The organism is Nonomuraea sp. NPDC050153, from assembly GCF_044460125.1.
Classification (GTDB): Bacteria; Actinomycetota; Actinomycetes; order Streptosporangiales; family Streptosporangiaceae; genus Nonomuraea.
This window is the reverse complement of record NZ_JBITJQ010000031.1, coordinates 15,170-70,283: the sequence shown is the minus strand read 5'-3', so window position 1 is coordinate 70,283 and position 55,114 is coordinate 15,170. Positions and strand designations below refer to the sequence as shown.

Annotated in this window: 54 protein-coding genes (1 of these 54 only partly in view); 24 read left to right on the top strand and 30 right to left on the bottom strand. The window is 71.2% G+C overall.

Annotation, left to right across the window (positions count from 1 at the left end; genetic code table 11):
- From ACIBQ1_RS47245 to ACIBQ1_RS47235, 3 genes are all read right to left on the bottom strand, one after another.
- Positions 1-1,227: the start of a BTAD domain-containing putative transcriptional regulator gene (locus ACIBQ1_RS47245; protein ID WP_397287960.1), read on the bottom strand. 1,773 nt of this gene lie to the left of the window's left edge; only the first 1,227 of its 3,000 coding nucleotides appear in the window; it begins with the start codon at positions 1,225-1,227; its stop codon lies beyond the left edge, outside the window.
- Between the two features lie 259 nt (positions 1,228-1,486).
- The gene (locus tag ACIBQ1_RS47240) at positions 1,487-2,131 is read right to left on the bottom strand and encodes a GNAT family N-acetyltransferase (protein ID WP_397287958.1); all 645 of its coding nucleotides are present in this window, start codon (positions 2,129-2,131) and stop codon (positions 1,487-1,489) included.
- A 192-nt stretch (positions 2,132-2,323) separates the two neighbouring features.
- On the bottom strand, positions 2,324-3,559 hold the full coding sequence (locus ACIBQ1_RS47235) for a pyridoxal phosphate-dependent aminotransferase (RefSeq protein ID WP_397287955.1): 1,236 nt from the start codon (positions 3,557-3,559) through the stop codon (positions 2,324-2,326).
- A 79-nt stretch (positions 3,560-3,638) separates the two neighbouring features.
- Here ACIBQ1_RS47235 and ACIBQ1_RS47230 point away from each other — a divergent pair, with 79 nt between their 5' ends.
- From ACIBQ1_RS47230 to ACIBQ1_RS47220, 3 genes are read left to right on the top strand one after another with little or no spacing between them, the layout of a single operon-like run.
- Entirely contained in the window at positions 3,639-4,601 is a 963-nt protein-coding gene (locus ACIBQ1_RS47230) for a LysR family transcriptional regulator (RefSeq protein ID WP_397287953.1), read from the top strand.
- Complete coding sequence (locus ACIBQ1_RS47225; RefSeq protein WP_397287951.1) at positions 4,598-5,308, top strand: ribonuclease HII; 711 nt, start codon at positions 4,598-4,600, stop codon at positions 5,306-5,308. Before ACIBQ1_RS47230 ends, ACIBQ1_RS47225 begins: the two co-directional genes overlap by 4 nt.
- 28 nt (positions 5,309-5,336) lie before the next feature.
- A complete protein-coding gene (locus ACIBQ1_RS47220; protein WP_397287949.1) occupies positions 5,337-6,320 on the top strand; it encodes an LLM class flavin-dependent oxidoreductase in 984 nt (327 codons plus the stop codon).
- A gap of 32 nt (positions 6,321-6,352) precedes the next feature.
- Here the strand turns inward: ACIBQ1_RS47220 and ACIBQ1_RS47215 are convergent, their stop codons facing one another.
- From ACIBQ1_RS47215 to ACIBQ1_RS47205, 3 genes are all read right to left on the bottom strand, one after another.
- Positions 6,353-6,739, bottom strand: a complete 387-nt coding sequence (locus tag ACIBQ1_RS47215) for an SCO5389 family protein (RefSeq protein WP_357746706.1) — start codon at positions 6,737-6,739, stop codon at positions 6,353-6,355.
- A gap of 77 nt (positions 6,740-6,816) precedes the next feature.
- The gene (locus tag ACIBQ1_RS47210; RefSeq protein WP_397287947.1) at positions 6,817-7,746 is read right to left on the bottom strand and encodes an ATP-binding protein; all 930 of its coding nucleotides are present in this window, start codon (positions 7,744-7,746) and stop codon (positions 6,817-6,819) included.
- A gap of 134 nt (positions 7,747-7,880) precedes the next feature.
- Positions 7,881-9,260 (bottom strand): LCP family protein, encoded by a 1,380-nt coding sequence (locus tag ACIBQ1_RS47205; protein ID WP_397287946.1) that lies wholly within the window; start codon positions 9,258-9,260, stop codon positions 7,881-7,883.
- Positions 9,261-9,387: 127 nt separating this feature from the next.
- Between ACIBQ1_RS47205 and ACIBQ1_RS47200 the strand changes: the two genes are divergently transcribed.
- The 4 genes from ACIBQ1_RS47200 to ACIBQ1_RS47185 all read left to right on the top strand — a co-directional run bounded on the left by ACIBQ1_RS47200 (position 9,388) and on the right by ACIBQ1_RS47185 (position 13,304).
- On the top strand, positions 9,388-10,116 hold the full coding sequence (locus tag ACIBQ1_RS47200) for a class I SAM-dependent methyltransferase (protein WP_397287944.1): 729 nt from the start codon (positions 9,388-9,390) through the stop codon (positions 10,114-10,116).
- An 80-nt stretch (positions 10,117-10,196) separates the two neighbouring features.
- The gene (gene argG / locus ACIBQ1_RS47195; RefSeq protein WP_397287942.1) at positions 10,197-11,654 is read left to right on the top strand and encodes an argininosuccinate synthase; all 1,458 of its coding nucleotides are present in this window, start codon (positions 10,197-10,199) and stop codon (positions 11,652-11,654) included.
- A gap of 117 nt (positions 11,655-11,771) precedes the next feature.
- A complete protein-coding gene (locus ACIBQ1_RS47190) occupies positions 11,772-12,290 on the top strand; it encodes a flavoprotein (protein WP_397287940.1) in 519 nt (172 codons plus the stop codon).
- 69 nt (positions 12,291-12,359) lie between these two features.
- Positions 12,360-13,304: a serine hydrolase domain-containing protein gene (locus tag ACIBQ1_RS47185; RefSeq protein WP_397287938.1), complete on the top strand. Its 945-nt coding sequence runs from the start codon at positions 12,360-12,362 to the stop codon at positions 13,302-13,304.
- Between the two features lie 43 nt (positions 13,305-13,347).
- On the opposite strand, the gene ACIBQ1_RS47180 is transcribed toward ACIBQ1_RS47185, so the two are convergent.
- Entirely contained in the window at positions 13,348-14,301 is a 954-nt protein-coding gene (locus ACIBQ1_RS47180; RefSeq protein WP_397287936.1) for a zinc-binding alcohol dehydrogenase family protein, read from the bottom strand.
- Between the two features lie 83 nt (positions 14,302-14,384).
- On the opposite strand from ACIBQ1_RS47180, the gene ACIBQ1_RS47175 reads away from it, so the two are divergent.
- On the top strand, positions 14,385-14,969 hold the full coding sequence (locus ACIBQ1_RS47175) for a TetR/AcrR family transcriptional regulator (protein ID WP_397287934.1): 585 nt from the start codon (positions 14,385-14,387) through the stop codon (positions 14,967-14,969).
- Here ACIBQ1_RS47175 and ACIBQ1_RS47170 read toward each other — a convergent pair.
- Positions 14,966-15,835 (bottom strand): LysR family transcriptional regulator, encoded by an 870-nt coding sequence (locus ACIBQ1_RS47170; protein ID WP_397287932.1) that lies wholly within the window; start codon positions 15,833-15,835, stop codon positions 14,966-14,968. The genes ACIBQ1_RS47175 and ACIBQ1_RS47170 overlap by 4 nt on opposite strands.
- Positions 15,836-15,906: 71 nt before the next feature.
- On the opposite strand from ACIBQ1_RS47170, the gene ACIBQ1_RS47165 reads away from it, so the two are divergent.
- The gene (locus ACIBQ1_RS47165) at positions 15,907-16,785 is read left to right on the top strand and encodes a 4-hydroxy-tetrahydrodipicolinate synthase family protein (protein ID WP_397287930.1); all 879 of its coding nucleotides are present in this window, start codon (positions 15,907-15,909) and stop codon (positions 16,783-16,785) included.
- On the opposite strand, the gene ACIBQ1_RS47160 is transcribed toward ACIBQ1_RS47165, so the two are convergent.
- Positions 16,747-17,892, bottom strand: a complete 1,146-nt coding sequence (locus tag ACIBQ1_RS47160) for an FAD-dependent oxidoreductase (RefSeq protein WP_397287928.1) — start codon at positions 17,890-17,892, stop codon at positions 16,747-16,749. The genes ACIBQ1_RS47165 and ACIBQ1_RS47160 overlap by 39 nt on opposite strands.
- Before the next feature lie 51 nt (positions 17,893-17,943).
- On the opposite strand from ACIBQ1_RS47160, the gene ACIBQ1_RS47155 reads away from it, so the two are divergent.
- Positions 17,944-18,414 (top strand): MarR family winged helix-turn-helix transcriptional regulator, encoded by a 471-nt coding sequence (locus ACIBQ1_RS47155; RefSeq protein WP_397287926.1) that lies wholly within the window; start codon positions 17,944-17,946, stop codon positions 18,412-18,414.
- Between the two features lie 192 nt (positions 18,415-18,606).
- On the opposite strand, the gene ACIBQ1_RS47150 is transcribed toward ACIBQ1_RS47155, so the two are convergent.
- Genes ACIBQ1_RS47150 through ACIBQ1_RS47140 form a run of 3 tightly spaced genes read right to left on the bottom strand, consistent with a single transcriptional unit; the run spans position 18,607 to position 26,044 of the window.
- Entirely contained in the window at positions 18,607-23,412 is a 4,806-nt protein-coding gene (locus tag ACIBQ1_RS47150; RefSeq protein WP_397287924.1) for a DNA repair ATPase, read from the bottom strand.
- Positions 23,409-25,493, bottom strand: a complete 2,085-nt coding sequence (locus tag ACIBQ1_RS47145) for a flotillin family protein (protein WP_397287922.1) — start codon at positions 25,491-25,493, stop codon at positions 23,409-23,411. The genes ACIBQ1_RS47150 and ACIBQ1_RS47145 overlap by 4 nt, the downstream gene beginning before the upstream one ends.
- On the bottom strand, positions 25,493-26,044 hold the full coding sequence (locus ACIBQ1_RS47140) for a hypothetical protein (protein WP_397287920.1): 552 nt from the start codon (positions 26,042-26,044) through the stop codon (positions 25,493-25,495). The genes ACIBQ1_RS47145 and ACIBQ1_RS47140 overlap by 1 nt, the downstream gene beginning before the upstream one ends.
- A gap of 142 nt (positions 26,045-26,186) precedes the next feature.
- Here ACIBQ1_RS47140 and ACIBQ1_RS47135 point away from each other — a divergent pair, with 142 nt between their 5' ends.
- Positions 26,187-27,113: an NADP-dependent oxidoreductase gene (locus ACIBQ1_RS47135; RefSeq protein WP_397287918.1), complete on the top strand. Its 927-nt coding sequence runs from the start codon at positions 26,187-26,189 to the stop codon at positions 27,111-27,113.
- Here ACIBQ1_RS47135 and ACIBQ1_RS47130 read toward each other — a convergent pair.
- The 3 genes from ACIBQ1_RS47130 to ACIBQ1_RS47120 are packed head-to-tail and all read right to left on the bottom strand — an operon-like array spanning position 27,101 to position 29,444.
- Positions 27,101-28,015, bottom strand: coding sequence for an aminoglycoside phosphotransferase family protein (locus tag ACIBQ1_RS47130; RefSeq protein WP_397287916.1), 915 nt, complete (start codon positions 28,013-28,015; stop codon positions 27,101-27,103). The genes ACIBQ1_RS47135 and ACIBQ1_RS47130 overlap by 13 nt on opposite strands.
- 27 nt (positions 28,016-28,042) lie before the next feature.
- A complete protein-coding gene (locus ACIBQ1_RS47125; RefSeq protein ID WP_397287914.1) occupies positions 28,043-28,921 on the bottom strand; it encodes a 1,4-dihydroxy-2-naphthoyl-CoA synthase in 879 nt (292 codons plus the stop codon).
- A 10-nt stretch (positions 28,922-28,931) separates the two neighbouring features.
- Positions 28,932-29,444 carry a PadR family transcriptional regulator gene (locus ACIBQ1_RS47120; RefSeq protein ID WP_397287912.1) on the bottom strand — a complete coding sequence of 171 codons (513 nt, stop codon included), beginning with the start codon at positions 29,442-29,444 and terminating at the stop codon, positions 28,932-28,934.
- 59 nt (positions 29,445-29,503) lie between these two features.
- On the opposite strand from ACIBQ1_RS47120, the gene ACIBQ1_RS47115 reads away from it, so the two are divergent.
- On the top strand, positions 29,504-30,076 hold the full coding sequence (locus ACIBQ1_RS47115; RefSeq protein ID WP_397287911.1) for a hypothetical protein: 573 nt from the start codon (positions 29,504-29,506) through the stop codon (positions 30,074-30,076).
- On the opposite strand, the gene ACIBQ1_RS47110 is transcribed toward ACIBQ1_RS47115, so the two are convergent.
- Positions 30,069-30,401 (bottom strand): helix-turn-helix transcriptional regulator, encoded by a 333-nt coding sequence (locus tag ACIBQ1_RS47110; protein ID WP_090938046.1) that lies wholly within the window; start codon positions 30,399-30,401, stop codon positions 30,069-30,071. The two genes, ACIBQ1_RS47115 and ACIBQ1_RS47110, sit on opposite strands and share 8 nt — an antisense overlap.
- 87 nt (positions 30,402-30,488) lie before the next feature.
- Between ACIBQ1_RS47110 and ACIBQ1_RS47105 the strand changes: the two genes are divergently transcribed.
- Positions 30,489-30,659 (top strand): DUF3073 domain-containing protein, encoded by a 171-nt coding sequence (locus ACIBQ1_RS47105; RefSeq protein WP_397287909.1) that lies wholly within the window; start codon positions 30,489-30,491, stop codon positions 30,657-30,659.
- Here ACIBQ1_RS47105 and ACIBQ1_RS47100 read toward each other — a convergent pair.
- A complete protein-coding gene (locus tag ACIBQ1_RS47100) occupies positions 30,622-31,890 on the bottom strand; it encodes a cytochrome P450 (protein WP_397287907.1) in 1,269 nt (422 codons plus the stop codon). The genes ACIBQ1_RS47105 and ACIBQ1_RS47100 overlap by 38 nt on opposite strands.
- 65 nt (positions 31,891-31,955) lie before the next feature.
- Between ACIBQ1_RS47100 and ACIBQ1_RS47095 the strand changes: the two genes are divergently transcribed.
- The gene (locus tag ACIBQ1_RS47095; RefSeq protein ID WP_397287905.1) at positions 31,956-32,552 is read left to right on the top strand and encodes a TetR/AcrR family transcriptional regulator; all 597 of its coding nucleotides are present in this window, start codon (positions 31,956-31,958) and stop codon (positions 32,550-32,552) included.
- A gap of 74 nt (positions 32,553-32,626) precedes the next feature.
- Complete coding sequence (locus tag ACIBQ1_RS47090; RefSeq protein ID WP_397287903.1) at positions 32,627-33,193, top strand: NADPH-dependent F420 reductase; 567 nt, start codon at positions 32,627-32,629, stop codon at positions 33,191-33,193.
- Between the two features lie 107 nt (positions 33,194-33,300).
- On the opposite strand, the gene ACIBQ1_RS47085 is transcribed toward ACIBQ1_RS47090, so the two are convergent.
- The 6 genes from ACIBQ1_RS47085 to ACIBQ1_RS47060 all read right to left on the bottom strand — a co-directional run bounded on the left by ACIBQ1_RS47085 (position 33,301) and on the right by ACIBQ1_RS47060 (position 38,300).
- Positions 33,301-34,707 carry an LCP family protein gene (locus ACIBQ1_RS47085; protein WP_397287901.1) on the bottom strand — a complete coding sequence of 469 codons (1,407 nt, stop codon included), beginning with the start codon at positions 34,705-34,707 and terminating at the stop codon, positions 33,301-33,303.
- A 133-nt stretch (positions 34,708-34,840) separates the two neighbouring features.
- Positions 34,841-35,107, bottom strand: a complete 267-nt coding sequence (locus ACIBQ1_RS47080; RefSeq protein WP_397287899.1) for a DUF6510 family protein — start codon at positions 35,105-35,107, stop codon at positions 34,841-34,843.
- Between the two features lie 27 nt (positions 35,108-35,134).
- Positions 35,135-35,848, bottom strand: coding sequence for a ferredoxin reductase (locus ACIBQ1_RS47075; protein ID WP_397287897.1), 714 nt, complete (start codon positions 35,846-35,848; stop codon positions 35,135-35,137).
- Position 35,849: 1 nt separating this feature from the next.
- Positions 35,850-36,449 (bottom strand): sulfite oxidase-like oxidoreductase, encoded by a 600-nt coding sequence (locus ACIBQ1_RS47070; protein WP_397287895.1) that lies wholly within the window; start codon positions 36,447-36,449, stop codon positions 35,850-35,852.
- A 19-nt stretch (positions 36,450-36,468) separates the two neighbouring features.
- A complete protein-coding gene (locus ACIBQ1_RS47065; protein WP_355366781.1) occupies positions 36,469-37,128 on the bottom strand; it encodes a response regulator transcription factor in 660 nt (219 codons plus the stop codon).
- Positions 37,125-38,300: a sensor histidine kinase gene (locus ACIBQ1_RS47060; protein WP_397287893.1), complete on the bottom strand. Its 1,176-nt coding sequence runs from the start codon at positions 38,298-38,300 to the stop codon at positions 37,125-37,127. Before ACIBQ1_RS47060 ends, ACIBQ1_RS47065 begins: the two co-directional genes overlap by 4 nt.
- 166 nt (positions 38,301-38,466) lie before the next feature.
- On the opposite strand from ACIBQ1_RS47060, the gene ACIBQ1_RS47055 reads away from it, so the two are divergent.
- The 4 genes from ACIBQ1_RS47055 to ACIBQ1_RS47040 are packed head-to-tail and all read left to right on the top strand — an operon-like array spanning position 38,467 to position 42,811.
- A complete protein-coding gene (locus ACIBQ1_RS47055) occupies positions 38,467-38,622 on the top strand; it encodes a hypothetical protein (protein WP_397287891.1) in 156 nt (51 codons plus the stop codon).
- Positions 38,619-39,008, top strand: coding sequence for a hypothetical protein (locus ACIBQ1_RS47050; protein WP_397287889.1), 390 nt, complete (start codon positions 38,619-38,621; stop codon positions 39,006-39,008). The genes ACIBQ1_RS47055 and ACIBQ1_RS47050 overlap by 4 nt, the downstream gene beginning before the upstream one ends.
- Positions 39,005-40,453 carry a multicopper oxidase family protein gene (locus tag ACIBQ1_RS47045; RefSeq protein ID WP_397287887.1) on the top strand — a complete coding sequence of 483 codons (1,449 nt, stop codon included), beginning with the start codon at positions 39,005-39,007 and terminating at the stop codon, positions 40,451-40,453. Before ACIBQ1_RS47050 ends, ACIBQ1_RS47045 begins: the two co-directional genes overlap by 4 nt.
- 57 nt (positions 40,454-40,510) lie before the next feature.
- Complete coding sequence (locus ACIBQ1_RS47040; RefSeq protein ID WP_397287885.1) at positions 40,511-42,811, top strand: xanthine dehydrogenase family protein molybdopterin-binding subunit; 2,301 nt, start codon at positions 40,511-40,513, stop codon at positions 42,809-42,811.
- 62 nt (positions 42,812-42,873) lie between these two features.
- Here ACIBQ1_RS47040 and ACIBQ1_RS47035 read toward each other — a convergent pair whose 3' ends face one another.
- Positions 42,874-43,050, bottom strand: coding sequence for a hypothetical protein (locus tag ACIBQ1_RS47035; protein WP_397287883.1), 177 nt, complete (start codon positions 43,048-43,050; stop codon positions 42,874-42,876).
- A gap of 204 nt (positions 43,051-43,254) precedes the next feature.
- On the opposite strand from ACIBQ1_RS47035, the gene ACIBQ1_RS47030 reads away from it, so the two are divergent.
- The 3 genes from ACIBQ1_RS47030 (at position 43,255) to ACIBQ1_RS47020 (ending at position 46,692) form a co-directional block, all read left to right on the top strand.
- The gene (locus tag ACIBQ1_RS47030; RefSeq protein ID WP_397287881.1) at positions 43,255-43,722 is read left to right on the top strand and encodes an ATP-binding protein; all 468 of its coding nucleotides are present in this window, start codon (positions 43,255-43,257) and stop codon (positions 43,720-43,722) included.
- Positions 43,723-43,841: 119 nt separating this feature from the next.
- Complete coding sequence (locus tag ACIBQ1_RS47025; protein WP_397287879.1) at positions 43,842-45,191, top strand: hypothetical protein; 1,350 nt, start codon at positions 43,842-43,844, stop codon at positions 45,189-45,191.
- Between the two features lie 79 nt (positions 45,192-45,270).
- The gene (locus ACIBQ1_RS47020; RefSeq protein WP_397287877.1) at positions 45,271-46,692 is read left to right on the top strand and encodes a WGR domain-containing protein; all 1,422 of its coding nucleotides are present in this window, start codon (positions 45,271-45,273) and stop codon (positions 46,690-46,692) included.
- A 3-nt stretch (positions 46,693-46,695) separates the two neighbouring features.
- On the opposite strand, the gene ACIBQ1_RS47015 is transcribed toward ACIBQ1_RS47020, so the two are convergent.
- The gene (locus ACIBQ1_RS47015) at positions 46,696-48,063 is read right to left on the bottom strand and encodes an MFS transporter (protein WP_397287875.1); all 1,368 of its coding nucleotides are present in this window, start codon (positions 48,061-48,063) and stop codon (positions 46,696-46,698) included.
- Positions 48,064-48,148: 85 nt separating this feature from the next.
- On the opposite strand from ACIBQ1_RS47015, the gene ACIBQ1_RS47010 reads away from it, so the two are divergent.
- Together ACIBQ1_RS47010 and ACIBQ1_RS47005 are read left to right on the top strand one after the other, a co-directional pair.
- On the top strand, positions 48,149-49,129 hold the full coding sequence (locus tag ACIBQ1_RS47010) for an Lrp/AsnC family transcriptional regulator (protein WP_397287873.1): 981 nt from the start codon (positions 48,149-48,151) through the stop codon (positions 49,127-49,129).
- Positions 49,130-49,144: 15 nt separating this feature from the next.
- A complete protein-coding gene (locus ACIBQ1_RS47005; protein ID WP_397287871.1) occupies positions 49,145-51,295 on the top strand; it encodes a polysaccharide lyase 8 family protein in 2,151 nt (716 codons plus the stop codon).
- Here ACIBQ1_RS47005 and ACIBQ1_RS47000 read toward each other — a convergent pair.
- The 5 genes from ACIBQ1_RS47000 to ACIBQ1_RS46980 all read right to left on the bottom strand — a co-directional run.
- Positions 51,292-52,047, bottom strand: a complete 756-nt coding sequence (locus tag ACIBQ1_RS47000) for an ATP-binding cassette domain-containing protein (protein ID WP_397287869.1) — start codon at positions 52,045-52,047, stop codon at positions 51,292-51,294. The genes ACIBQ1_RS47005 and ACIBQ1_RS47000 overlap by 4 nt on opposite strands.
- A complete protein-coding gene (locus ACIBQ1_RS46995; protein WP_397287867.1) occupies positions 52,044-53,012 on the bottom strand; it encodes an ABC transporter permease in 969 nt (322 codons plus the stop codon). The genes ACIBQ1_RS47000 and ACIBQ1_RS46995 overlap by 4 nt, the downstream gene beginning before the upstream one ends.
- Complete coding sequence (locus ACIBQ1_RS46990; protein ID WP_397287865.1) at positions 53,005-54,234, bottom strand: sugar ABC transporter substrate-binding protein; 1,230 nt, start codon at positions 54,232-54,234, stop codon at positions 53,005-53,007. The genes ACIBQ1_RS46995 and ACIBQ1_RS46990 overlap by 8 nt, the downstream gene beginning before the upstream one ends.
- A gap of 24 nt (positions 54,235-54,258) precedes the next feature.
- The gene (locus tag ACIBQ1_RS46985; RefSeq protein WP_397287863.1) at positions 54,259-54,492 is read right to left on the bottom strand and encodes a hypothetical protein; all 234 of its coding nucleotides are present in this window, start codon (positions 54,490-54,492) and stop codon (positions 54,259-54,261) included.
- A 45-nt stretch (positions 54,493-54,537) separates the two neighbouring features.
- On the bottom strand, positions 54,538-55,114 hold a 577-nt coding region (locus ACIBQ1_RS46980; RefSeq protein WP_397287862.1), incomplete at its 5' end, for a patatin-like phospholipase family protein.

The following is a 55,114-nucleotide window of genomic DNA, read 5'->3' as shown; positions in this document are numbered from 1 at the left end:
GTCGAGCAGCACGAGGATGCGGCGGTCGGCGAGGATCGACCGGTAGAGCGCGGCGCGTTCGGGCAGGCCGTCCGGGATGACGTCCGGCGGGATGCCGAGCGCCCGCAGGAACCCGCCGAGCGCCGACTCGGGCGCGGTCGTCTCGTCGGTGTAGCCGCGCAGGTCGACGTAGAGCTGGCCGTCGGGGAACAGGTCCTCTGCCAGGTGCGCGACGTGCACGGCCAGCGCGGTCTTGCCCACGCCGCCGATGCCGGAGATCGCCGCCACCGGCACGCCCTCGCCAGACGACTGCGCCGACAGCAGCGTGCGGAGCCGTACGGCGACCTCCTTGCGGCCGGTGAAGTCGTTGACGGCGGCGGGGAGCTGCGCGGGGCGCGGCAGCTGGGGCGCCCGCGGTTGCTCCGGCTCCTCCGCCGGCTCCTCCGCGGGGATCTCGGCGGCGGCCAGCGTGGGGTCGGCGGCCAGGATGCGCTGGTGCAGCGCGGCCAGCTCGGGGCCCGGCTCGATGCCGAGCTCGTCGATGAGGGCCTCGCGCGTCTCGGTGAACACGTTGAGGGCGTCGCCCTGCCGCCCGCACCGGTAGTAGGCCAGCATGAGCTGGGCGCGCAGCTTCTCGCGCAGCGGGTGGTCGGCGGTGAGCGCGATCAGCTCGGAGACGACCTTCGCGTGGTTGCCCAGCTCCAGGTCGACGTCCATGAGCGCCTCGACGATGCTGATGCGGCGCTCGACCAGCCGGTCGCGCTGGTGCTCGGAGTAGGGGCCGACGGTCCCGGCCAGCGGCTCGCCCTCGAACAGCGACAGCGCCTCGCGCAGCCCCTCGGCGGCCTCGCGCAGCCGGCCGCCCTTGCGCGCGCTCTCGGACTCCTGGACGCCGCGCTCGAAGCGGATCAGGTCGAGCGAGCCGTCGGGCAGCCGCAGCGCGTAGCCCCTCCCGATGGACGTCAGCAGCTCCGGGCGGGAGCGGGCGGGCCGGTCGGGCTCCAGCACCGTACGCAGTCGGGAGACGTAGGTGCGCAGGGCGCCCAGGGCCCTCGGGGGCGCGTCCTCGCCCCAGACCGCGTCGATCATCTCGTTGGGAGTGACCGCATGGCCCTCGCGAAGCAGCAGCATGCCCAGGATGGAACGCTGCAGCGGGGTGCCCAGATCGAGTTCCTGGCCGTCACGCCAGGCGCGGACAGGACCGAGCACGGCGAACCTCAGCCCGCTCTCGACGCTCTGACCAGCCATGCCGTATGTCTCCCAGCCCAATGGATCGTTTTGTTGCCAAATGATAGATCCAACGTCGTTTGTCACCTAGATTCCGGACTGATCGTTAAATGTGGCGTTGATCCGTCCTTGATCCGGCGTTGAGCGCGTCCCTGGATGCTGATGGTCGGCTAGGCATGACCCACACCGCGGGGGCGCGTGTCATGTAGAGCACCTGCAGGCAGAAAAAAATACGGCCCCGCCCGAACTTTCTTGGGGCGGGGCCGTGGTGGACAGGTTCTCAGGCCGCCTCGACCAGTCCGAGCCGCAGGGCGAGCCGCTCGCGCACGAGCGGCCATTCGGAGCTCAGGATCGAGTAGAAGGCGGTATCTCGGACCGTGTTGTCGGCGCCTCGGCTATCCGCTCGTCGCACCCCGTCGAAGTGTGCGCCGAGGGCCTCGATGGCGGCCCGGGACTTGATGTTGCGGACGTCTGCTTTGAGGGTGATGCGGTGGACGTTCCATGTCTCGAAGGCGTGCGAGAGCATCAGGAACTTGCTCTCACGGTTGACACCCGTGCCCTGGGCACTGGCGGCCAGCCAGGTGTAACCGATGTCCGCCACGGACGGGATCTCGCCCACCGCACCGCGTGTACCCGGCGGCCAGGGCATGGGGCCCTGCCAGTACTCCAGGTGCATGAGACGGGTGGCACCGACCACGCGGTCGGTGTTCAGCCACCGGATGGCGAAGGGCATGGAGCGGCCCTCCGCCTGCTCAGCCATGGCGGCCTCCACATAGGAGACCATCTCGTCCCGGCTTTCCGGGACACGAGTGAAGGCGTATGTGCAACGGTCTTCACCCGCCGCGGCGACGAGATCATCGATCACCGCGAGGCTGAGAGGTTCCAGGCGCACGGAGCGCCCGGACAAGGTGACAAGAGCGGGCATGAGCACATGATGGGGGGAAGCGGGGGCGCACGTAACCATGCAGTTAGGAAGATCTTTTGCAGGTTTCTGCAGACAGGGTGTTGCTGCAGGTCAGCGGCCCCTTTTGAGGGATGGTAAACCCGCCCTTGGGGAAAGATTCGCCTAACTGTGACATGGTGTCAGGATCACCGCGGGACGCCGTTCACGTGCCGCTCAGTGCCGCACCGAGGCGAGCTCCTTCAGACCCGTCGAAAGATGGTCCAGATTGGCGGAGATCCACGGGAGTTGGAGCGGGTTCGGGCTGTTCAGGGCGGTCAGTCGCTCTTCGGTGGTCTCGCCGTAGAGGAGGCTCACCGCGACCCGCACCCTGGCCGCCGCCGGGTCGTCGCCGAAGGCGTGTCCGGGCAGGACGCCGATGCCGTGTTCCTCCAGCAGGATCTTGGTGATCTCGGCGGAGCCGCCGAGCCGGAGGTGGCTCAGGTCGGGATAGAGGTAGAAGCCGCCCTGCGGGGCGGGCACGTCGGCCCCGATCTCGGTGAACCGCTCGTGGACGGCCCTGGCGACCGTGCCGTGCAGCCGACGGCTGCGCTCGATGCGGACGAGCAGCTCCTGCGGCTCGTCGAAGGCGTACGCCGCCGCCTCCTGCACCGGGGCCGCGGGCGCGGACCAGATCTCGCTGGCGACCGCGAGCAGGCTCCTGTGCAGCACGTGGCTGCCCGCGGGCAGCCTGGCCACGCCGATCCGCCAGCCGCCCAGCGCCAGGCTCTTGCTCAGCCCGGTGGTGATGACCGTGCGCTCAGGTGCGAGGTCGGCAGGAGAGGTGTACGGCAGGGTCGGGTCGTGCACGACGTCGCGGTAGATCTCGTCCGAGATGATCAGCAGATCGAGCTCGCGGGCGATCTCGACCAGGCGCGCGATGGTCGCCGGACCGGCCAGGCGGCCCGTCGGGTTGTCGGGGAGCGTCACCAGCAGCGAGTTGACCGTCCTGCCCTGGGCCCTGGCCCGGAGCACCTCGCCGGCCACGCGGTCGGGGTCGGGCACGCCGCCCTCTCCTGGCGGTGCGGGCACCAGGATGGGGCGGGAGCCGACCAGGTCGGCCTGCGCCGCGTAGCTGACCCAGCTGGGCGCGGGCAGGACGATGTCTCCGCCGATCGCCAGGAGCAGGCCGTACAGCAGGGACTTGCTGCCCGGTCCGCAGACGACGAGCTCGGGGTCGGTGGGGAGCCCCCGTCGCGTCCAGTAGCCCGCCGCCGCCGTCTTGAGCTCGGACGCCCCCGCGACCGGCCCGTAGCCGTTGCGTTCCGCGGCGGCGGCCAGCCTGTCGCGCAGCGCCGGGTGGACGGGCAGCCCTGCCTCGCCGAAGGCCAGGTGCAGCACTCGTTCCCCGGCGCGCCGTCTTCGGTCGATGTCCTCGTTCGCCGCCAGAGTGGCGGACAACGTCACGGTCATGTTTGTCACGTTCCCAGGGTGGTTTGATGAAGGCATCAGCACAAGCGAGGCTTTTCGTGGGTAGGCATAAGGAAGACTGATGCTTGAATTGCGGCGTTTGGTCCTGATCTGCGAGTTCGCGCGACGCGGAAGTATCGCGGCGACAGCAGCATCCCTGGGGTACAGTCCTTCGGCCGTGTCGCAGCAACTCGTCGCGCTCGAACGCGAGACCGGCACGGCCCTCATCGACAGGACCGCGCGCAGCGCCGAGCTGACCGACGCGGGGCGGCGGCTGGTGGCGCACGCGGAGCGCATCCTGTCCATGGTCGAGGAGGCGGAGTCGGACCTGTCCGCGCACGCGGGGACGCCGTCGGGGCGGGTGGTGGTCACCGCCTTCCCGACGGCGGCGGTGGCGTTCGCCCCGGCGCTCGCCAGCTCGCTGCGCCGCCACACCGAGCTGACGCTCCGGCTGGGGCAGAGCAGGTCGGGCCGGGGCATGCGCGAGGTGCAGTCGGGGGAGGTGGACATCGCGCTCGTGGACGACTGGTACGGGCGCGTGCGCGACAACGAGAGCCTGCGGGTCTTCCCGCTGCTGCGCGACCCCCTGGTGCTGGTGGTGCCGCGCAAGCACCGCCTGGCCGACCCCGGCGTGCCGGTGGACCTGCGGGAGCTGCGGGACGAGCCGTGGATGGCGACGCCCGACGGGGAGCCGTCGCGGCTGGCGGTGGACCGGCTCCTGGTGGACGTGGGCGGCACCCGGCCGTCGCCGTGGGAGTTCGAGGGGCTGGGAACGATCCTTTCGCTGGTGGCCAAGGGGATCGGGATCGCCGCTGTGCCCGCGCTCGCGCTGGCGGCAGGCGTGCGGGGGCTGGCGGTGCGCCGGTTCCCGGGGAACCCGGTGGGGCGCGACGTGCACGCGGTCGCCCGGAATTCGAGCGTCCACCGGCCGTCGGTGTCGGTGACGCTCCGCGCGATCCACGTGGCCGCCCGCTACATCGCCGCCGACCTCGACCCGGTGCGTCCGGCGGACCGCCGGCCGCCCGGCGATCCGCTGGACGAATGACGAGGCGGTCCGGTGAGGCGATAGCGTCTGCCGTTATGGCGCCGACGTACGACATCGAGCACCTCCTGCTGACCCAGCCGAGCATCCGCACGGTCGCGGGCGTCGACGAGGTGGGCCGGGGCGCCTGGGCGGGCCCGGTCACGGTCTGCGCCGTCGTCACCGACCTGTCCGGCCCGCCGGCCGGTCTCACGGACTCCAAGCAGCTCTCGGCGGCCAGGCGCACCCCGCTCGCCGAGGAGCTGACCGCGTGGGCGGCCGGCATCGGCTTCGGCGAGGCCACCCACGAGGAGATCGACGCGCTGGGCATGACGGAGGCCCTGCGCCGGGCCGCCAGGCGGGCGCTGGAGGCGCTGCCGGTACGCCCGGACGCGGTGATCCTCGACGGCAAGCACGACTACATCGGCGCGCCCTGGCCGGTCCGCCTGGAGGTCAAGGGCGACGCGGCGAGCATCTCGGTGGCGGCGGCGTCCGTCCTGGCCAAGGTCCGGCGCGACGCGTACATGGGGACGATCGGCTGCGAGGAGTACGGCTTCGCCGAGAACGCCGGTTACCCCTCGCCCGTCCACCAGGAGGCCCTGGCCCGCCTGGGCCCCACGCCCCACCATCGCCTCTCGTGGTCCTACCTCGACGACCTCCCGCGGTGGCGGCACCTCAAGCACCATCGGGACCCGCTCGCGGGAGAGGGCCAGGCCAGCCTGTTCGGCTGAACGGACCCCATCGGGCATCATCGGGTGGGTGCGAATCGGGGTCTTCGTCATCGCGGCGCAGTTCCCCGGCCAGGAGGCCGGGCAGGTGCTGGCCGATGCCGTCGAAGTGATCGTGGCCGCCGAGGAGGCGGGGTTCGACGACGCGTGGGTCGCCGAGCATCACTTCATGTCCTACGGCGTGTGCCCCTCCGCCACCACCCTGGCGGCGGTCGCGCTCGGCAGGACCTCGCGGATCGGGCTCGGCACGGCCGTCAGCGTGCTGTCCACGCAGCATCCCGTGGCGCTGGCCGAGCAGGCGGCCATGCTGCACCACCTGTCCGGCGGGCGGTTCACGCTGGGCGTCGGCAGGGGCGGGCCGTGGGTGGACCTGGAGGTGTTCGGGACCGGGGCCGAGCGGTTCGAGCGGGGGTTCGGGGAGTCGCTCGACGTCCTGCTCGACGCGCTCTCCGGAGGACCCGTCGTCGGCGACGGGGAGTTCTTCCGGTTCAGGGAGGTCCAGGTGGTGCCGGCCGCGAGCATGCGGCCGGTGGTCGCGTGCACCTCCGAGGCGACCGTGGGGGTGGCGGCGGCGCGGGGGCTGCCGATGCTGCTCGGGATGCACATCGGGGACGCCGACAAGGCCGCCCTGGTCAAGGACTACATCGCCCGTGGCGGGAGCGCCGCCGATCACGTGGCGGCGGGGGTGGCCCACGTGGCCGACTCCACGGCGGAGGCGGTGCGGGAGATCAAGGAGTCGCTGCCCCGGTGGCTGGGGCCGGGGCTGGCGGGGTACGTGCCGGTGGACGATCGGCCGCGACCTACACGGAATATCCCGGCATATGTGGATTTGTTGGCCAGGATTCATCCGGTCGGGTCGGCCGAGCACTGTGCCGCGACGATTCTGCGTACCGCGGAGAACACCGGGATCGAGCGGTTCATCCTGCTGGTCGAGGGGCTGGGCGAGCACCGGCGGACGCTGGAGAACGTGCGGCGGTTCGGGGCGGAGGTGCTGCCGATGCTGCGAGCCCGGTGACCCGGGGCGAGCCGGGTCACCGGGCCGGCCGGTCAGCAGTCAACCAGCTCCGGCTTCTGGTTGAGGATCTGGGCCCTCGGGGTGACGAACTCGTGCAGGGCCTTCGTCGCCGTCGGGTCGAAGACGGCGACCCGGTGGCAGTTCTGGAAGGCCAGCCGTACCCCGAAGTGGCGCTCCAGCGCTCCGCGCATCGCGTCGCTCGCCAGGCAGCGCAGGAGCTGGCCGCGGGCTTCCTCGGACGGCGGCGGCACCTGGTTGTCGGCGAACTCGGCTCCGGTCTGCTCGCGCTGTTCGGCCAGCCCGCTGATCAGCGACCACGCGTACGGCAGCGAGTCGCGGACGCACGCGATGAATGCCGCGTCGTCCACGTCACCGGCCCGGGCCTGGTCGAGCAGTTCGTTCGGAACGGTCAGCGACATGCTGTCTCCTCTCGAATGGGATCAATTTGACGCTAGGTGGGGATCTGTGATCGCTCCAGATGCCTGGAGGGGGGCACTCAGGGGCCGTATACGAAATCCGGGTCTATCTGTGAGGCCAGGTCGGACCCCGTCCGGTCGTTGCCCCATGCCTGGGCGTTGCGCAGGTGGAACTCCACGGTCTGTCGGCCGAAGCGCGCCCAGTCCTTGTCCTGCTCGTCGAGGGTCTTGCGGAGCACGGCCAGCGCGTCGGCGTTGGCCGGCTCCAGGTCGTCGAGGGTGAAGTGGCGGCCCTGCTCCATGGCGCGGACCGCGGCGGAGTGCTCCATCCAGGTGAGCAGGTCGTCGCCCACGTGCTCGCGCAGGAAGTCGACGTCGGACGGGCCGTGGACCTTGTTGCCGACCACGGCCAGCGCGACGCCGTACGTGGCGGCGTGGTCGCGGTACTGCCGGTAGACGCTCACGCCCTGCCTGGTCGGCTCGGCGACGAGGAACGTCAGGTCGAACCGGGTGAACAGCCCTGAGGCGAAGGAGTCGGCCCCCGCGGTCATGTCCACCACGACGTACTCGCCGGGGCCGTCGACCAGGTGGTTGAGCAGCAGCTCCACCGCGCCGACCTTCGAGTGGTAGCAGGCCACGCCGAGGTCGTCCTCGTTGAACGGGCCGGTGGCCAGCAGGCGCAGCCCCTCGGGGGCGGTCAGCGCGTACGGGTCGGCGGCCAGGTCCTCGAAGCTCAGCAGCCGGGAGCCGCGACCGGGCGGGGTGGTCTTGACCATGGCGTCGGCGGAGGGGATGCGCGGGTTGTCACCGCGCAGCCGCTCCTTGATCTCGGTCAGATGGGCGCCGAGCGGCTCGGGCTGCCGGTCGAGGCCGAGCACCATGGCCAGGTGCTGGTTGATGTCGGCGTCCACGGCCACCACCGGCCCGCCCTGGCTCGCCACATGTCTGGCGAACAGTGCGGACATCGTCGTCTTGCCACTGCCGCCCTTTCCGACGAAGGCCACTCTCACGGCCCCTCCTGAGGTCTCGTGGGTATGAAAACCGTTTCCGTTTCGGTTGTCATCATGCCACACTCCGTGCACGGCGCGACGCCGAAACCGAGGCATGCGTGAGAAGCCCGGGTGGGCGAGTGGAAGAAGCCGGTCTAGGCGCAGGTGGCGTCGAGGTTGACCGGGGCGTCCAGGTCGTCCGTGCCCGGGGTCCGCTCCGCGCTGGTGGCGGTCCTGGCCGCGGGGCGCGCCTCCAGGGTCTCGGCGACCTTGCGGCGGATGAACGACCAGTCGGGGTAGACCGTGTTGATCAGCGGCGGCACGAAGCTGAGGCTGCGGATCTTCGCGTCCTTGACCCGCTGCGAGAGGTCTATGACGGCCGGCAGCAGGTCCTGCGGGAGGTCGGTGGAGATGGCCCGCTTGGTCGCCGCGGCCAGCCGCTCGAAGCTGTTGAGCACGGTCATCGGGTCGGCCTGCTTGGCGACCGCGTTGAGCAGGCACTTCTGGCGTCCCATGCGGACGTAGTCGTCGCTGTCGGTGCGCGAGCGGCCGTACCAGAGCGCCTCCGCGCCGGACAGCCTGCGGGTGCCGGCCGGCAGCAGGCCCTCGCGGTAGCGGCCGTACACGATGGGCTCCTTGATGGTGACCTTCACGCCGCCCATGGCGTCGATGATCTCCGCGAACCCCTTCATGTCCACCAGGGCGTAGTAGTCCACCGGGATGCCGAGGATGTCGCCGATCGTCTGCTTGATCAGGGTCGGCCCGCGCCGGCGCCGCTCCACGCCCGGCACCGTCTCGGGGTGGTCCTCGGCGTACTGGAAGATCTCGTTGAGCAGGCCGGGCGTGTCGGGGCCGCTGCCGGTGAACCCGAAGGGGAACTGGTCCCTGGCCGCGCCCTCGGGGAACTGGACGCGCTGGAGGTTGCGCGGCAGGCCGAACAGGGTGGTCGCGCCGGTCTCGGTGTCCACGCTGGCCACGGTCATGCTGTCGGTGCGCACGCCGGGCCGGTTCGGCGCGGCGTCGCCGCCCAGGAGCAGGAAGTTGACCCGGCGGGCGCCGTTCCACGGGTCCTGGGCCATGATCGGCGCGGTGGCGGTGGCACTGGGGAACAGGGTGTTCACGACGTCGCGTGACAGGTACGCGAGCCTGGTGGCGTACAACGTCGGGGTCAGGATGAGCCCGCAGAGTGCGAGCGTCAGCGCCGTGGTCAGGAAGCGGCCGATCCTGTCGGAGCTCGGCGGGCGCACCAGGACGAAGGACCAGATGACCACGCCGGTCCAGACGATCGCGATCACCACCACTGCCACGGTGAACCCGACGAGCCAGCGCGGCTGCACCGCCAGCGACAGCAGGTGCGTGCTGAAGGCCGTGAGCACGGTGAGGATGCCGCCAAGCATCACGACATATCCGAACATGAGCGCCAGGCCGGTCTTGCGGCGCTCCACGGCCAGGTGCGCCACTCCCCACAACAAGGACGATGCCAGCGTCAGGGCCATGCTCGCCCCCAGGCCGAATCCCCGCTCTTTCACCGTCATGCCTGGTCAAACCCCCATTTGCGCGCCCATCCACGTCACATTAGTAATGCGCTGTGCGGGAAAGACGGTTGGAAGGGACGGGTCAGGTCAATTCCATGTCAAGACCACCTTGAGATATAACGTGAGTGTGCGCAAGCGACACGGAAGCTACGGATTCGACGCTCCATGGGCGCTGGGCGGCCTGCTCCTCGGGGCGCTCGCGCTCCTCGCCCTGGCGACGGTCTCCTTCATGCTCGACATCCCTCTGGCGGGCATCGCGTTCCTGTTCGGCGGGCTCTACACGCTGGCCAGCGCGGCCAGCTACCTCTACACGACGCGGCGCGGCAAGTTCGCGGTCTGGGCCGGGGAGCTCGAGCGGTTGACGGGCGACGAGCGCCTGCTCGACCTCGGCTGCGGCCGGGGCGCGGTGCTGCTGATGGCGGCCGGGCGGCTGGAGCACGGCACGGCGACCGGCATCGACCTGTGGCACTCGAAGGACCAGTCGGGCAACCGGGCGGCGAGGACCAGGGCGAACGCCGCGGCCGAAGGCGTCGCCGACCGCGTGGAGCTGGTGACGGGCGACATGCGCGACCTGCCGTTCGACGACGGCGCGTTCGACGTGATCGTGTCGAGCCTGGCCATCCACAACATCCCCGACGCCGAGGGACGCGAGCGGGCCGTGCGCGAGGCGCACCGCGTGCTGCGGCCCGGCGGGTCGATGCTGATCGCCGACTTCCAGCACACGGCCGCGTACGAGGACACGCTGCGCTCGCTCGGCGTGGTGGACGTGCGGCGGCGCGACGCGGGCTGGCGGTTCTGGTACGGCGGGCCGTGGTTCGGCACGGGCATCGTGGAGGCCAGGAAACCCGCCCCCTGAGCCGGCGATTGCCGATCGCGGGTAGAAATCCGGCGAGGGGCTTTGCATGGTCATGCATCAGTGTGTATATACTTCTACTCGTGTCTAAGATGCTCACGTCCTTGCCTGTCGGTGAACGTGTCGGGATCGCCTTCTCCGGCGGCCTCGACACCTCGGTCGCGGTCGCGTGGATGCGCGAGAAGGGTGCGGTGCCGTGCACGTACACCGCCGACATCGGCCAGTACGACGAGCCTGACATCGCCTCGGTGCCGGGCCGCGCCAAAGCGTACGGCGCGGAGGTCGCCCGGCTGGTCGACTGCCGGGCGGCGCTCGTGGAGGAGGGGCTCGCGGCCCTGGCCTGCGGGGCGTTCCACATCCGGTCCGGCGGGCGCACCTACTTCAACACCACGCCCCTCGGGCGGGCCGTCACGGGCACGCTGCTCGTGCGCGCCATGCTTGAGGACAACGTGCTGATCTGGGGCGACGGCTCGACCTTCAAGGGCAACGACATCGAGCGGTTCTACCGCTACGGTCTGCTCGCCAACCCCGCCCTGCGGATCTACAAGCCGTGGCTGGACGCCGACTTCGTCACCGAGCTCGGCGGTCGCAAGGAGATGTCCGAGTGGCTGCTCGCCAACGGGCTGCCCTACCGCGACAGCACGGAGAAGGCCTACTCCACGGACGCGAACATCTGGGGCGCGACCCACGAGGCCAAGGCGCTGGAGCACCTCGACGCGGGCATCGAGCTCGTCGAGCCGATCATGGGCGTGCGGTTCTGGGACCCCTCCGTCGAGATCGCCGCCGAGGACGTCACGATCGGCTTCGAGCAGGGCCGACCGGTGACCATCAACGGCAAGGAGTTCCCCTCCGCCGTCGACCTGGTCCTGGAGGCCAACGCCATCGGCGGCCGACACGGCCTGGGCATGTCCGACCAGATCGAGAACCGGATCATCGAGGCCAAGAGCCGGGGCATCTACGAGGCGCCGGGCATGGCGCTGCTGCACGCCGCCTACGAGCGGCTGGTCAACGCGATCCACAACGAGGACACCCTGGCCAACTACCACGCCGAGGGCCGGCGGCTGGGCCGGCTGCTGTACGAAGGCCGCTGGCTGGACCCGCAGGCGCTGATGCTGCGCGAGTCGCTGCAGCGCTGGGTCGGCACCGCGGTCACCGGCGAGGTGACCCTGCGGCTGCGGCGCGGCGAGGACTACTCCATCCTGGACACGTCCGGACCGGCGTTCAGCTACCACCCGGACAAGCTGTCCATGGAGCGGACCGAGGACTCCGCCTTCGGGCCGGGCGACCGCATCGGCCAGCTGACCATGCGCAACCTCGACATCGCCGACACCCGCGCCAAGCTTGAGCAGTACGCCGGGCTCGGCATCGTCGGCCCGCAGCACCCGATGCTGATCGACGCCCCGCAGACGGCCACGACCGAGCTGATCGGCGCGATGCCCGAGGGCGGCGCCGAGGCGATCGCCAACCGCGGGGAGCCCGGCGAGATCCCCGGCGACGACGAGCTGCTCGACCACGCCGCGATGGAGTTCGGCACCGACTGACCGGCACCGACTGACCGGCACCGACTGATCGGCCACGGCCTGACCGGCCGGGATGAAGAGCGCCGCGGCTGCCCGGCAGCCGCGGCGCAGCACCGCCGAACCCTCGGGAGTCAACGCGTGCAGGGCGCTGAGCTCTACATCATCGTGTGCGCCGCCGGTCCGGCCCCGGACGTCGGCCGGCTCGTCGGCCTGGCGCAGGAGCAGGGCTGGGCCGTCCAGGTCGTCGCCACGCCGTCGGCCCTGGACTTCATCGACGTGGCCGCCCTGGAGGCCCAGACCGGGCGGCCCGTCCGCAGCCGGTATCGCAAGCCGTACGAGCCCAAACCTCCCCGACCGGGCGCGATCATCGTCGCGCCGGCGACCTACAACACGGTCAACAAGTTCGCCCAGGGCATCGCCGACACCTACGCGCTGGGCCTGCTGGCCGAGGCGCCCGGGCTCGGGATCCCCGTCGTCGTGCTGCCGTTCGTCAACAACGCCCTGGCCGGCCGCCGGCCCTTCCTGCGCAGCATCGACGCGCTGCGCGGCGACGGCGTCCGGGTCGTGTTCGGCGGGCCGGGGCAGTTCGCGACGGACGAGCCGGACGCCGGCGCCCACCGTTTCCCCTGGGAACGCGCGCTGTCGGAGCTGTCCTAGCACTTGCACCTGACACCGTGTGAGGCGGTATGCCAGGGTGTGCCGACTTTCGGGAGGAACATCATGGCAATGGCTGAGCGGGTCGACGAGGTCCTGGGCTCGGGTAAGGCGCCGAACTTCCACGGTCTCGTGGTGGTGCGAGGCGGGGAGACGGTGCTCGAACGTTACGGCGCCGGGCCGGACCACCGGTTGGGTGACTCGCTGGGACACGTCGAGTTCGACCGGGACACGTTGCACGACCTGCGGTCCGTCTCCAAGAGCGCGGTCGCGCTGCTGTACGGCATCGCGCTGGGCGAAGGGCTCGTGCCGGAGCCGGGGGCGGCCCTTATGGCCCAATTTCCGGAATATCCGGATCTGGTGGCGGATCGGGAACGCGCTCATCTGACCGTCGAGCACGCGCTGACCATGACGCTCGGTCTCGAATGGGACGAGAGCGCCCCCTACACCAGCCCGGCCAACAGCGAGATCGCGATGGAGATGGCTCCCGACCGGTACCGGTACGTGCTGGAGCGGCCCGTCGTCGAGGAGGCCGGAAAGCAGTGGCACTACTGCGGCGGCGCCACCGCCCTGCTCGGCGGCCTCATCGCCCGCGGGGCCGGCAGGCCGCTGGAGGAGTACGCCGCGACCGCGCTGTTCCGCCCGCTCGGGATCGACGCGTTCGAGTGGTCCAAGGGAGAGCACGACACGGTGAGCGCCGCGGCCGGCCTGCGGCTGCGGCCGGTCGACCTGGCCGCCGTCGGGCAGCTGGTGCTCGACGGCGGCCGGGACGTCGTGCCCGGCGAGTGGATCCAGGAGCTGCTGCGGCCGCGGGTGGTGATCGAGGCCGGGTTCGAGTACGGCTACCAGTGGTACGTGAACACCGGCGACCGCCACTGGGTCGGCGGCCTCGGGAACGGCGGGCAGCGCCTGCTCGTCCTGCCCGAGGAGGAGCTGGTCGTGGCGCTGACGGCCGGCGACTACGACCAGGGCGGGGACAGCACCACGGCCGTGCTCGAAGCGGTCCTCGACTCCTGACGCCCGCCCACGGAGCGAGCGGGACCCGGCCGGTGACTGCTGCTTACGGGGCGAGCAGGATCCGGCCGGTGGCCGCGCGGCTCTCCAGGAGGCGGTGGGCCTGGGCCGCCTCCTCCAGCGGCAGCGTACGGTCGATGTAGGCGGCGCTGCGCCCGGACGCGAGCCGGTCGAGCATCGCCGGATAGTGCGTCCCGAACACCTCCCCGCCCCAGCCGGGGCCGCTGCACGCGGTGAGCGTGACCCCGCGCTCCATGAGGTCGGCGGCCGTGACGGCGGCGGGCTCCCCGGTCAGCAGCCCGTAATAGAGCATCCGGCCGGTGCCGGGAGTGAGGTGGTCGAGCACCCGCCTGGCGACCGTGCCGCCCATGGCCTCGAACACCACGTCCACGTCCGGCAGCTCGTCGGGCCAGCCGGCCGGGCCGTGGTCGAGCACGAGGTCGGCGCCCATCCCGGCGGTCCGGTCCCGCTTGGCGGCCGAGCCGGCGGTGGCGATCACCCGCCCGGCACCGAACTCCTTCGCGTGCTGCACCAGGTACGTCCCCACCGCGCCGCTGCCTCCCTCCACCAGCACGGTCTCACCGCCGCCGAGGCGTGCCTTGTGCAGCAGGGCGAGGGCTATCGCGCCCGGCGCCCCCGCGGCCAGCGCCTGGGCCGGGGTGACGCCCTCCGGCACCGGGACCGTCATGGCGGCCGGGAGCGCGACGTACTCGGCGTACGAGCCGAGCCCGCCGGTGACCCCCACGACCGTGCTCCCGAGCAGCTTCGCGTCCACCCCCTCGCCCACCTCGACCACCTCGCCGGCCGCCTCCGCGCCGATCACGGCGGGCAGCGGCAGCGGGAACGGCAGCGTCCCCGCCCGGATCTGCGTCTCGGCGTAGCTGACGCCGACGGCCTGGGCGCGGATGAGGACCTGGCCCTCGCCTGGACGGGGGCGCGGCAGGTCCGCGACTTCGAGCCGTTCGGGGCCGCCCGTCTCCGACAGGACGATTGCGCGCATGCTTGAAGCTCCTTCAACTGAACCGATGGTCCAGTTAATATATGGACCGGTGGTCAAGTTTGTCCATGGGAAAGAATGACCGGATGGAACGTCGAGAGCGGGCCGACGCCGCGCGCAACAGGCAGGCCATCCTGCGGGCGGCCGAGGAGCTGCTGCGGCGCCACCCGCCCGAGCAGGTGTCGGTCGAGCGGGTCGCGGCCACCGCCGGGGTGGGCAAGGGGACGGTGTTCCACCGGTTCGGGAGCCGTACGGGGCTCATGATCGAGCTGATGAGCGAGCGGGCGCGCGAGTTCGAGCAGGCGTTCACCGAGGGGCCGCCGCCGCTGGGGCCGGGCGCGGAGCCGGTCGAGCGGCTGCTCGCGTTCTTCGCGGGGGTGGCGGCGCTGGCGGCGCGCAACGGGAACCTCATGAGCGCCATCGAGCACGCCAGGGTCACCACGAAGGCCCACGGCGAGCAGCCCAGGCAGGAGAACCCGATCTACCGGTCCTGGCACCGGCACGTGTCCGGGCTGATCGCCGAGGGACGGCCCGACGTGGACGCCGAGCAGATCGCCCACATGCTGCTCGGCACGCTGCACATGGAGCCGATCGCCGATCAGCTGCGGGCCGGGCAGCACGAACGGCTCGCCGCCGGCTTCGCCGACCTGATCAGGGGGCTGCTGCGTTAGAGGGGCAGGTGGGGGATCGCCGCGTGGAAGGCGGCGACGGCCGCCCTGATCGCCGGGTGCCCGCCGTTCCCCCTCCTGAACGCGGCGAGCGTGCGGCGGCTCAGCGGCAGGCGGGTGAGCGTCACCCCCTCCGGCGGGTCGATCGCCGCCAGGTGCGGTACGAGCGCGACCCCCTGCCCGGCGGCGACGAAGGCGAGCACGGTGTCGAAGTCGTCGATGTGGTGCCGTACGAGTGGTTCGAAGCCGGCGGCCTGGCACGCCCGGATCGCCATGGTGTGGCAGAGCGTGCCCGGCCTGTCGGTGATCCACGAGTCGGCGCGGGCGTCGGCGACGGAGGGCCGGTCGGTCAGGTACATCGGCTCGCTGTACAGGGGCTCCGTCTCGATGGACGCGTCGGTCACCGGCGGCACGAAGTCGTACTCGTGCACGAGCGCCACGTCCAGCTCGCCGGCCCGCAGCGCGGCCGAGACGTCGGCGGGGTCGATCTCGGAGACCATGGGCACCAGCCCGGGATGTGCCCCGGTCAGGTCGACGAGTGCCGGAGGCAGGAGCACGCGGGCCGCCGTCGGGAACGCGCCGATCCGCAGCGGCCCCGAGGGCCCGCCACGCGCGACGGCGAGCGCCGCCGACGCGCGTTCGAGCTGCTCCAGAACGGCGTGCGCGTGCTCGACCAGCAGGTGCCCGGCGGGCGTCAACGCCACGGTGCGGCCGGTGCGCTCCAGCAGCGGCACACCGGCCTCCCGTTCCAGGGCGCTGAGCTGCTGGGAGACGGCCGAAGGCGTGAACGTGGCCGCCTCCGCGACGGCGGCGATGGTGCCGCGCCTGGCGAGTTCGCGGAGGAGGTGGAGCTTGCGTGGATCGAGCATAAGTTGAGCTTAATCTCAAGCGAAGAAATCCGCGCTGGACCTAACGGGTTCGGACAGGCCAGGCTCGGAGCATGTTGAGAGGACTACACGTGCCGCTGGTCACCCCGTTCACCTCGTCGGGAGAGGTGGCCGTGGACGCGATCGAGAAGCTGGCCTCGGACTACCTCGACCAGGGGGCCGCCGGGCTGGTCGCGCTGGGCACGACGGGCGAGGTGGCGGCGCTCGACCCCGGCGAGCGGGCGCTGGTGATCGAGGCGTGCGCGCGGGTGTGCGCGGAGCGGCAGGCGCTGCTGACGGTGGGGGTGACGGGGAACGACACGCGTTCGACGGCCCGGGCTCTGCGGAGCCTGCCTTCCGGGGTGGGCGCCGCGCTGGTGACGGTGCCGTACTTCCTGCGGCCGGGCGAGCGCGGGGTGATCGCGCACTTCGAGGCGCTGGCGGAGGAGACGCCGGTGCCGCTGGTGATCTACCACATTCCGTACCGGACCGGTCAGGCGGTCGGCGCCGCGACGTTCCGGCACCTGGGCGCGCACCCGATGATCGCGGGCATGAAGTACTCGGTGGGCGGGATCGACCAGGACGCGGTGGATCTGCTGGGGGACCTGCCGGAGGGGTTCGAGGTGGTGGGGGGTGACGACGCGTTCATCTCGCCGCTGCTGGCGCTGGGCGCCGTCGGCGGGATCCTCGCCTCGGCCCACCTGGAGACCCGGAGCTACGTCGAGCTGGTGGACGCCTGGAACGCGGGCGACGCGGTCAGGGCGCGGGCGCTCGGGCACCGGCTGGCGCGGCTCTCGGCCGCGCTCTTCGCCGAGCCGAACCCCACCGTGATCAAGGGAGTGCTGCACGCCCAGGGGTTGATCCCGACCCCGGACGTGCGATTGCCGCTGGTCCCGGCCGGCGAGGCGGCGGTTTCACAGGCTCGCCTGATAGCGGTACATCCAGGCCAGTGACTCCTGGCTCGCGCTCTTCTTCAGGAAGAACGGCAGCATCAGGTCGCGGAACACCCGGGCGACCGGTCCCGCGGCCTTGTTGTTGCTGATCGTCCTGGAATACGCCACCACCCGCTCCACCCTGGGCCGCCGCTCGGCCTCGAACCGCGCGAACGCCTCCGTGTGGCTCCCGCTGTCGCGCAGGCACCTGGCCAGCACGACCGCGTCCTCGATGGCCAGCGAGGCGCCCTGGCCGGAGCTGGGCGAGGTGGCGTGCGCGGCGTCCCCGGTCAGCAGGACCCGGCCGCGGTGCCATATGGGCAGCGGCGGCAGGTCGTAGATCGGCGCCCCCGGATGCACGTCGCTGCGCCGGACGAGCTCGGCGGAGGAGTTCGCGTCGTCCTCGAACGCCCTGACCAGCACCGGCTTCCAGTCCTCCGGAACGTCGCCGAGCCGCCTGGGCAGGTTCGCGAACCACCAGGTCTCGCCCGACTCGGCCACCGTGTAGCCGAAGAACGCGCGCTTGCCGAAGACCATGTTGTACACGCCCGGCTCGCCGGGCATGCCGGTGTCCCGCACGATCCCGCCGAGACTGTAGAGGCCGCTGTAGCGGGGTGCCGGGGCCCCCGGGTCGAGGATCGCGCGGGTGCGCGAGTGCACGCCGTCGCATGCGATCAGCAAGTCGCCCGTCGCCTCCGTGCCGTCCTCGAACCTGGCCGTCACCCGCCTGCCGCTCTCGTCGTACGAGACCAGGCGCTTGCCGTACGTGATCTTGATGTCGTGCTGGGCGGCCTCGTCGCGGATGGTCCGGTAGAGGTCGGACCGCAGGACGGTGTGGCTCACGGTGCCGTCGTCGAGCCGCAGCCCGTTGGCCACCTCGCCCAGCCGCTTGCCGGTGCCGCTCCACATGACCATGCGCGGGGTGGGGATGGCCCGCGAAAGGATCTTGCGGTGCGCGCCCAGCACGCGGAGCGCGGCCAGGCCGTTGGAGGCGACGTTCAGGAACGAGCCCACGTCCTCCGCGCCCTGCCCGTACGCCTCGAAGATCTCGACGTCGATGCCCACCTCGCGCAGGGCCATCGCGGTGACGGGACCGCCGATGCCGCAGCCTATGATCAAAGCCTTCATGGTGATAACCTTTCGTTCGGCCAAACGAAATATATGCGAGAGGCTTCACCTGTGTCCAGAGATATTTCGGAGCGTCGAACGAATTTGCTGGAGGCGCTCGCCGCGGCGGGGCGGGAGAGCAGCAACGCCGCGGTGATGTTCCACACCGCGATGGGCGAGCGGCTGGGGCTCGGCATGACGGAGGAGAAGACCCTCGACCTGCTGCAACGCATGGGGCCGCTGACCGCGGGGGAGCTCGCCCAGCACGCGGGCCTGGCGCCGGCGACCGTCAGCGGGCTGATCGACCGGCTGGAGGCGAAGTGGCTGGTGCGGCGGGTACGCGACACGCGGGACCGGCGGCGCGTGATCGTGGAGATCAACTATGAGCAGCTGGCCGGGTTCAGCGAGCTCTTCGAGCCGTTCATGGCGGCGTTGGGGGAGTTGTACGAGCGGTACACGGATGAGGAGCTGGAGCTGATCCTCGACTACCTCACCCGCGCCACCACCCTCCAACGCGCGGCCACCCGCGACCTGACGACGTAGACGGGCTGGGGGAAGGCCCCTGCCGTCGGTGCTGCTGGGGGCCTCGCCCGTCGGCACCCATGAAGGAGTCCCTGCCGTCGGCCACCCACCCGCAGCCCCTGGGACGGCCACCCCGCACCCGGCCCACCGCGCGGCGCGCTGGGGCACCGCTGGCGGGTCGCCGCAAGAGTGCGCCCGGGGCGGACGTGGTGGTCAGCGGTCGGATTCGCGGATGGCGGTGCCGACCTCGCTCACGCGGTCGGCCAGGAGACCGAGGGCGCCGACGGCCCGGGTCATCGGGTCGTCGTCGGCGCCGCCCAGGGCCTTGGCCTTGAGGTAGGCGGTTTTGATCTCCGCCCAGCGTTCGGCCTGGGCCGGGGTGAGGCGGCCGCGCAGTTCGGCCAGCTTGAGCAGGTTCGCCTCGGCGTCCGTGGTCAGGGTCTGGGCCTCCCCGAGGTAGTGGTCGTCGATCACCGCTTCCAGCTCGGCGTCGTTCATGGCGGGGACGATGCGTTCCGCCAGCTTGTTCATGTTGCGGTAGGAGCCCTGCAGCCGGTACGGGGGCTCGGTGCGGGCCTCGTCGGACTGGGCGGCCGAGGCGATGTAGGCCTGGTTGTTGGCCAGCATGATCTCCTGGACGCGCACCAGCTTGGCCAGCACGCTGAGGATCTGGTCGAGCTCCGGCTTGCTGTACGGGTGGCGGAGCTGGTCGGGCTGGACGGTCGTGTCGCCCTTGGCGAGCCGTACGAGGAGCTCGACGTCCGCGCGGTCGCGGCCGGAGAGCGGCGCGAGCACCGGGTTGGAGGTCAGCGCGTTATCCACGTAGCTCAGCGCGAACAGGTCGTCCTTGCCCGACAGGACGTCGCCCAGGTTCCAGACGTCGGCCCGGTTGGCCAGCATGTCGGGGATGCGGAACCGCCGGCCGGACTCGGTGTACGGGTTGCCCGCCATGCACACTGCGAACCGCTTCCCGCGCAGGTCGTACGTGCGGGTGCGGCCATTCCACACACCCTCGATGCGGCGCTGGGCGTCACAGAGCGAGATGAACTTCTGCAGCAGCTCCGGCGAGGTGTGCTGGATGTCGTCGAGGTAGAGCAGCGTGTTGTTGCCGGTCTCCAGCGCGAACGAGATCTTCTCCACCTCCTGCCTGGCCGTCGCGTCGGGTGCGTCCGCCGGGTCCAGCGAGGTCACCTCGTGGCCCAGGGCCGGGCCGTTCACCTTGACGAACACCAGGCCCAGGCGGCTGGCCACGTACTCCATCAGGGTCGTCTTGCCGTAGCCGGGCGGTGAGATGAGCAGGAGGAGGCCCATCTGATCCGTACGCTTGCCCGCGCCCGCCGCGCCGAGCTGTTTGGCCAGGTTGTCGCCGATCAGCGGCAGGTACACCTCGTCGAGGAGACGGTTGCGGACGAAGGCGCTCATGACCTTGGGCTTGTACTCGTCCAGGCGCAGCCGCCGGCGCTCGGCCTCGACCAGCTCGCTCCTGCGGCGCTGGTACGCCCGGTACGCCGGGACCCGGTCCTGCCGGAAGTGGCGCGTCCTGGTGAGGATCTCGTCCAGCCGGAGGTCGAGTTTGCGGTCCTTGACGCGGGGATGGGTGCCCAGGAGGCCGTCCACGGTCTCCTGGGTGGCGGCGCTGGAGTCGTGGCGGGGGACGTCGCACAGCTGCACCGCGATGGCCTCCGCCACCTCGGGGCCCTGGTGGTAGGCGGCCATCCAGGCGTGGGCCAGTTGCAGGCGTTCGGGGAGCGGCACGCTCTTGAGCTCCTCCTCGAACTCACGCACCTTGGCGGGGCCCAGGGTCTTCCTGAACCCGTCGAGGAGGTCGCGCGCCGCCTTGCTGGTCACGAACCCGAACGGGCTGCCCCCGAGCTCCTCGACGAGGTACTCACCCGCGAGAAGCTCGCCCCCCGACCCCGGCGTGCTCGTACGGAGGCTCGTCATGAAGTGTGCGACCGACGTCCCCAGCTCGGTGGCCAGCGAGTCCAGGGCAGCGGTGGGGCCGAAGACGGCGCGGGCGCGGGCGAGCGACACGGCCCGCGTGGTGAATGTTTTACGTGAAACCTCGTCCACCCCGAACGCCCAGAACAGCTGCGCCGCCGCCCGCACCTCCGCCGGGTATCGCAGCAACCCGGCCCCCGACCGCAGCCGGACCAGCACGTCCAGGATGGCCGTGGCGTCGTGGTCGTGGACCCCGCGCTCGTACCCCTCGTCATAGCGCGACTCCACCGCCTGCCGCACCGCGTCCTCAAGAGCGGCCCCAGGGGCGAGGGAGTCCAGGAGCGAGGCGGCCAGGTGCTCGCCCCGGTACACCTCGGGCGTCTCCGACACCAGCAGCTGGTCCCAGAAGGGCCGGGTGTCGGCGAACGAGGCGGGCACCGGTGAGCGGTAGTCGGTTCCGGTGATCGCGAAGTACATGGACTGGTCGTGCGGCACCAGCGTCAGGTCGATGGGCTGGGTGTTGACGGCGAAGCGGTGGTGGCCGAGCCGGAGCGTCTCCCCGCCGTCGGAGAAGAGGTCGAGGCGATCGCGAAGGGCCCGTCCCGCCTCCTGCTGGGCGGACTTGACGCGCCCGTCCAGCTCCTCCGCCCGTACGGCGTCCCCGAGCGCGCGCAGCTCGGTGGCGGCCGAGCGGATCTTGGCCACCATCGGGTCGGTGGCGAAGTACGTGTTGACCTCGTCCAGGGAGCCGAGGGAGCCGAGGCGGCGCGTGATGCTGCCCAGGATGCGCTCGGCGGAGGCGAAGACGCGGTCGGCACGCCGGGCGAGGTCGTCGAGCTGGGTCTGCTTGCGGGCCGAGAACGCCTCGTAGACGTCCTCCCGCTTGGCCGACAGCTGCGCCGCGAAGTCGTCGAACTCCCCGAAGCGCGACTCCAGGGTCTCCAGCTGGAGCATCAGCCGGCCGAGCTGTTCGTCGCACTTGGCCGGGGTGTCCGCCATGGCCAGCGCGCCCGTGATGGCCTGGCCGAGCAGGGCGAACTCGGCGGCGAACGCGGCCCGCCCCTCCGTCCCCAGCAGCTCGCGCCGGCGCCCGTCCAGGAGGGCGCGGGCCCGGTTCACCCCGCCGAGTACCTCGGCGATCCGGCCGAGGATGGAGGTGCGCACGGTGGCGTCGGCGATGTCCAGCGAGCCGACGACCTCCGTCACCACCTCCAGCCCCTCCGCCTGCGCGGCCAGCCGGTCCGCCACGGGGGCGGCCTCCGCGACCGTGCCGATCGCCGCCGCGGCGGTGGCGAGCTGCTCGACGGCCGCGTGGTAGGCGGTGAACGCGTCCGCGCCCCGCAGGAAGTCGACCGCCCGCCGGCCGACGGACGCGAGCTCCTCCGCCACGGAAGAGGACAGCGCGTCCAGGCCGGCCAGGTCGATGTAGCGGGTCTCGCGCAACGTCACCAGACGGCCCTGGGCCCGGCGCAGCGTGGCCAGCAGGTCGACCCAGGCGTCCGCGCTGACCGGACTGCCGGCCCGCGCCTCGCGTACGAGATGGGTGGTCTCCTCGGCGGCGGTGGCGAGCGCGGCGGCGGCCTGGCGGGTGAGCAGCTCGACGTTCTCGTACTCGTCCAGCACCTGCTCGGCGGTGGCCCGCACGTCGGCGAGCGGCCCGCTCAGGCCGTGCTCCGCCAGCCAGTGGTAGGAGTCGAACGTCCGCGTGCAGGCCGCGATCAGCCCCTCGAACGTCCCCGCCGAAGCCGCCATCTCCTCGACCATCCGCGAGACGGACAGACTGTCGGAGATACCGCGCACCAGTTCCGCGTTGCCGATGCGCTCCAGCGGCCCCGTCCCGGTGGGCTGGGCGGCGGCGTAGGTGTCGGAGACGTACGGCGTCTGCCAGACCTGCATCGGGTGCACCCGGGTCGGCTCGTCGGAGGTCGCGCGGAAGACCACCATCGTGCCGTCGTCGAACAGCGAGTACCCGTGGCACACGATGGGGTTGGCGACCTCCTTCCTGATCACGTTGTACGGCAGCAGCAGCGACCGCCCGTCGCCCCTGGCGTGGAAGACGTACAGGACGTCCTCGCCGTTGGGCGAGCGGACCACCCGCTCGAACTCCAGGTCCGTCACGTCCGTGTCGAACGTCTTGCTGACCCCGGTCGTCAGGTAGTAGCCGCCGGGGAAGATCAGCCCCTGGTCCTCGGGCAGGCGCTGGCACGCCTGGCCGAGGCCGTCGAGCCTGATCACGGCCTTGGTGCGGGTGTTGAAGACCAGGTGGCGCCGATCGGTCTCCTTGTACGGCCTGATGCGCATGAGGATGAGCGGCCCCACCCTGGCGTACTCGACGTCGGCGTCCGCCAGGCTCTGCAGCTGTTCGGCGACCGGCTCGGCGTAGATGCCGGCGCCGCTCTCCGTGTTGTTCTCGATTTTGATGGTCAGGTCGCCGCCGACCGTCTCGACGAACACCTCGCCGCCGATCGAGATGTGCGGGTGCCGCCCGAGCACGTGGTCGTCGCGCGTGGTCGGCGTCCACTCGAAGTCGTGGGACGGGGGGAAGGCGTGGTCACGCTCCCCCCGGTTGTCCTGATATTTCGGGACCCCGCCGTTGTCGACCGTCCACCGCAGCACCCGCAGGTCCGCCGGACCCGTCTGGAACACCGCCAGCAGCTTGCCCTCGACCCGCCGGAGCTGCTGCAGCCTGGTCTCCTTGTAGTACCGGTACAGCTCGGCGAAGTCCTTCTTGAACGCCTGGTCGTCCAGCGTCTCCAGCTTGTCGGCGTCGAACCTGAACGCGTCGCCGTCCCGGGAGAACCGGTGCACCGCGAACACGTCCGCCACCGCCGTCTCCGGCTTGAGGCCGATGAAGACGTTGTAGCCGAAGAGCATCACGTCGCCCAGGGAGACGATGTCCTTGGGGACGCAGTTGTTCTCCGTGCGGATCCGCTCGGTGCCCAGCAGGCGCAGCTCCGCGCCGCCGAACACCTTCAGCCGCGCCCCGTTGAGCGCCTCGGCCGCCGCCGTCAGGGCCTTGGCCTGGGCCTGGAGCCGATTCCTGAGGACCTCGTAGGTCCCTGCCTCCAGGTCGTTCACCGAAGAGCCGCCACCGGGGAGTCGGCCACGCCCAGCCTGCGGGCCGTCTCCAGCAGCTCGCCGAGCGCCGTCGTCTGCGGGCCGCCGTCCTGGATGAGCCGCATGAGGAGGGCGGAGACGGTCAGGTTCTTGATGTCCTCGGTACGCACGCCGCCGATCACGTCCGCCAGGTCGGCCGCCAGGCTGGCCGAGCCGTTCACGTACGGCGAGACCAGCGCGCCCGCGACCTCGGAGTGGCCCACGAAGCCGTCGACCACCTTGCCCGCGGTGATGGACCCGACCACCTTGTCGAAGAACATCGTGTCGCCGCCGACGATGTCGATGTTCGCCTTGGCGAGACCGGCGGCCAGCACGCTCGCCTGCGACTCCGCCACATGCCGCGACACGTCGATGTGCTTGAGCCTGATCTCCTTGTCGGCCTCCAGGCGCAGGCGGTACTCCTCGTGCGCCCTGCTGGCCTCGTCCAGCGCCGCCATCGCGGCCGCCTTCTGCGTGAGACCCTCGGCCTCGGCCTTGAGCTTCTCGCCCACCGCGGCCGCCCCGGCCAGCGCCATGGCCTGCTCGCCCTCGGCCTGCGCCTTGAGCCGGTCGCCTTCGACCAGCGCCATGGACCTGGCGCCATCGGCCTCGGCGGCCAGCCGCTCCTTCAGCACCAGCGCCTCAGCGCGGCCCACCTTCTCGATGGCCTCGGCGTCGCGCTCCTTGACCTGCACCTGCGCCAGCCCGGCCGCGGCCGACTCGGCCTGGACGCCCTCGGCCAGCCGGATCTTGGCCCGGGTCTCCAGCTCGGCGGCCTGCTGCCTGGCCTCGGCGAGCACGAGCTCCTCGCGCGCCTTGAACTTGGACGCGGCCTCCGCGGCCTCGGCCGCCTTGATGTCCTTGACCAGGTTCTCCTGGGCCTCGGCCTCGGCGGCGATGATCACCTGCTGGCGGGTGCGCTCGGCCTCCTCGACCACGCGCAGCCGCTTGATGCTCTCCTCCTGCTCGGCCACGGTCTTGTCGACCGCGATGCGCTCGCGGATGACCTCGGCGATGGCCCGCTTCTCGGTCTCGACCTCTTTGTCCTTGGCGATGCGCGACAGCTCGGTCTCCCGCTCGCGGGCGATGACCTCCAGCACGCGGTCCTTCTCGATCCGCTCGGACTCGATGGCGATCACGCGCTCGCGGTTCTTCTCGGCGACGGCGATCTCGCGGGCCCTGTTCTCGTTCTGCACGCCGAGCTGCTCGTCGGTCTTGAGGTGCGCGGCCTGGGCACGCAGCCGCTCCTCGGCCTGCACGCGGGCGATCTCCGCCTCCTCGCGGGCCTTGACGGTCTCGATCTCGCGCTTCTGCTTCAGCTCGGCGTCGGTCTGGCGGCGCTGCAGTTCGAGGATGGCCTCGCGGGCGTCCACGTTCTGGCGGGTGATCTCCTTCTCCTCGTTGCGCTGGAACTCGTTGGTGCGCACGTGCTCGATCGCCGTCAGCTCGGTGATCTTGCGGATGCCCTGCGCGTCGAGGATGTTGCTCTTGTCGAGCTGCATCAGCGAGGTCTGTTCGAGGTAGTCGATGGCGGCGTCCTCAAGGCTGTAGCCGTTCAGGTCGGTGCCGATGAGCCGGACGATCTCGTCCCTGAACTCGTCGCGCTTGGTGTAGAGGTCCACGAAGTCGAGCTGCTTGCCGGCCGTCTTGAGCGCCTCGGAGAACTTCGCGCTGAACAGCTCCTGCAGCGTGGACTCGTCACTGGCGCGTACGGTGCCGATGGCCTGGGCGACCTTGATGACGTCCTCGGCGGTCTTGTTGACGCGGACGAAGAACGTGATCTTGATGTCGGCCCTGATGTTGTCCTGGCAGATCAGCCCCTCGCGGCCGGTCCGCTCGATCTCGATGGTCTTGACCGAGATGTCCATGATCTCGGCCTTGTGGACGACAGGTAAGACGACGGCGCCCGTGAACGTCACGTCCACTTTGTTGACCTTGGAGACGATCAGTGCCTTGCCCTGCTCCACCTTGCGGAAAAGGCGGCCGATGACGAGGAGCAGGCCAATCACGATGACCAGGATGACGGCGAGGAATATGCCGAATCCGGTGGAGATGACGTCCATCAGTGCTCACTTTCGTAGGGCATGACCCAGAAGAATTCGCCGTCTTTGTCGTATTCGAAGATGAGTGCGTTGTCGCCGCGGGCGAGCCGGTCCTTGCCGGTCGTGCGTACCTGCACGACCGCGGACGAGCCATCGGCGGCGGTGACCTCGGCCTGGCCGAAGTCGGGGGTGGCCGCACCGGTGCGGATCACGCACATCTGGCCGACGAAGTCGCCCCGCGAGTGCCGGTCCCCGGCGGGGAACAGCCTGCGCAGCGGGCCCAGCAGGCCACGGACGGCCAGCCAGGCCCCGCCCAGTGCGGCGAAGGGGACGGCGATGAGCAGGCCGCTACTCGCCACCACGCTGCCTATCAGGCAGAGCAACCAGGCCAGGGCAATCAACAGCGAAAGCACGATCCCGGCCGGTACTCCCCCGAGGCCCAGCCAGGTGGCGTCATCTTCCAGTTCGAACAGCCCGGTGATCACGGTCAGCCAATAACCGATGACCACGACGAGAAGGAAAGTGAAAATGACTGTCGGAAAGCTCAGTACGGTGTCTAAGAACTCGGTCATCCCGCCTCGTGTGCCCATCCCCCGTTGATGTCCTGACGGACTATATACAGATAAAGCGTGACTAAAGCGGAAAGTTCCCGAAGAGTCTGGCAAATTTCTCCGGCTTGACCTCTACTTAGGTTGAGGTTGCACGCTTGGGCTCATGACTGAGGTGATGAGAGCCGCGGCCTTCGCCGAGCCTGGCGGCCCTGAGGTTCTGAAGGTGATGGAGCTGCCCGCGCCGCAGGCGGGTCCCGGTGAGGTGCGGGTGCGGGTCCACGCGGCCGGCGTGCAGCCGTTCGACGCGGCCGTACGAGCAGGGTGGATGCCGGCGTACATCGCCGAGGCCCCCTTCCCCCGCATCCCGGGCAACGAGTTCGCGGGCGTGGTGGACCAGGTCGGCGACGAGGTGAGCGGGGTGTCCGTAGGGGAGGAGGTGCTCGGGTTCTCGGTGCTGCATGCGTACGCCGAGTACGTCGTGGTGCCGGGGACGAACGTGGCGCCCAAGCCCGCGGAGGTGCCGTGGGAGGTCGCCGGCGGGCTGACCTCGGGCGTGCAGACCGCCGAGCTGGCGATCGACGGGATCGACCTGGCGGAGGGCGAGACGCTGCTCGTGCACGGCGCGGCGGGGTCCGTGGGCACGGCGGCGGTGCAGATCGCCCGGCGGCGCGGGGCCACCGTGATCGGCACGGCCCGCGAGGCCAACCACGCCTACCTGCGCGAGCTCGGGGCCGTCCCGGTGGTCTACGGCGAAGGGCTCGCCGACCGGGTACGCGCGCTCGCCCCGAACGGTGTGGACGCCGCGCTGGACGGGGCCGGCGGCCACGCGCTGGAGGTCTCGATCGAGCTGGTCAAGGACCGGAGCCGGATCGTCACGCTGGTCGAGCACGGCAAGGCGGCCGAGCTGGGCGTGCGGCTGGTCCAGGGGCAGCGCTCAGCCGAGCGGCTCGGGCGCTACGCCCGCCTGTACGCCGAGGGCGCCTTCACGTTCGCGGTGCGCAGGACGTACCGGTTGGAGGACGCGGCGGAGGCGCACCGGGAGATCGAGGCCGGCCACGGCCGGGGCAAGATCGTCCTTCAGATCCGCTGACGCACGGCGTCGGCGACGGCGAGGCCGACCTCGTTGAGCTCGGTCTCGCCGCCCTCGACGTCCCACAGGGCGTTCTGCAGCACCCGGCCGAGCGTCCAGCCGGCCGAGCGCCGGGGGTCGAGGCCGAGCCGGTCCACCATGAGGTCGAAGCGGCGCAGCACGGCCCGCCGCACGTCGCCGGACCCGACCACCGCGTCCCAGCGGTTGTGCAGGGCGGGCAGCAGGTCGAACCCCGGGTCGCCCGCCAGGGGCTTGGGGTCGATGCTCAGCCACGGCTCCCGGCCGGCGGCCAGCACGTTGTCGTAGTGCAGGTCCCAGTGCAGCAGCCGGTCGCCCGGCTCGGAGACGAGCTCGCCGACGGCGCCCGCGCAGTAGCGCATCCAGTGGCGGTCGCTCTCTCGCGACAGCTTCGCCACGGCGTCGTCCACGTCGTCCAGCATCGCCCGGGCGATGTCGGCCAGGCGGCGCATCCCCTCGGGCGCCGGGTAGGACACCAGGCGGGCCAGCAGGTCCGCGAGGATGTCCAGGGCCTTCATGTCGTCCGGCAGGCCGGACAGGGACCGGTCGGCCTCCAGCCGTTCGAGCAGCAGGGTGCCGGTCCCGGGGTCGGAGTCGAGCAGCAGCACCGACCCGTCACCGGCCCAGGTGCGCAGGCCGGGGGCCTCGGTGACGTTCTCGTCGGTGACGGGCTGGAGCTTGAGCGCCGCCTTCGCGCCGTCCTCGCGTACGACGGGCAGCACGAGCGACACCACCCCGTGCCTGGGCTCCCCGTCGAGCCGCAGCCCCCACTCCTCCAGGTAACGCTCGGCCAGCGCGGGCAGCCCGGCAGACCAGGCGCGACCGGCCTCCCCGTCATGTTTCACGTGAGACGCGGTCAACGCCGGCGGCACCTTGATCCTCATGCCCCCAGTCTGCCCGGGGGCGGCGGCTCAGTAGTGCCAGGGGAAGGGCGACCAGTCGGGCGCGCGCTTCTCCAGGAACGAGTCGCGGCCCTCGGCCGCCTCCTCCGTCATGTAGGCCAGCCGCGTCGCCTCGCCCGCGAACACCTGCTGCCCGACCAGCCCGTCGTCGATCGCGTTGAAGGCGAACTTGAGCATGCGCTGCGCCGTCGGCGACTTGCCGTTGATCTTGCGGGCCCACTCCAGGGCTGTGCGCTCCAGTTCCTCGTGCGGGACGACGGCGTTGACCATGCCCATGCGGTGCGCGTCGGCCGCCGTGTAGGTGTCGCCGAGGAAGAAGATCTCGCGGGCGAACTTCTGCCCGACCTGCCGCGCGAGATAGGCCGAGCCGAAGCCGCCGTCGAAGCTGGCCACGTCGGCGTCGGTCTGCTTGAAGCGGGCGTGCTCGGCGCTGGCCAGTGTGAGATCGGCCACGACGTGCAGGCTGTGGCCGCCGCCCGCGGCCCAGCCGGGCACCACGCAGATCACGATCTTGGGCATGAACCGGATGAGCCGCTGCACCTCCAGGATGTGCAGCCGTCCGGTGGACGCCGAGCCGTCGGCGTACTGGTAGCCGTCCTTGCCCCTGATGCGCTGGTCGCCGCCGGAGCAGAAAGCCCACCCGCCGTCCTTGGGCGAGGGGCCGTTGCCGGTGAGCAGCACGCAGCCGACGTCGGTGGTCTGCCTGGCGTGGTCGAGCGCGCGGTAGAGCTCGTCGACGGTCTGGGGGCGGAACGCGTTGCGCACCTCGGGGCGGTTGAACGCGATCCGCACCGTGCCCTGGTCGACCGCCCGGTGGTAGGTGATGTCGGTGAAGTCGAATCCCTCGACCGCCTGCCACGCCTTGGGATCGAACAGCTCGGAGACCATGCGGCAGAGCCTAACGGATCTGCCCTTCGGCCCATTCGGCCCACTCCCGCTGGGCCCGGCCCAGGCGCAGGCCGTACTCGAGGCTGATCCGGCCGTACGCCGAGAGGTTGTCCTCGCGGTTCTCCAGGAACTCGCGGATGCCCTCCAGGTGCTCCACGTGCTTGCGCACGTGCTCGGCCTGGTGGCGGAGGTACGCGCGGGCCTGCTCGGGCGAGACCTGGGCCAGGAAGAACACGCGGAGCAGCATGTCGCTGCGCAGGACCCTGGTCGGCTCGACGTCGGTGATCCAGCGGCGCAGCTCGGCCAGGCCCTCCCCGGTGATCGCGTACTCCTTGCGGCCGCGCGGGCCCTCCGCCGACACGTCCACCAGGCCCGCCTCGGCCAGCTTGCCCAGCTCCGAGTAGAGCTGGCTCTGCGTGGCCGGCCAGACGTTGGACAGCGAGATGTCGAACATCTTCAGCAGGTCGTATCCGCTCGCGGGCCCCTCGGAGAGCAGCCCCAGCAGGGCGTGTCGAAGACTCATATTCCTATATTGACATATCGGCTTAGGAAGTTCTAGCTTCGACATGTCACTTTAGGAATGTGAAAGGACACCTCGCCATGCGCGGCCTGCTCGGGTTCCTGCCCTGGATCGTCTACGCGGTCATCGCCACCAGTGACGAGTGGCGCTGGGGCGCCATCACCGGGCTCGTCATCGCCCTCGCCCTGGTCGTCATCGACCGCAGGGCGGGCAAGGCCTGGGACGAGATGGTGATCGAGAGCAGCGCGGCGCTGTTCTTCGCCGGCCTCACGGCGCTGTCGCTGGTGGCCCCGCACTCGCCGCTCACGCCGTACGGACCCGCGCTGGTCAACGTCTGGCTGGCCGGCACCGCCTGGGGCTCGCTGGCCATCCGCAGGCCCTTCACGCTCGGCATCGCGCGCACGATGGCGCCGAAGGAGGTCTGGGAGACCCCGCGGTTCTACCGCGTCAACGCGATCATCACCGCGGTCTGGGCGGCGGCCTTCACCGTCGCCGCGGTCTCCCTCACCCTCGTGCTGTCCGTCTCACCTCACGCGACGACGCTGGTCGTCGCCATCAAGGTGCTCTCATTCGTATTGCCCGCCGGCTTCACGGCCTGGTATCCCGAGCGCGTGCGGCAGGCGCCGGCTAGGTGACCTCCGCTCGCAGCTCCGCGAGCAGCTCGCCCTGGTCGGCGAGCATGTCGGTGAGAATCCTGCGGGCAGCCCCAAGCAAGTCGGCCAGCTCGGGAGTGGCCAGTGTGTAGACGACGGTGCTGCCCTCGCGAATCGCGCTCACGATCCCCGCTCTGCGCAGGACGGCGAGCTGCTGGGAGAGGCTCGAGGCCTCGATGTCGATCTGGGCCAGCAGATCCCGGACGGGAAGCGGCCCTTCCTGGAGTAGCTCCAACACTCGGATGCGAGCGGGGTGGCCGAGCGTTCTGAAGAAGTCGGCCTTGGCCTGGTGGACCTCCACGTGCATATAGCCCAGACTAATCCAGCGCAGTTGCATAATTCTTCAAGTCGTAACGTAGTTGGATAGCATGACAGCGGGGACTAGGGAGTAGCCATGGGCCGAGGAAGAGCCAAGGCGAAGCAGACGAAGGTCGCTCGCCAGCTGAAGTACACCAACCACAACATCGACTACGACCGGCTTCGCGAGGAGCTGGGCGCCGATGACCGTCGCGAGGAGATCTACCCGCCTACGGCGTCCGAGCAGGAGTCCGAGCGCGCGCAGTGACGCGGGTCAGGTTCGCGGGCGCGAGCGTGACGTTCTTCAGCCGCCTGGCCTCCGGTGCCTGATCGGGCGCCGTGAGCTCCAGGCGGTGCAGTACCTCGCGGATGATGACGCGCATCTCCAGCAGGGCCAACTGTGCGCCGACGCAGAAGCGCCGCCCGCCGCCGAACGGCATCCAGGCCCTGCTCTGGGGTCCGTCGATGAAGCGCTCCGGGCGGAACTCGTCGGGCTCGGGGAAGGCGGCGGGGTCGTGGTGCACGAGCGGGATGAACGGTCCGGCGTACCATCCGGCGGGGATCTCGTACTCGCCCAGCCGTAGCGGGCTGTCGAGCAGCCTCGGCGCCTCGTAGACGACCGGCCTGACCCGCAGCACCTCCTTGACCACCGCGTCGAGGTAGGACTCGTCGTCGGGGAGCCGGTCGAGGACCTCGGGCATGCGCAGGAGCCGCTCGAAGGCCCAGGCGAGGCCGGTGGCGGTGGTCTCGTGCCCGGCGAGGAGCATGGTGATCAGCTCGTCGCGGATCTCCCGGTCGTCCAGCTCGGTGTCCAGCAGGCGGCCGAGCACGTCGGTGCCCCCTGGCGCGGCCCGGCGGCGGCGGATCTCGTCGAACAGGATCGTGTCCACCTCGGCGCTCACCCGTACGAACCGGGGGTAGGGCCCGAACGGGATCCGGCGGAACATCTCCGGGAGCATGGGGATCAGCGGGGACCCGCCGGTCTCGATCAGAGGGGGCAGCAGCGCGCGCAGCCGGTCGACGCGCCCGGCGTCCCGGATCCCGAAGATCAACCGGATGATGATCTCCAGCGTGATGTCCTGCATGCGGTCGCGCAGCGCGAACGGCCTGCCCAGCGGCCAGGTCGCGATCCGCTCCGCCGCTATGGCCGCGATGTCGTCGCGGTAGCCGGCGACCTGCTTGGCGCGCAGCGGCGGGTTGAGCAGCTTGCGGTGCCGCCACCACGGGTCGCCGTCGAGCGTGAGGACGGAGTGCTCGCCCACCATGTGCGCGAGGAACTCGCGTCGCGCCTCGCCCGCGCGCCCGCCGCCGTGGTCGGTCCGGAAGACCTGCTCGGCGAGCTCCCCGGTGGTCACGTAGACCTCGGGCGGGAGACCGGTGAAGCGCACCGTGAAGATCGGCCCGTACCTGCGCCGGAGCCTGGTGAGCATGCCCGGCGCGTCCCGGATGAACCACGCCGTCTGCACCGCTGAGGGGAGTCTCGGCCCGGGAGGGATCATTTCGCACCTCTCTCGTATATGTACGTACGTCATAGACGCTTGTATATATCTGTAGCATGGATCACGTGGCACGAACAGAGGCCGGTGGATACCGGGAGAGACTGCTGGCAGGAGCGGTGAGCTGCCTGCGGGAGAAGGGCTATGCCCGTACGACGGCCCGAGACCTGGTCGCCGCCTCAGGCACCAACCTGGCCTCCATCGGCTATCACTTCGGCGGCAAGGACGCGCTGCTGAACGAGGCCATCGCCGAGTTCTTCGACCAGTGGATCGCCCAGGTCGAGCGGGCGATGTTCGGCTCGGCGGCGGGCAGCGCGCGGGAGATGCTGGAGCGCGCCATGACGGAGCTGGTCGACGCGTTCGAGGAGCTGCGGCCGCAGCTCGTGGTCTTCGTCGAGGGCTATCCGGCGGCGCTGCGCGAGGCCGCGCTGCGGGAGCGGCTGGCCGAGTCGTACGCCCGCTGCCGCCGCGCGGGCGCCGACATGGTGCGCAGGGCCGTGGCTCAGCTGGACGTCGAGCTGCCGGTCGCGCCGGAGGTCCTCGTGTCTGTGCTGGTGGCCATCACCGACGGGCTGCTGCTGCAGTGGCTGCTCGACCCGGCCGCCACGCCCGACGCCCGCCAGGTCGTCGACTCCCTCGCCGCTCTCTCGTCGCTCATCGCGTAGCAAGCCTCTGACCTGGGGAGGAATGTCTCACGGCGGGGGCCGGGGAGTTCCTTCGGTGACGAGGTGATCAAGACATGCGTGTGGCAATCGTGGGTTCTGGAAGGCTGGGCGTGCCTCTCGGCCGCCTGTTCTCGACGGGCGGACACGAGGTGTTCTTCAGCGACGCCGACCCCGCCCGCGTGGAGGCGGCGACGGGCGCGACCGGCGGGGAGGCCAGGGGCGGCCCGCCGGCCGAGGCCGCGCGGTTCGGCGAGGTCGTCGTGCTGGCGGTGGGGTGGGAGGCGTTCCCCACCGTGGCGGCGGAGCTCGACGGGGCGCTCTCCGGCAAGATCGTCGTCGACCCCAGCAACCCGATCGCCGAACGGGACGGCCTGTCCGTGGTGGTCGCCGTCCCCGGCGGGCTCACCAGCCCGCAGTACCAGCACCACGTGCTCGGGGCGGAGGTCCGGCTGGTGCGGACGTTCAACACCAAGTGGCCCAAGGAGCTGCTGGCGCTGGGGACGGTGGGGCAGCGGGGCGGGTCGCGGGCCGACATGCCTTACTGGGGGGACGACGAGGCGGCCAAGAAGGCGGTGGTGCCGCTGATCGAGGACGCCGGCTTCACCGCCATCGACGGCGGGGGCCTCTCCGAAGCCCGCTGAGCCCACCACCCCCGCGAACCCCCGCTCCCGGCCCACCACACCACACCGCGCCGCGCTGGCGAGGTGGGCCCGGCGCCGTCGTGCTGCGGTGCGCCGGGTGGGTGGGGTCAGGTGGCGCAGGTGTCGTGGGTGGCGTCGAAGCCCTTGATGGACTCCGTGTCGTCCGCGCGCAGGGGCTTCAGGCCCGTCCAGTCCGAGCCGATCACCAGCACCAGCCGGTTGGTCTGCGCCGCCGCGACCTTCCTGAGCGTGGACGTCTGGAGGTCGTTGGTGAGGGTGGGGACGCGGGTCTCGCCGTTGGGGCCGTACAGGACGGTGGTCTTGGGCTGCGGTTTGCGGGCCGAGTCGCCGATCTTGGTGATGTGGTAGCCGCGCTGTTCCAGAGCGGCGGCCACCTGGGTGCCGAGGCCGCTGCGCCAGGTGCCGTTGCGGAGCTCGATCTGGACCTTCGTCCGCCCCACCTTGGTCTGGCCGCCCTTGACGCCCTGGAGGCTCTGGTCCCTGGCCACGATCTGGAACAGGTGGCCGGCCTGCGGCTGCACCCACTCGACCCGGCCCGGCTGGGTGAGGGAGTAGTGCCAGGGGGTGGTGATGAAGCGGATCTGCCCGGCGTTGAGGCCCTGGAGGCTGGTCGCGAGGTCCTTCATGACGCCGATGCTCAGGCCGCGGTCGGTGGTGACCGCCTTGGTGCCGGCGTCGAGGATGCCCAGCAGCTTGGCGGGGTCGGTGAGCGTCTCGCCGCTCATGATCTTCTTGACCATGGACGCGATGAACATCTGCTGCCGCTGGATGCGCCCGATGTCCGAGCCGTCGCCCATGCTGTAGCGGGCGCGTACGTAGCCGAGTGCCTGTTCGCCGTTGAGCGTCTGCCGCCCGGCGGGCAGGTGGAGCAGGGCCTTCTTGTCGTTCACCGGCTCGGGCAGGCAGATCTGGACGCCGCCGACGGCGTTCACCATGCTCTTGAAGCCGGTGAAGTCGACCTTCACGAAGTGGTCGATGCGGATGTGGGTGAGCGACTCGATCGTCTTCCAGGTGCAGGCGATGCCGCCGGAGTTGAACGACTCGTTGATCATGCCCAGGTGGGGCTGCTGGCCGGGCAGGCCGCCGGTGGCGCGGCAGGCGGGCAGCTGGACGAGCGAGTCGCGCGGGAAGCTGACGACCATCGCGTTGTCGCGCTTGGACGACACGTGCGCGAGCATGATCGTGTCGGTGCGCTCGCCCGCGATGTGGTGCCCGTACTTGGCGTTCTTGCCGTCGCGCTGGTCGGAGCCGACGACGAGGACGTTCATGGCGGTGCTCGCGACCTTGGGCGGCCGGGTGGCGCCGAGGTCGTCGGCGGTGACGTCGATGTGTTTGACGTTGCCGGTCAGCTTCGCGTAGACGCCGACGGCGACGCCCGCGACCAGGAGGACCACGGTCACGGTGACCGCGATCGTCCAGCGCAGCCAGCGGCGGCGACGCCGGGGTGGCGCGCTCGGTCCGGACGGGGGCGCGTCGACTAGCCCGCTGCTCACGTGACTCCAGAGGGACGGGGCCTTGGGCGCCGCCCATGGCCAAGAGCCTCGCCGTACAGATCTCGGCCGGTTGAACGTGCCCGAGTGTACTCAGTCGGGCACGTTCATGAGGAACGATCTGTCCCCAACGTCGTCAGTCGGGCAGGTCAACGCGCAGTGAAACCGTGCCGCGCAGGTCGAGCCAGGCTCGGCCCGGGGCGCGTACCAGCCGGAGGATGACCTCCTCGCAGCCGGGGCACCGGGCCACCAACCCGGGGTCGGGGCCGTACACGCGGAGCGAGGCGACCGGGCCCGCGAGCCCGCAGCTCGCGCAGCGGCCGGTGGCGGCGGTGACGTCCACGGCGAAGATCTCTCCGAGCGGGCCCGCCAGCGCGTTGCCGTCGAGGTGTTCCGCGGTCATGTCGGTTTCTCCCCTCTCTATCCGGAACTATCCGAAACGTTCGGTACGGATGCGCTCGGGCGCGTGGCCCAGCGCGAGCAGCAGATCGGCCGCCGCCTCCACGAACCCCGTCGGCCCGCACACGTAGCAGTCTGGCTCGAAGGTCGCGGGCCAGCCGCCCTCCGCCAGGTCGTCCAGCATGATCCGGCTCGCGGGGCGGGACGTGCCCGGCGGCGCGGACCTGGTGTAGAGGTAGGCGATGTCGAGCCCGGGGTCGGGGCGGCGCAGCTCCTCGGCGTAGTAGCGGCGGCCCGGGTCGCGCAGCGAGTAGAGCAGGCGGAACGGCACCCGGCTGCCCGCCTGCCGGCGCGCCCTGATCATCGCCATCAGCGGCACGATCCCCGAACCGCCGGCCACCAGCACCACCGGCGCCTTGCTCTCCGGCCGCCAGACGAACCAGCCGCCCACCGGGCCGCGGAGCTCGATCCGGTCGCCGACCTCGATGACCTCGGTCAGGTACGGCGAGACCTCGCCGTCCGGGGCGGTCTCCACGGTCAGCTCGACGAGGTCGCCGTCGGAGGGGCCGGCCAGCGAGTAGCTGCGCTGCGCGGTGTAGCCGTCCTCGGCCGTCAGCCGCACGTCCACGTGCTGCCCCGCCAGGTGCCCCGGCCAGTCGGGCACCCGGAACCGCAGCGTGCGCGCGGTCGCGGTCTCGGTGACGATCTCGGCGAGCTCGGCGGCCCGCCAGACCAGGCGGCGCATGTCAGTCGCCCTCGTAGCGCTGCTCGCGCCACGGGTCGCCGTAGTTGTGGTATCCGGCGGTCTCCCAGAAGCCGGGCCAGTCCTCGTTCAGCAGCCGGATGCCGCGTACCCACTTGGCCGACTTCCAGAAGTAGAGGTGCGGCACGATCAGCCGGGCCGGGCCGCCGTGCCGCGGCTCCAGCTCCTCGCCGTCGAAGCGGTGCACGATCCACGCCTTGCCGTCGAGCAGGTCCTCAAGCGGGAGGTTCGTGGTGTAGCCGCCGTACGAGTAGACCAGCGCGTATTCGGCCGTGCTCTCGACGTCCTCGAAGAGCACGTCGAGAGAGACGCCCTCCCAGGTGGTGTCCAGCTTGGTCCACTTGGTCACGCAGTGGATGTCGACCGTCGGCGTCTCGCTGGGCAACGCCGTGAACTCCGGCCACGACCAGCGATGGGTCTGCTCGGCCTCCGTGTCGATGGCGAACTCCCACCGGTCCAGCGGCACCCGCGGCGTCGGCCCGGCCGACAGCACGGGGAAGTCGTCCACCAGGTACTGCCCCGGTGGCAGGCGGTGGTCACCCGGCCGGTGCCGGCCGCGGAAACCGCGCGAAATGATGTTCACGCCTCATTTCATCATGGGGTCAACTCCGGCGCGGAGCGACCAGGCCCGACTCGTACGCGAAGACCACGAGCTGGGCGCGGTCGCGTGCCCGCAGCTTGGTCATGGCCCTGCTGACGTGCGTCTTCGCGGTGGTCGGGCTGATCACCATGTGCGCGGCGATCTCGTCGTTGGACATGCCGCGGGCGACCAGCGCGGTCACCTCGCGCTCGCGGTTGGTGAGCACCTCCAGGCCCTGCGTCTCCGGCTCGGGGCGGCGGGCCACGTACTCGCCGATGAGGCGGCGCGTGATGGCGGGGGACAGCAGCGCGTCGCCGCGGGCCGCGACCCTGACGCCCTGCAGCAGGTCGGCGGGCTCGGTGTCCTTGACCAGGAACCCGCCCGCGCCCGCCCTGAGCGCGTTGAAGACGTACTCGTCGAGGCCGTAGTTGGTCAGGATCACGACGTGGACCCCGCTCAGCCGCTCGTCGGCCGCGATGCGCCGGGTCGCCTCGATGCCGTCCATCACCGGCATCTGGATGTCGACGAGCGCCACGTCGGGCAGGTGTTCGAGGGCGAGGGCGAGGGCCTGCTCGCCGTTGGCGGCCTCGGCCACGACCTCGATGTCGTCCTCGGCCTCCAGCAGGGCGCGGAAGCCGCCGCGGATGAGTGCCTGGTCGTCCACGAGCAGCACGCGGATCACGTCGGTTCCCCCAGTGGAAGCTCTGCGCGTACGGTGAAGCCGCCCTCCGGGCGGGGCTCGGCCCGCAGTCGGCCGCCGAGCGCCGTGACGCGCTCGCGCATGCCGAGCAGGCCCACGCCGGGCACGGGCGGCGCGTCCACGCACGCCCGTCCGTCGTCGTCCACCTGCACGACCAGCTCGTCGCCGCCGTAGTCGATGCGTACGGCCGCCGCCGCCCCGCCCGAGTGCCTGGAGACGTTGGTGAGCGCCTCCTGGACGATCCGGTACGCGGCCCGGTCCACCTCGGGCGGCAGGTCGTGCCGTTCCCCCGAGACCGTCACCGTGGCCGTCAGCCCGGTCGAACGGGCCCGATCCACCAGGTCGTCGAGCCGGTCGAGCCGGCTGTCCAGCGGCCCGGAGCCGGCGTCGTCAGGGTTGCCGGCGTCGTCGGGGGCGCCGGGGTCGCGCAGCACCTCCAGCGTGGCGCGCAGCTCGCGCATGGCGTCCCCGCTGGCCTCCTGGATGGCCAGCAGCGACCCGGGCACCTCCTCGCCCCGCTTGCGGGCCAGGTGCACGGCCACGCCCGCCTGCACCTTGATGACCGAGATGCTGTGCGTGAGCGAGTCGTGCAGCTCCCTGGCGATCCTGAGCCGCTCCTCGCCCGCGCGCCGGCGCGCGACCTCCTCACGGGTGCGCTCGGCCTCGGCGGCCCGCTGCTCGGCCTGCTCCAGGTACGCCTGCCGGTGCCGGGTGACCGTCGCCGCCACCCCCGAAGCCAGGAACCAGCCGAGCAGCAAGATCGTTCCCTGGACGATGTCCTTGGGGCTCTGCCCGGTGACGGTGGCCAGGTCCGCCGTCAGGGTGGCGCCCAGGAACACCAGGCTCACCAGCGCGGCCGGCAGCCGGTGCCCGGCCCATACCGAGCTGAAGACCGCCACCATCACGGGGAAGGCGGCGGGCGGGCCCGGCTGGGCGTGCACGGAGAAGACGAGCATGCAGGCCGTGCCGACGAGCAGCGGCACCAGGGGCGCGCGGCGCCAGGCGACGAGGGTGAGCGAGCCGACCAGGACGGCGGCGAGGTCGAGGACGCCCGCCTGCGGCGTGACCAGCACGATGACGGAGAGCATCGCGGCCACGACAGCGGCGAGCGCGCCGTCCAGGGCGAGTGGCCGCCATCCGTGCAGAGAGGTCATTCCTGCACATTAGAGCCTTGGCCGGGACACGATCCTCCGCGCCTGGATGTAATTCCCGGCTACTCCCGGCGCAGTACTTCGCGCGAAGGTGCGCCCGGGGCGGTAGGCGCAGGAGTCGACCAGGGCACGACGCCCTGGAGCAGGAGAAATATCACGATGTCCAGCTATGGAGACACAGTTTCGTTATGTCATCCCGGTGGAGCCGCAGGCCGCCACCGGCCGGGTGGCCCAGGTCTACGCGCAGCTCGCCGACGACTTCGGCATGGCGCGCATGGCGGTCTTCCTCATCACCGGCTCGGCACTCACAGGAGATCGATCATGACCGCGCAACACACCCTTGCCGTCCGGCCGGTGACCTGGCACATGCGGGCGCTGACGGCCGTGGCGGCCCTGCACGTCGTCGCGCTGTTGCTCCAGGCGGTGACGGCGGGCCTGCTGCTCTCCTCGCCCGGCGGCCGGGCGCTGCACATGGCCTCGGCGGTCGCCCTGCTCGCCGTCGGGCTCGCGCACGTCGTCGCGGCGATCCTGGTCCGGTGGCCGGGCGGGGGGAGCGCGAAGTACATCCTTCCGGCCGTGGCGCTGCTGGTGGCCACGGTGGTGGTGGCGATCCTCGGCACGGCCCACATGAAGGCCGTGCACGTGCCGCTCGGGGTGATGATGTTCGGCGGCGGGGTCGTCCAGCTCGTCAGGGCCACCTCCCGGTCATGACGCCTACACGACGAGACGCGCTGCGGCTGCTGGGGCTGGGCGCGGTGGCGGTGGCCGCCGTTCCGGGCTGCTCGCTGCTCGCGGGCACCCCGCAGCCGCAACTCCTGGCGAGCGCGGCGCCGCTGCCCAAGCCGTACGCGGTGCCGCTGCCCGTCCCGGAGGTCGCCAAGCCGGTGCGCAGCGCGGGCGGGGCCGACTTCTACGAGCTGACCGAGCGGGCGGCCGAGGTGGAGGTGCTGCCCAGCCTGCGTACCGGGATCTGGGGGTACGGGGGCACGTTCCCCGGCCCGACCATCGAGGCGCGCGCCGGGCGGCGGACCGTCGTGAAGCTGGTCAACCAGCTCGGCGAGCCGACCGTCCTGCACCTGCACGGTGGGCACACCCCGCCCGAGTCCGACGGTTTCCCCACCGACCTGGTGGCGCCGGGGGCGTCCCGCGAGTACGCGTTCCCGCTGGAGCAGCGGGCCGCCACCCTCTGGTACCACGACCACCGGATGGACTACACGGGGCCGCAGGTCTGGCGCGGGCTGGCCGGGATGTTCCTGGTGCGGGACGCGGAGGAGGAGGCGCTGCCGCTGCCAGCCGGGGAACGCGACCTGCCGCTGCTGATCTGCGACCGGTCGTTCGCCGCCGACGGCACGATGCTGTATCCGGGGCTGGGGGACCGGCCGGGGGTGCGGGAGGCGTACATGGGGGGCGTGCTCGGGGACGTGATCCTGGTGAACGGGGCGCCGTGGCCGGAGCTGCGGGTGGCCAGGGCGCGGTACCGGCTGCGGCTGTGCAACGCCTCCAACGCCCGGACGTACGAGCTGGCGACGGGCGGGCCGATGGTCCGGATCGGCACGGACGGCGGGCTGCTGGCTCGGCCGCGTACGGTGCGGCAACTCCGGCTGGCGCCCGGTGAGCGGGCGGACGTGGTGATCGATTTCTCCGCGTACCAGGTGGGCCGGCAGGTCGAGCTGCGGAACCTGGCGGGGGAGGGCGCGCAGGGCAGGGTCATGCGGTTCGCCGTGGATCGGGACGGGAGCGACGATTCGGCCGTGCCCGCGCGGCTGTCCACGATCGAGGCGCTCGATCCCGGGAAGGCGACGGTGACGCGGGAGTTCGAGTTCAGCGATGGGGGCATGGGCTGGTTGATCAACGGCAAGCCCTTCGATCCCAAGCGGATGGAGGCCAGGCCCAGGCTGGGCGACGTCGAGGTCTGGCGGCTGACCAGCGACGTCGCCCATCCCGTGCACCTGCACCTCGACCACTTCCAGGTGCTGACGGTGAACGGCGAGCGGCCGCAGGGGCCGCCGGAGTGGAAGGACACCGTCGAGCTGCGCGAGGCCCAGACCGTCGAGATCGTCACCAGGTTCACCGACTACCGGGGACGGTACGTGCTGCACTGCCACAACCTCGAACACGAGGACATGGCGATGATGGCGGCCTTCGAGGTCGTCTGAGGTGCCTGGCCGCGGGGGTCATCGACAGGCTGCCCGGGCGCACTCAGAATCGGGACCATGGGTGAGCCTTATGTCGGCGCCAGGACGCCGCGGCGGGAAGACGCCAGGTTGCTGACCGGCCGAGGCAGGTACGTCGGGGCGGTGCGGCTGCCGGGAACGGTCCACGCGTACGTGGTCCGCAGCCCCATCGCCCACGGGCGGCTGCTCGGCTGCGACGCCAAGGCGGCCTGGGCGGTCGAGGGCGTCCTCGACGTCATCACCCCGCAAGACGCCCCCGACCTGCGCCTGCCCTGCGTCCACCTGTCCCCCGGCCAGCGGATGAGCTCCTACCGCGTGCTGGACGACGCCATCAGGTACGCGGGCCAGCCGCTCGCGGTCGTCGTCGCCCGCACCCCCGAGGCCGCCAGGGACGCCGCCGAGCTCGTCGACCTCTCGCTGGACGAGCTGCCGGCGGTGGTCGGGACGGAGCGGGCGATGCGGGACGGGGCCCCACTGCTCCACCCGGAGTGGGGCACGAACGTGCTGACCGACTTCACGATGGGCGACGAGGACTGCGCCGCCTTCGTCGAGGGAGCCGCGCACGTCGTGGAGCTGACGTTCACGATGGGCCGGGTCTCGCCGTACCCGATGGAGCCGCGCGGCGTGGTGGCCGCGTACGCCGACGACGAGCTGACCGTGCACATCTCCTCGCAGGCGCCGCACCACGTGCGCGAGCACCTGGCGGGGGCGTTCGGGCTCGACCTGGACCGGGTACGCGTCATCAGCCGCGACACGGGCGGCGGGTTCGGCGGCAAGGAGCACGTCTATCCCGACGAGGCGCTCATCTGCCTGGCCTCGATGCGGCTGGGCCTCCCGGTGAGCTGGTCGGAGTCGCCGGGCGACCGGCTGGTCGCCACGCTGCCGGCGCGGGCCGCGACACACCGGGCGCGGCTGGCGCTCGACGGGGACGGGCGCTTCGTGGCGCTGTACGTGGACGTGGTCGGCGACATCGGCGCGCATCCCTCGAACGTGGGCGCGTCGACCGCCGCGGTGACGGCCACCCTGCTGCCGGGGCCGTACCGGTTCGACCGGGTGGCGGTCCGCGTGCGCGGCGTCGTCACGAACACCACGCCGACCGGCTCCTACCGCGGGTTCGGCCAGCCGGAGGGCAGCCTGACCAGGGAGCGGCTGATCGACGAGGCGGCGCGTCGGCTGGGCGTCGACCGGGTCGAGCTGCGGCTGCGGAACATGCTGGGGCCGGGCGAGCTGCCGTACACGAACCGCGTCTATCAGCGGTACGACTCCGGCGACTACCCGCACGCCCTGCGCACCCTGCGCGACCTGGTCGTCCCCGTCGAGAAGGCCGACGGGCGCAGGCGCGGCATCGGCTACTCCTGCCACGTGGAGACCACCGGCATGGGGCCCTCGAAGGAGTTCAAGGACACCGGCATCCAGGCGGGCGGCTACGAGGCGGTGTTCCTGCGCATGGAGCAGGACGCGTCCGTGGTCGTGTCGTCGGGGGTGGTGTCGATCGGGCAGGGCATCGAGACGGCGCTGGCCCAGCTCACGGCCGACCGGGTGGGGGTGCCGATCGAACGGGTGCGGGTGGTGCTGGGGGACACGGCGACCACGCCGTACTCGTCGGTCGGGTCGATCGCCAGCCGGTCGTTGGTGGTCGGTGGCGGGGCGCTCACCAGGGCCGCCGCCCGGCTGCGCGGCAAGCTCGTGGCGCTGGCCGCGCACCGGCTGGAGGCGGCGCCCGACGACCTGGAGATCGCCGACGGCGCGGTGCGGGTGAAGGGCGACCCGGCGGCGTCCGTCACGCTGCGGGAGCTGGCCACGTCGGCGTGGCGCGGCTGGGACCTCCCGGACGGGGTCGAGCCGGGCCTGGAGGTACGGGTCACCTACGACCCCGACGCCTACACCTTCGCCTACGGGGCCCATGCGGCCGCCGTTGCCGTGGACCCGGAGACGGGGGCCGTCGAGGTGGAGCGCTACTGGGTCGTCAACGACGCCGGGGTGCTGGTCAACCCGGCCGTGGTGGAGGGCCAGATCCGCGGCGGCGTGGCCCAGGGGATCGGCCAGGCGCTTACCGAGGAGATCGTCTACACCCCCGAGGGCCAGCCCCTCACCGACTACTTCCTGCCGACCACGCGGGAGGTGCCGGACATCGAGGTCGTGATGCTGGAGACGCCGTCGCCGCTGACGCCCGGCGGGATGAAGGGTGTGGGGGAGTCGGGCACGATCGGTCCTCCGGCCGCCATCGCCAACGCCGTGGCCGCCGCCCTCCCGGAGATCGCCGGCCGGGTCACCGACGTCCCCTTGACCCCGTCCTACGTCTGGTCCCTGCTCGCGGGAGAGGCCGGGCAGGCCCGCTGAGCCGGGTCGCGTCGCCGGGCCACGGCAGCGGCGACGCGAACAGGATCCTCAGGTGCCGGTCGTCATGGCCGGGTCCACAGGATGTCCTTCAACTCCTTGCCCGCCCTCGACAGCGCCTGCTCCAGCGCCTGCATCCCGGCGGGCTTGGGTTTCGGCGGCGGCGCGCCCCGCCGGCCCGCTCGGGGGGTGGCGGCGGGGGGCTGGGCGTCGATCTCGGGCGTGTTCTCGTCAGTGCTCATGGCAGAGCCCATACCCGTCGTTTCGGACGGGCGGCTAAAAAGAATTGCGATTTCTCGCCGAAGATTCGACCCAAAAGGCCTCCTCGTGCGTACAGGTTTCGACGGCCGTGTACGTCAACCCATAGGCAGGTCCTCTTGTTGAGTGAATCGCGCATTCGCTGCCCCTCTGTCCCGGAAGCCCGGCAAACACAGGAAAGAGATGCCATGGCCACGCTGCGATCAGCTCGTCGGAGCCGGATGCAGTACGTCTGGCCGCTGCGCGAGGACGTCCGGACGGTCGGTCACGCGCGGGCGGTCATCCGCGATGAATTGTCGGCACTCTCCCTTTGTTCGGACCTCGTTGACGATGCCGTCCTCATGGTGAGCGAATTGATCACCAATGCCTTGATGTACGGCGACGCCCCTTACGAACTGGTCCTGCACATCGACGCGAAAGAGATCATGTGCGTGGTCCTGGACAGCAGTCCGCTGCTGCCGGAGCCCGCCCCGCCGGACGAGCGGGCCGAGCACGGGCGCGGGCTGCGGATCATCGCCAGGCTCTCCGACGGCTTCTACGGCTGCCATCCCCAGCGCTACGTCACCCACCCCGAGCTCGTCGGCAAGGCCACCTGGTTCGCGCTGCCGCGGAACGGCGCGTCCGGCAACGTGGTGCCGCTCCGTGCAGGAACGTGAACATACAGATTTAAGTCAGGAAAAATCGGGACTTTCCGACAAAATCCGGTTAATGTGTCAGCCGCAAGCTGGGGATGATCTTCGTTGCGTGACGAAGCCCCGGCAGTTCTGGAGGCTGAATGTCAGGCTGGAACTTGCGGACCGGCGCGTCGACGGCGGCACTCGCGCTCGTCGCCACCACGCTCGCCACGACCGTGGCAACGGGCACCGCATCGGCGGCCGCCGCCGTCTACTACGTGGACTCCGTCAACGGCAACGACTCCGCCTTAGGCACCACGGAGGCCACCGCGTGGAAGACCCTCACCAAGGCGACGGCGGCGAATCTGCCCGCCGGCGCCAAGCTGCTGCTGAAGCGCGGCAGCACGTGGAAGGGGCAGCAACTCGCCATCACCGAGAAGGGCACCGCGCAGGCCCCGATCGTCGTGGACACCTATGGCACGAGCACCGCCAAACCGATCATCTCCGGGGACAACGAGGCGTGCGTGAGCCTGGAGGGTTCCTATATCGAGGTCTACAACCTGCAAGTGGGAGTGCCCCGGGACGACGGCCGCTGTGAGTGGGCCGGAGTCAAGGTGACGGGCGACCACAACGTCGTCGAGCGCAACTACATCACCGGCGCCGCGGCCGGGGTCTACATCGCGCCGAAGGCGCAGTACAACGCGGTGACGGCCAACGAGTTCGTCGACAACAACTTCATGAGCAAGAACACCGAGGAGCCGGGCAACGACGACTCGGGCGCGTTCGCGATGCTCGTCCAGGGTGACAACTCCGACATCGGCTGGAACGACATCCGCGGCTCGATCGCGACCAGCTATGACTACGGGTTGGACGGCGCGGCCGTGGAGATCTTCCTCGGTTCCGGCAACCGCATCCACCACAACATCGCGGTGGACAACGAGACCTTCACCGAGCTGGGCACCAGCAAGGACGTCGACGAGAACGGCGACCCCGCGGACCCCGACGGCACCTCGGGCAACGTCTTCGAGTACAACGTGATCACCGGCCCCAAGACCGGCGCGGCCCTGGTGACCCGCGGCCCGCAGGAGCCCGGTGAGGACCCCGACCCGAACGGGCCCGTGCTGGGCACCGTGTTCCGCAACAACTCCGTGTACCTGACCCAGGCCGACTCCCAGGGCGTCGTCTGCGACGCGGGCTGCACCAACGCCCACCTGTCGATGTCGCAGAACGTCATCCAGGTCGTGAAGAAGACCGCCTACGGCCCGAACGTCACCGACAGCCACCACAACGTGTTCTTCGGCGCCGCGCAGCACCAGATGGGCGGCCACGACAACGTCACGGCCGACCCGCTGTTCGACCTCTCGAACGCCGAGAACCCGCTGAGCCTGCGTGCCGGGAGCCCGGCCATCGATCTCGGGATCACCAAGTTCAGCGACGACGACGTGACCGGCCGGGCGATCGACGGCAGTGACGGCGCGGTCGACGCCGGGGCGTACGAGTACGACAAGTAAGTCCCTGCGGTTTGTCGCCGCCGTCCTCTACTCTCCGGGGCAAGTGATCAGGGCCCGTTAAATCAGGAGAAGCGCGGACATGACCTATCTGGAGTTGTCAGAGGACGGCGGCGGATCGCACAAGTTCTACGACGTGACCGTGGCCGGCACCCGCGTCACGATCACGTACGGACGCATCGGCGAGGCCGGCCAGACCAAGGTCACCGACTTCCCCACCGCGGCCAAGGCCCAGGCCGCGGCCGCCAAGAAGATCGGCGAGAAGACCCGCAAGGGGTACGCCCAGGCGGTCCGCGGAGTGCGCCAGCGCCGGGCCATCACCCACCGGGCCATCGCCAGCACCACCTCCACCGCCCAGCAGGCGCCGGTCCTGTGGCGCTTCGACAGCGGGGCGTCGGCGTTCGGGATCTTCGTGGACGGCGAGCGCTGCTGGGTCGGCAACCAGCGCGGCGACGTCTACACCGTCACCCACTCCGGCACCGTGACCGGCCGCTTCAGGCTCCCGGACGGCGTCAAGTGCATCGTGGCCGACGACTTCTGGATCTACGCGGGCTGCGACGACGGCCGCGTGTACGACCTGAGCGGCAAGGTGCCGAGGTCCGCGTATGAGATCGCCGCCGACGTGGACATCTACTGGCTGGACATCCACGACGGCGTGCTCGGCGTCTCCGACCGCGCCGGCGGGGTCACCACGATCGACTACGAGGACGAGTTCCAGTGGTCGCGCAACGGCGCCGGCGACTCGGCCTGGATGGTCAGGTGCGACGAGGACTCGGTCTACCACGGGCACTCGAAGGGCGTAGCCCGCTACGAGGTCGAGGGCGGCACGCCTGTCTGGCAGACCGCCCTCGGCGAGCAGGTGCTGTTCGGCTGGCAGGAGGCGCACTCCGTCTACGCGGGCACCGCCCGCGGCTCCGTGGGCCGGGTGATCCGCCTGGCCAAGGGCGACGGCCGGATCGAGGCCGCCTACCAGTGCGACGGCGCCGTCTACTCCTGCGCCACCTCGCCGGGCGGCCGCCACGTCTTCGCCGGCGACAACCATTCATCGGTCTACTGCTTCGACGCCTCGGGCGAACGGCTGTGGAAGCTCGGCACCGGCTGCGGCTCCGCGTTCTCCATGCAGTTCCTGGACGACCGCCTCTACATCGTCACCACCGACGGCTCGCTGGCCTGCATCGACGCGAGCGAGGCGGCCATCGCCGCGGCCCGCGCGGGCAGCGTGCCGCAGCCGCTCGACGTCAAGGCGGCCGCGTCGCTGCAGGTCGTCGAGCCGTCGGTGACGCTGGAGACCACCACCGACGCGGGCGACGGCGTGGTGGTGGAGTGCGTCAGGGACGGCGAGCGGCTGCGGGTCCGCGTCGTCACCCCCGGCTACGAGTCGTGGAACGTGCAGTTCCCCAAGGACGTCCGGGAGGCCGGGGCCCGCTACCTCGTCGACGGCGTGCGCTCCGCCGGCCGGGGCGGCTTCTACCGCGCGTACGGTGAGATCCGCCGGCTGCTCTGACGCTCACGCCGCTTTCGCCGGGCGGACGGTGGCCAGGACCAGGAGCCCCGCCGCCAGGCCGGTGACGGCGCTCGCCCGGTAGACGTCGTCGAGCGCGGCGTACGGGGCCAGGCCGTCCTGGTACAGGATGCCGAACACGGCGATGCCGAGCGCGTACCCGAGCTGCCTGGCCGTGTTGACGGTGCCCGCGGCCATGCCCGCGCGCTGTCTCGGGGCGTGCGCCATGGCGGCGGAGTTCAGCGACGGGATGGCCAGCCCCACGCCCACGCCGGTCACGATCAGGCCGGGCACCAGCGCGGTCCACGACGAGTCCGCATCGAGCGTGCCCTGGAGGAACGCGCCCGCGCCGATCAGCAGCAGCCCGCCGCCGATCGCCGCCCTCGGGGACAGCCCGGGAAGGAGCCGGGCGGCGGCGATCGAGGTCACCAGGGAGGCGAGGGCCATCGGCGACAGCGCCAGCCCCGCCATCATGGGGCCGAGGCGGAGGTCCTGCTGCAACCAGAGCGAGGTGAACGCGAGGCAGGCGAACGCGGCAGGCACGAGCAGCGTGGCCCCGGTCATGATGCCGCTGAACGAGCGGTTCGCGAAGAGCCTGAGGTCCAGCATGGGGTGCTCGACGCGGGTCTCGATGACGGCGAACACCGCGAACGCCACCGCCGCCGCGGCCAGCGGCACGAGCGTCCGCGCCGACGTCCAGCCGTGCTGCCCGACCTCGATGAGCCCGTACGTGAGCGCCCCCGCCGCCACCGTGAACGTCACCATGCCCGGCCAGTCGAGCCGCCCCTTGCCGGGCATGCGCGACTCCTCGACCGTGCGCAGGGTCAGCCAGACGGCGCCCAGGCTGATGGGCAGGTTCACCAGGAAGATGGCCCGCCAGTGCAGGTGCTCGGTGAGCAGGCCGCCGAGCACGGGGGCGATGGCCGCGGCGGCCCCGCTGACGCCGCCCCACACGCCGAACGCGATGCCGCGCTGCCTGCCGTGATAGGTGGCGCTGACCAGGGCCAGGGTCGTGGCCATCATGGCGGCCCCGCCCGCGCCCTGGACCACGCGGGCGGCCAGCAGCACGCCGCCGCTGGGCGCCAGCCCGCAGGCCAGCGAGGCCAGCGCGAACACGATCAACGCCCACAGATAGACCCTGCGCTGTCCCGCGTGGTCGGCGAAGGAACCGGCGGCGAGCAGCAGGGCGGCCAGGGCCAGCGCGTAGCCGTCCAGCAGCCACTGGGTGCCGGTGAAGGACATGTGGAGGTCGTCGATGATGTCGGGGAGCGCGACCATCACGATGGTCACGTCGACGAGGAGCATGAAGGCGCCGGTGCACGCGGCCACCAGCGGCCACCAGCCGGTCCTCGTCGCTACGGAGGTCTGGGTCATGGCGAATAAGGTCGAGCCTGCATGGGGATATTCGCCAGTAGAAGCGGTACTTCTGGTGGTTTTCCGCGCGAGCTAGCCTGTGACGGTGAAAAACATCACGCTGGACGAGGTGGACCGCGGGCTCCTGCACGCGCTGCAGGTGGACGGGCGGGCCTCGTTCAGCCGCATCGGCGAGGTGCTCGGCGTGTCCGACCAGCGGGTGGCCCGCCGCTACCGGCGGCTGCGCGCCAGCGGCACCGTACGCGTGGCCGGCGTCGTGGACGGGCGGCGGCTCGGCTTCGAGTCGTGGTCCATCAGGTTGCAGTGCACGCCCGACGCGGCGGTCCCGATCGCTGAGGCGCTCGGGCGGCGTTCCGACACGTCCTGGGTGCATCTGCTGTCCGGCGGCACCGAGATCTCCTGCAACACGCTCCAGCGCACGGCGAAGGAACGCCAGTCGCTGCTGCTGGGCAGGCTCGCCAAGACCGACCGCGTGCTGTCGGTCACGGCACACCGGACCCTGCACATGTTCGTCGGCGGGCGGGTCGGCTGGGCCGGGCTGGCCGCGCTCTCCTCCGAGCAGGTGGCGGGCATCGAGGAGGGACGGGCGTTCGCCCGCCATGCCGGGGAAGAGGAGATCACCTTGGGCCCCGGTGACGACGCCCTGCTGGCGGCGCTGTCGCGGGACGGCCGGGCCTCCTACGGGGACCTGGCCGCCGTGACGGGCTGGTCCGAGTCGACGGTCCGGCGCCGGGTGGAGCAGCTCTACGCGGCGGGGGCGCTCTTCTTCCACCTCGACGTGATGCCCGTGCTGCTGGGCCAACGGGTGGAGGCGCAGCTGTGGATGTCGGTGCCGCCGGCCGACCTGGACGCCACCGGGCGGGCGCTGGCCTGGCACCCGGAGGTCGCGTACGTCGGCGCGACGACGGGCCCCGCCAACCTGATGGCCAACGTCGTGTGCCGCGACGACGCGGCGTTCTACCGCTATCTGACCGAGAGCCTGGGCGCGTTGCCCGCGATCGGGCGCATCGAGACCGCGCCGATCATCAGGACCGTGAAGCGGTTCGGGGCCGTGCTCCCGCTCTGAGCCGATAATCGAGGCGTGCACCGGCCAACCAGGCGCTCGTTCCTCCGGCTCGGCGGCGTGACCGCGGCCGGGGCGCTGGGCGCGCTGGTGCCCGCGGCCCCCGCGCTCACCCCGGACGACTCCTTCCTCCGGTTACGCCGCCGCTGGCTGGAGGTCACGGTGGGCGGAGGGTACGACCCGGCCGCCGAGCCGTACCGGACCTGGCTGGCGAAGCTGGGCGGGACGGCGGCCCGCCACCGCGACACCATGGCTCCCGGCCGCGCCTCGCTCTGGCCCGACCAGGCGTTCCCCTCCTTCGTGGCCACCCCGCGGCGGCTGCGGGCCATGGCGCGGGCGTACGTGCTGGAGGGCACCGGCCTGACCGGCGACGCGGGGCTGGCGGCGGCGGTCGCGGAGGGCGTGGACCACTACCGGCGCAACGTGTACGCCGACGGCGCCGAGGCGACAGGCAACTGGTGGCACTGGCAGATCGGCGTGCCGAAGGCGCTGCTCGACGCGGCGGTGCTCGTCGGGCTGCCCGAGCCGCAGGGCGCGAGGCTGCGGGACGCGGTCGACCACTTCGTGCCGGAACGCCGGCTCGGCGCCTACCGGGGCAACAGCACCGCGGCCAACCGCGTGGACCTGTGCCTGGTGATGCTGCTGCGGGCCATGCTCGGGTCCGACTACGGGAAGGCGGCGCTGGCGGTGTCCGCGCTCGCGCCGGTGTTCCGCGTCGTCGGCGAGGGCGACGGGTTCTACCGGGACGGGTCGTTCATCCAGCACACGCACGTGCCCTACCAGGGGGCCTACGGGGTGACGCTGCTGTCGGGGCTGGCGACGCTGTTCGCGGTGCTGCGGGGCACGCCGTGGGAGGTCTCCGACCGGAACGTGTTCGACATGGTCGAGAGGTCGTTCGCCCCCTTCGTGCGCGACGGCGCCTGCATGGACCTGGTCCGCGGCAGGGGAGTCGCCAGGAAGCCGTTCGGCGACCACGAGCGGGGGCGGGAGATCGCCGCCGCGGTCCTGCTGCTGGGGGAGGGTGCCCCGGCCGCCGAGCGGGCACGCTGGCAGGCCATGGTCAAGGGCTGGGCGGCACGCGACACGTACCGGCCGATGCTGGCGCACCCCGAGCCCGCGTTCCACGCCCGGCTGGCCGCGGTCGTGGGCGACGCCTCCGTGCCGGCGGCGGAGGAGCCGGTCGGGCACCGGCTGCTGCCGATGAGCGCCAGGGCCGTGCACCGCAGGCCGGGCTGGTGCGCGGCGCTCAGCATGGCCTCCTCCAGGATCGGCCACTACGAGCACGGCAACGGCGAGAACCTGCGCGGCTGGCACACCGGCTCGGGGATGCTCTATTGGTGGGCCGCGGGCCACGGCGACCAGTATTCGGACGACTTCTGGCCCACGGTGGACCCCTACCGGCTGCCCGGGACGACCGTTTCCACCAAGCGGCTGCCCGACGGCGCGGGCGGCGCCTGGGGCGACACCTGCCCGCCGGGGCGGTGGGTGGGCGGGGCCACGGACGGCACGTACGCCACCGTCGGCCAGCACCTGAACGGCCTGGAGAGCACGATGGAGGCGTTCAGGTCGTGGTTCTTCCTCGACGACGCGATCGTGTGCCTGGGCGCGGGCATCACCGCGGAGGACGGCGTGGCCGTCGAGACGGTCGTGGACAACCGCAGGACCGGCGCCCCGCTGACGGTGCGGGAGGGCTGGGCCCACCTGGAAGGGCACGGCGGCTACGTCGTGCGCGGGCCCCTGCGCACGTCGCGCGAGCGCCGCACCGGCGGCGGCGTGACCCGCGACTACGTGACGCTCTGGCTCGACCACGGCGTCGACCCGCGCTCGGCCGGGTACGTCTACCTGCTCCTGCCCGGCGCCGGGCAGGAGGAGACCCGCGCGCGGGCCGCCGACCCCGGCTGGGTGCGCGTGCTCGCCAACACCGACCGCCTGCAGGCCGTCCACGTGCCTTCGCTGGGCCTGACCGCGGCGAACTTCTGGGAAGCCGGGAGCGCGGGCGGCCTGACCGCCTCGGCCCCGTGCGCGGTGCTGGTGCGCGCGGGCACGCTGACCGTGTCGGACCCCCGATGCGACCTCGACGAGCTGAGCGTCACGTGGGCGGGGGAGACGTTCACCTTCGCCGGGCTGGCCGGCGAGGAGGGCGCCTCCACGACCGTACGGCTCCGCTAGGCGCCGCCGCCGCGCGCCCTGCGGTACTCCCGCACGACCAGGTCCGTGAGCTCCTGCAGCGAGGTGTCCGCGGTGGGCTTGTCGAACGTGATCGTGCCGTGCTGGAGCAGGTTGACCCGGTCGCACACCTCCAGGATCTGCGCGTAGTTGTGCGCGATGATCACGACGGACACCTCGCCGCGCGCCTTGAGGTCGCTGACCAGGTCGAGGATCAGCGCTCCCTCCTTGGCGCCCATCGCGGCCAGCGGCTCGTCCAGCAGCAGGATCCGCGAGCGCGAGTAGACCGAGCGGGCGACCGCGATGGCCTGCCGCTGCCCGCCCGACAGCTTGGCGACCTCGACGTCCACCGACGGGATGCGCACCCCCATGGCGTCCAGGTGCTCGGTGGCCAGGCGGCGCATGCGCCGGTTGCTCAGCAGCCGGGCGAACCCGACGTGCTCCCGGCCCAGGAACATGTTGTGGTAGACGCTGAGCTCGTTGATGAGCGCGAGGTCCTGGTAGACGATGTCGATCCCCAGCGACCTGGCCTGCCGCACCGACTTGAGCGTCACCTCCTCGCCGTCGAGCAGGATCCGGCCCGAGTCCGGCTGGTGGAACCCGCACAGGAGCTTGACCTGCGTGGACTTGCCCGCGCCGTTGTCGCCGATCAGGCCGAGCACCTCGCCCCGCGCCAAGGTCAGGCTGACGTCCCGCAGCGCGGTCACCGCCCCGAACCGCTTGGACAGCGACTCGGTACGCAGGACCTCGGTCATGTCCGTCCCGCCCTTCGCAGCCTGGTCAGGGAGACGTTCGCGATCATGGAGAGCAGGATCGCGCCGCCCAGGATGAGGAAGTAGGGGTTGGCGGAGATGCCGATGAGGTTCATGCCGTTCTGGAGGATGGCCAGGACGAGGGCCCCGATCGCGCCGCCGACGATCGTCCCGGAGCCGCCGGCCAGCGCCGTGCCGCCGATCACCGCGGCCGACACCGCGGTGAACATCAGGCCGGTGCCGCCGCCGATGTTCGGGTCGATGGTGTGGATCCGGAACGCCTCGATCAGCCCGGCGAACGCCCCCAGAGTCCCGCCAATCATGAAATTTCCGATTTTGATGCGCGCGGTTCGTACGCCCGCCTCCGACGCCCCCAGCGGGTTGCCCCCGACCGCGATCGTGTGCAACCCCCACCTGGTACGCGTCAGCAGCACGTGCAGGACGGTCACGATCAGCGCGGCCCACGCCAGGTGGGCCCACGGAAAGGCGCCCAGCCACGATCCGATCGTCCCGTCCACCGCGGCGGGGATCTCGGCGGGGTAGGCGTGCGACGTGGTCAGCACGATGCCGGTCACCGCGTAGAAGGTGCCCAGCGTCGTCACGAACGACGGCACCCGCAGCACCACCGTCACGAACCCGTTCACGAACCCGATCGCGGTCCCCGTCAGCAGCGCCAGCAGGATCGACGGCAGCGCCGGGAACCCCCAGAAGTCGATCGCGTAGTGCATCATGAACGGCGCCAGCGCCGCCACCACGCCGACCGACAGGTCGATCTCCCCGCTGACCAGCAGCAGCACGGTCCCGCACGCGACGATGGCCGTGGGCGCGGCGGCCTGGGTGATGTTGACCAGGTTGTCCCCGGTCAGGAAGACGTCCGTGACCGACATGAAGTACAGCCCCAGAGCGATCGCCACCACCAGGACGCCGGCCTCCCGGTGTTTCAGGAACTCCTCGCGGACCCTACGCATGGGCGATGGCGCCCGAACGTTCCACCAGCTTCTGCGCGGTGTCGGAGCCCTCGAAGCGGGTCTTGGTCGTCTGGTACGGGCCCACGTTGTCCTTCGTCACGAACAGCAGGCCCGTGTTCGTCTCGGAGGGGAACAGCAGCCCGCCGGACAGCTTGTAGAGGTAGAGGTAGAGCACCGGCAGGAAGCCCTGCAGGTAGGGCTGCTGGTCGATGGTGTAGTCGAGGTCGCCCGCCTTGATCGCGGCCAGCGTCTCCGGCACCAGGTCGAAGCCTCCGGCCACCTTGAGGCCCTTGCTCCGCATGTTGTACTTCTTGACCGTCTGCCCGATCGACTGGGTGGAGCCCGCGTCCACGGCCAGCATGCCGGCCAGGTTCGCGTGGCCCTGGGCGTAGGCGTCGATGATCGACAGGCCCTTGGTGACGTCGGCGTTCGTACCGACCGGGGTGAACCTGACGGGCTTGCCCGAGTCCTTGATCGCCTGCTGGGCGCCGTCGATCCTGGGCTGGATGTTCAGCGCTCCGGGGGTGGCGATGAAGCCGACGACCTCGCCCGAGTCCACCTGCTGGAGCGCACGCCGGCCGAGGGCGTAGCCGGACTCGTACAGGCCCTGCCCGATGTAGGCCAGCCGGCTCGTGCCCTTGTCGTCGCGGGCGCCGTCCGCGTTGTACGACACCACGGGGATGCCCGCGTCCAGCGCCCGGTTGACCGGGTCGCGGAAGGCCGCCTTGTCCACGACGGCCACCGCCAGCCCGTCGGCCTTGGCCGAGATGGCGGTGTTGCAGGCGTTCACCATCTCGGCCACGATCGAGTCCTTCGAACCCGTCCACTGGAACTCGGTGCCGAGCAGCGCGCACGCGTCCTGGGCGCCGTACTGGGTGGGGGTGAAGAACGGGTTCGTGGTGACGTGGCAGACCAGCACGAACTTCCACTTGGGTGTGGCGGGGAAGTCCCCTGGCGCCGCCGCCGCGCCGGTCCCGCCGCTCGCGGCGGGCTTGTCCTGGCTGGACGTGCACGCCGCCAGCAGGGCTGAGGCCGCGGCCGACGCGCTGGCCAGCCCCGCGCCGGTGAGCAGGCGCCGCCTGGCGATCGGGGTGAGCCTGAGGGTGTCGACCGCTTCTTCGACCTTGGGGTGGATCTTCTTCATCTGCACGACCTCGCGTTCCTTGCGGATCGGTGGTGCGCGGCCCATCGACCGGGTCTCGTGAATCGCCCCCTTCCGCAAGTGAACTCCTTGATGCCGGTCATGTCAGGACACGGTTTGGCGTACGTCCTCGCTCGGTCGCAGGCCCAGCTCACGCATGACGAAGGCCAGCCAGTCCGTCTGCTGCGCGACGATCGTGCTCCAGTTCGTGCCCCCGTGCCCGGCGTCCGCCCAGACGCGCAGGAGCACCGGGTGGGAGGCGGTGGTGGCGGCCTGCGCCCTGGCGGCGAACTTGCGGGAGTGCTCCCCGATCGTCCATCGACGCGCGTCTTCGCTCACGCACCCGACCGTAGAACCTCCCGTGGCGGGAGGTTCAAGAGCCGATCACCTCCAGTGGGCGGCCACCCGGGTGACCGCGGAGCGGCCTTGGGCGTATCCGGCCCGGGCGCTTGGAGCGCGCACCTCCGGGGAGAGGGGGTCGGCGCCGGCGGCGGCCAGCGAGTCGGCGTCCGGCTCGATCACCTCGACCCGGCCGTCGAGCGCGGCCCAGGACGGCTCACCGAGGTCGGGCATCGGGGCCAGCACCAGCACCTTGTCGAACCCGGCCGCGAAGTCGGAGTTGGTGCTCGTACGCACGCCGCCGTCCATGTAGCGGACCCCGTCGATCGTCACGCACGGCCACACGCCGGGCACCGCGCAGCTGGCCGCCACCGCGTCCACCAGCCCCACCCCCGACCCCGGCTCGAACAGCCTGGGCTCGCCGCTGACCGCCTCGACCGCCACGATCACCAGGTCGCGCTCCGGCCACTCGTGCACGGGCAGCCGGGCCCCGATGACCTCGCGCCGCCTGGCCTCGCTGATCGTGTCGGCGGCCAGCGAGTCGGCGTCCGGCTCGATCACCTCGACCCGGCCGTCGAGCGCGGCCCAGGACGGCTCACCGAGGTCGGGCATCGGGGCCAGC

Coding starts and splice junctions, on each gene's coding strand:
- ACIBQ1_RS47240 (WP_397287958.1), bottom strand. CDS start 2,131: ATGCCCGCTCTTGTCACCTTGTCCGGGCGCTCCGTGCGCCTGGAACCT.
- ACIBQ1_RS47235 (WP_397287955.1), bottom strand. CDS start 3,559: ATGACCGTGACGTTGTCCGCCACTCTGGCGGCGAACGAGGACATCGAC.
- ACIBQ1_RS47230 (WP_397287953.1), top strand. CDS start 3,639: ATGCTTGAATTGCGGCGTTTGGTCCTGATCTGCGAGTTCGCGCGACGC.
- ACIBQ1_RS47225 (WP_397287951.1), top strand. CDS start 4,598: ATGACGAGGCGGTCCGGTGAGGCGATAGCGTCTGCCGTTATGGCGCCG.
- ACIBQ1_RS47215 (WP_357746706.1), bottom strand. CDS start 6,739: ATGTCGCTGACCGTTCCGAACGAACTGCTCGACCAGGCCCGGGCCGGT.
- ACIBQ1_RS47205 (WP_397287946.1), bottom strand. CDS start 9,260: ATGACGGTGAAAGAGCGGGGATTCGGCCTGGGGGCGAGCATGGCCCTG.
- ACIBQ1_RS47185 (WP_397287938.1), top strand. CDS start 12,360: ATGGCTGAGCGGGTCGACGAGGTCCTGGGCTCGGGTAAGGCGCCGAAC.
- ACIBQ1_RS47180 (WP_397287936.1), bottom strand. CDS start 14,301: ATGCGCGCAATCGTCCTGTCGGAGACGGGCGGCCCCGAACGGCTCGAA.
- ACIBQ1_RS47175 (WP_397287934.1), top strand. CDS start 14,385: ATGGAACGTCGAGAGCGGGCCGACGCCGCGCGCAACAGGCAGGCCATC.
- ACIBQ1_RS47170 (WP_397287932.1), bottom strand. CDS start 15,835: ATGCTCGATCCACGCAAGCTCCACCTCCTCCGCGAACTCGCCAGGCGC.
- ACIBQ1_RS47165 (WP_397287930.1), top strand. CDS start 15,907: ATGTTGAGAGGACTACACGTGCCGCTGGTCACCCCGTTCACCTCGTCG.
- ACIBQ1_RS47160 (WP_397287928.1), bottom strand. CDS start 17,892: ATGAAGGCTTTGATCATAGGCTGCGGCATCGGCGGTCCCGTCACCGCG.
- ACIBQ1_RS47145 (WP_397287922.1), bottom strand. CDS start 25,493: ATGGACGTCATCTCCACCGGATTCGGCATATTCCTCGCCGTCATCCTG.
- ACIBQ1_RS47140 (WP_397287920.1), bottom strand. CDS start 26,044: ATGACCGAGTTCTTAGACACCGTACTGAGCTTTCCGACAGTCATTTTC.
- ACIBQ1_RS47135 (WP_397287918.1), top strand. CDS start 26,187: ATGACTGAGGTGATGAGAGCCGCGGCCTTCGCCGAGCCTGGCGGCCCT.
- ACIBQ1_RS47130 (WP_397287916.1), bottom strand. CDS start 28,015: ATGAGGATCAAGGTGCCGCCGGCGTTGACCGCGTCTCACGTGAAACAT.
- ACIBQ1_RS47125 (WP_397287914.1), bottom strand. CDS start 28,921: ATGGTCTCCGAGCTGTTCGATCCCAAGGCGTGGCAGGCGGTCGAGGGA.
- ACIBQ1_RS47120 (WP_397287912.1), bottom strand. CDS start 29,444: ATGAGTCTTCGACACGCCCTGCTGGGGCTGCTCTCCGAGGGGCCCGCG.
- ACIBQ1_RS47110 (WP_090938046.1), bottom strand. CDS start 30,401: ATGCACGTGGAGGTCCACCAGGCCAAGGCCGACTTCTTCAGAACGCTC.
- ACIBQ1_RS47105 (WP_397287909.1), top strand. CDS start 30,489: ATGGGCCGAGGAAGAGCCAAGGCGAAGCAGACGAAGGTCGCTCGCCAG.
- ACIBQ1_RS47100 (WP_397287907.1), bottom strand. CDS start 31,890: ATGATCCCTCCCGGGCCGAGACTCCCCTCAGCGGTGCAGACGGCGTGG.
- ACIBQ1_RS47090 (WP_397287903.1), top strand. CDS start 32,627: ATGCGTGTGGCAATCGTGGGTTCTGGAAGGCTGGGCGTGCCTCTCGGC.
- ACIBQ1_RS47080 (WP_397287899.1), bottom strand. CDS start 35,107: ATGACCGCGGAACACCTCGACGGCAACGCGCTGGCGGGCCCGCTCGGA.
- ACIBQ1_RS47075 (WP_397287897.1), bottom strand. CDS start 35,848: ATGCGCCGCCTGGTCTGGCGGGCCGCCGAGCTCGCCGAGATCGTCACC.
- ACIBQ1_RS47060 (WP_397287893.1), bottom strand. CDS start 38,300: ATGACCTCTCTGCACGGATGGCGGCCACTCGCCCTGGACGGCGCGCTC.
- ACIBQ1_RS47055 (WP_397287891.1), top strand. CDS start 38,467: ATGGAGACACAGTTTCGTTATGTCATCCCGGTGGAGCCGCAGGCCGCC.
- ACIBQ1_RS47050 (WP_397287889.1), top strand. CDS start 38,619: ATGACCGCGCAACACACCCTTGCCGTCCGGCCGGTGACCTGGCACATG.
- ACIBQ1_RS47045 (WP_397287887.1), top strand. CDS start 39,005: ATGACGCCTACACGACGAGACGCGCTGCGGCTGCTGGGGCTGGGCGCG.
- ACIBQ1_RS47040 (WP_397287885.1), top strand. CDS start 40,511: ATGGGTGAGCCTTATGTCGGCGCCAGGACGCCGCGGCGGGAAGACGCC.
- ACIBQ1_RS47035 (WP_397287883.1), bottom strand. CDS start 43,050: ATGAGCACTGACGAGAACACGCCCGAGATCGACGCCCAGCCCCCCGCC.
- ACIBQ1_RS47030 (WP_397287881.1), top strand. CDS start 43,255: ATGGCCACGCTGCGATCAGCTCGTCGGAGCCGGATGCAGTACGTCTGG.
- ACIBQ1_RS47025 (WP_397287879.1), top strand. CDS start 43,842: ATGTCAGGCTGGAACTTGCGGACCGGCGCGTCGACGGCGGCACTCGCG.
- ACIBQ1_RS47020 (WP_397287877.1), top strand. CDS start 45,271: ATGACCTATCTGGAGTTGTCAGAGGACGGCGGCGGATCGCACAAGTTC.
- ACIBQ1_RS47015 (WP_397287875.1), bottom strand. CDS start 48,063: ATGACCCAGACCTCCGTAGCGACGAGGACCGGCTGGTGGCCGCTGGTG.
- ACIBQ1_RS47000 (WP_397287869.1), bottom strand. CDS start 52,047: ATGACCGAGGTCCTGCGTACCGAGTCGCTGTCCAAGCGGTTCGGGGCG.
- ACIBQ1_RS46995 (WP_397287867.1), bottom strand. CDS start 53,012: ATGCGTAGGGTCCGCGAGGAGTTCCTGAAACACCGGGAGGCCGGCGTC.